The sequence below is a fragment of the Agromyces sp. Y182 genome, from assembly GCF_059445385.1.
On record NZ_JCAIUF010000001.1, the window covers coordinates 2,096,071 to 2,150,464 of the forward strand.

Consider the following 54,394-nt stretch of genomic DNA (forward strand, 5'->3'; position numbering starts at 1 on the left):
CGCAGCGGCCTCTCGAAGCCGTCGACTGACGCTCGGACCTCAGCCACTGGTCGTCGAGGGAGCTCGCCCGCTACGCTCTCGAACCATGACCTCCGAGCCGCCCCGCCCCTCGAACCTGCAACTGCGCGAGCGCCCGTTCGACTGGTTCTTCATCGTGATCTTCTCGCTGTTCACGGTCACGAGCCTGATCAGCGACATGATGCCGACGCTCGGTGTCGACATCTCGGCGCCCTCGTCGAACTTCCTCGTGAACTCCAACTACTGGTACGCGAGCGACACCGACCCGCTCTTCATGGAGCCGCCGTTCTGGATGCGCATCGTCACAGGGCTCTCGGCCTTCGTGTACATGCCCTTCTACGTGGTGCTCGTGATCTCGCTCATCCGCGGCTGGAACTGGATCCAGCTGCCGAGCGTGATCTACGCGACGATGATCTCGACCATCACGGGCATCATCGTGTTCGGCGTCGAGTTCTTCGGCGAGCCCGAGTGGCAGACGACGAACCCGGTGAAGTTCCTCGCGTTCAATCTGCCGTACGTGCTGATTCCGATCGTGCTGCTCGTGCGCATGCGCAAGCCGCTGCCGTTCACCCGGCGGTTCTGAGCGAGCGGCGGTTCTGAGCGAGCGGATGCCGCGGAGCTTCGCTTCGGCGGGTGCGGCTGGTTTCGGTGGGCACGGCTTCGCTCCAGTGCGCGCTGACGGGGCAGGCCCGCGGTCGGTTGAGGCTGGCACGCTCGCCATCAGGCTGTTGCGCGATCGGGTGGGTCGTGGCGTCGATGGAGTCGGTCGGCGAGTCGGGTGGGTGAGGTTGTTGCGGTGCGCCAGGTGCCGCTTGGGTCGAGCCAGGCGGGTGGTCGGATCTGGGGCACCCCGCGACGCATGCGGATCGCCCAGCCTGACGTGTCGATCGTGCGGTGGTGGTGCCAGCAGAGGAGGACGCCGTTGTCGGGGTGGGTCGGGCCGCCGTCGATGTCGGGGGTGACGTGGTGGGTTTCGCACCATGCGGCGGGGATGGTGCAGCCGGGGATGATGCAGCCGCCGTCGCGAAGGGTGATGGCGCGGCGTTGGTGGGGCGTGAAGCAGCGATTGGGTGAGCCGAGTTGTTCGATGCGGCCGGTGTCGTCGAGGACGACGATCTGTATGCCTCCGGTGCAGATCATATGCCGTGCCGCGCGGAGTGAGATGGGCTGATCGATGCCGTCGGCATGCGCAGCTCCTCGCGAAGTCTCGAGGTCGGTGGCGCGCACGCTGACGAGCACCGTGGGTGCTGCGCCGCCGATCGACGGGTGTTCGCCGGAGCGGGCGGCGGTGTCGATGATCGCGGCGAGGACGTCGTGTCGTTGCTGTTCGGTGGTGCGGGTCTCGGCTTGCACGGCGATGTCGGCGCGTTCTTCGTCGGTGAGGAATCCGCCGCCGCTGCGGGGTGCCAGGTGCGCGTGAAGGAGGCGGGTGAGTTTCGCGGCGACTTCGGGCAGCAGATCACCCGAGATGGCGATGAGGCCGTCGCGTGCGCGCCCGATGCGGAAGGCCCGCCGGCGCATTGCCCGTTCGTCGTCGGGTTCGGGGCCGTCTTGATCGAGGAACGCAGCCCACGCCCGCGCCTGCACTGCGACCTCATCGGCCGTGCACCGCACGGGCGCCCCGTCGCCGCTGCCGATGGCCTGGTTGACGAGTTCACGTTCGGCGGTGTCGAGTCGGACCGGGTCGGCGACGGTGCGAGTGCGGCCGAGCTCCCGGATGATCGTGCCCGCGGCATCGACGCCGATCTCACCCGCCGTGAGCGCGGCCGCGACATGCGGATGCTGCGCCGGCGTAGTCTGCCCGGTCAAGCCGGTGTCCGCCCGGGTCGCGGCCCCGATCGCGATCCGCCTGCGTGCTTCAGCGCCCGAGACTTGCGTGACGCGTTCGATCAGTTCGGCGGCCGTACGGCAGCCCTTGCGCGCCGACAACCGGCCGACGCCGAGCTCGGACCGCGAGCGTTCGGCGACCTCACCGGCGAACACGGCACGGTGTGCGTCGAGCAGCCGCCCGAGGCTCTCGAGCGCCCCCATCGTCAGGAGCAGTTCGTCGTCGCCCAGGCGGCGTGGCGTCTCTGAATCGAGCGCCCCGCCGAGGGTCGAGCGGACCTGCTCGAACGTGTCGCGGATGCCTGCCATACCGACAACTCTGCCACCACCCACCGACATTCGAACGGCGGCGAAACACGTGATCAACGGCCTTTTCTGACCGACTTCTCCTCCACAGGAACCACCCAGCGGAAGTTCTCCACAACCCTCAGATTCGGTCTCCAGGCTCGTCGACGTTGTGATCCCCTTCTCGGCCGCCCGGCCGCCCGGCCGCCCGGCCGCCCGGCCGCCCGGCCGCTCGGCCGCTCGGCCGCCCGGCGGCTCAGGTCGCAGCGTAGTGTGGGGCCATGGGGAACGTCGATGGTGTCCGACCTGAGCAGGAACAGGTTGCTGGACCCGAGAAGGAGCCGCCCTACCAAGCCCTCTTTCCCAACCTCGACCACATGTCTCGATCTTCGTTCAGCAAGGGCACGGTGAGCCGGCGACGCATCGGTCGGGCCATCGCCCTCCTCGCGCTGATTCCAATCGTCGTACTCGCGGTCATCCTTCTTCCACAGCTCCTGAGTTGACCCCTTCGACCGGACCCAGCCGACCAGCTCAGTCGAGCGGCTCGGCCTCGAGATCGCGCACGTGGTAGAACTCCTGGTCCCAGAGCGCGTAGATGAGCCAGGTCGGCAAGATGTACGACTCCTGCATGTAGTTCGCCTGCGAAGCGTGGATCGTCCACCCCTCGTGCTTCTTCGCGACCTCGGCGCCCATCGCGTACTCGGGCTTCGGCTGGTTCGCGACGACGAATGCGCCTGCCTCGCCGCCGAACACCGAGAGCGCGCCCGACGGGCTGATCGTGTAGACGAGGTGCTTCGGCCCCGTGTAGGAACCGCCCGAGGCCTCGAGCTCGGCGATCGCGAGTTCGGTGATGCGGCCCATCTCCATGTGGTCCTTGTGGCCGGTCGCGCCGCTCTCGGGCCAGAACCCCACGACGATATCGGGTCGCACGCGCTTCATCTCGGCGACCACGCGGGCGACGAGCTCGTCTTCGTCGGCCTCGGGCACGCCCCCGTCGGGGTAGTCCCACACGACGTGGCGGTCGACGCCGAGGTTGAAGCTGTTCTTCAGCGCCTCGGCCCTGCGGATCTCGCCGAGGTCTTCGTCGCGCGCGACGACCGGTGTCTGATGCCCGGCCTCGCCCTGCGTCGCGGTGATCATCGCCGTACAGGCGCCGCCCTGATGCGCGCGGAAGAACAGTCCGTTGACGGTCTGCTCGTCGTCGGGGTGGGCGAAGACACCGAGCACACGGGTGCCGTCGAGTTCGGCGATGACCGAATCCACGCCCTTCGCGGTGGGTTCGTAGAACAGGTGGCGACCCGCCCAGTACGCCCCGCCGACGAGGGCGAGGATGACGGCGACGACGATGATGAGCGCGACGGTGCGCTTGCGCATGGTGAGACTCTCGATACGGATCCGCGTCGGGGTGCGCGGATGGGCGAAGAGCATGGTAACCCGGCGCGCCGCGGAAGCCGAATCCTGCTCGGCATCCGGGCCTGCCCGCCCGGCTGGCCGCGACAGCCGAGACCGCCCGCCCGCCGGTGGGCGCGTCAGCCGCTCAAGCTGGTGAAACCGTGGCTGCCGCTGAAGTGCTCGTGCGCTGGGGGCCCAGCGTCAGCGCCGCTGCCGCCCACGAGGAGCTTGCGGGTGAGTTCGGCACGAGACGAGAGCAGCTCGTCGAGCGCGCGTGCGAGATCGGCGTCGGTGGGTGCACGGCCATCGGATGCCGCGGCGAGCACCGTGCGTCGCATGAGCTCCTTCGCGAACGAGCCCGTCGTGCCGTCGGCCGCGTCCGCCGCGGCGTCGATCGCCTCACTCGAGAGCGGAAGCCCGTCGGCGTACAGCCGGAACAGCCGTCGCCGGGCGTCGGCATCGGGCATGGGGATCTCGGCGGCGTGGTCGATGCGGCCGGGCCGGTCGGCGAGCGCACGCTCGAGCACCTCGACTCGGTTCGTGGTGAGGATGAACGTGACGTCGGCGTCGCCGTCGAGGCCGTCGAGCGCGTCGAGGATCATGAAGAGCACGGGGCTCGACGGTGAGATCGAGCGGTCGTTGGCGACCAGGTCGACATCTTCGAGCACGACGATCGACGGCTGCATCGCCCGAGCCACCTCGGCGGCCATGGTGATGAAGCGGATCGACGGTCCGTTGAGCAGGATCGCGGTCGAGCCGGCGGTGCGGCCGAGCAGATGGCGCACCGTCAGGGTCTTGCCGGTGCCGGGCGGGCCGTAGAGGAGGAGGCCTCGCTTCAAGTGCTGACCAGCCTGGGTGAGTGCCGCGCGGTGCTCGCCGATGCCGACGACGTGGCGCACGATGCCGTCGAGCGTGGGCTCGTCGAGCACGATGCGTTCCGCGGGCACATCGGGCCGCTCGAGGAAGGTCATCTGCCCCGTGCCCCGGCCGAACTCGCTGCCGCCGATCGTGAGCACCTGACCGCGCAGCACACTGCGTTCGAGCATGAGGCGGCGCACTTCGGCGATGAATGCCTCACCGGCGGCGGCGTCGGCCCCGATGACCTCGAGGCGTGCGTCTTCGCGGCCGTGCTCGGGTGCGCTCGCACGCTGCAGCACGGCGACGGGTCGCTCATCGAAGTGCAGCAACCTCAAGCCGAACGCGACCGCGCGGCGCTCGGAGTGCGGGCCGGTGGCCGCGGCCCGGTAGTCGACCGGCCCGGGGCCGAACGCCGAGTGCGGGTTCTCGAGCAGATCGGAGAGCGAGTGATGGCCGCGTTGCTGTCCGCCCCCGACGCCGAGGAGGCGCCCGCCACTGGCTTCGCTCAGCTCGTCGAGGGCGATGTCTGCGTCGGCGAGGCGGTGCTGGGGCATCACCTCGGTGATCACCGGCAGCGTCGTGACGTCGGCGCCGAGGTGCTCGGCGACGAGTTCGCCGAGCGGCGTGAGTCGTGACGGCGTCGGACGTGGCGCGTTGACGACCTCGGCGAGGAACCTGCGGTACGTCTCGACGAATGCCGCGGTGTCTTGATCCATGCGCACCTCCGGTGGTGTTCGCGCGAGTTCCGGGCGGGTCGCGCGAGGCCCCAGCATATCGATGCCCGACGCGGGGCGTCAGCTCTGCGGGGAGAACCTCTTGCCAACGGGAAGATATCTTCCTATTCTTTGTCCATGGCACGCAGACGCGAAGGACGGCTCTTCGACCTCGAGGTCGACATTCTCTCCGCAGGCATGGAACTGCAGGGCGACGAGGGCGATTTCTACGGCTTCGCCCTCGCGAAGCGCATCGCCGAGCGAACGGAGGTTGCGGCGCTCACCGCGCACGGCACGCTCTACAAGGCGCTTGCGCGGCTGAGCGAGCGCGGCCTGCTCGACTCCACTTGGGAGGACGTGGCCGTGGGCGAGGCCGAGGGACGCCCGCGGCGACGGCTCTATCGGGTCACCGGCGCCGGTGAGCTCGCCTACCGCACCGAACTCGACGCGCGACGGGTCGCGGTCGTCCAGGGCAAGGCGGCGTTCGCATGAGCGCCAGCGGCATCGACGAGCGCGACGAGCGCAACGAGGCGCTCGAGGTGCTCGAGACGCTCGAGGTGCGCGACGTCGCGGCATCCGCGCCCCGAATCGATCGTGCCGTGCTCGCCTGGGGCCGCTGGTACACGCGCGACCTCCCGGGCGACATCGCGGCCGACCGCCTCGCCGAGCTCGAATCCGATATCTCCGAAGAGCGAGAGGCCGCCGACGGTGCGCCAGGGGCCGGGCGTTCGATTCTCAGCCGCGCGACTCGCGGCATCCCCGCCGACCTCAGCTGGCGATTCAGCCGACTGCGGGGCGCGGCGCTCGACGCGCCGCGTGGAACATTCCCGCTCGCGATGCCGGCGCTCGCGCACCTCGCAACCGCACTGCTGCTCGCATGGGGCGTGCTGATCGTCGTGCGCGTCAGCGCGGGAGTACTCGCCGGCTCGTGGAACGGCGCGTGGGACCTCGTGGCGGCCGGGGTCTGCGGCCTCGCCATCGCGCTCGTCGGCGCGGCGCTCACCGTACTGCCGCGCCTGCGCTGGCTCGGCGCGCTCTGGCTCGCCGCCGCGGCATACGTGCTCATCCGATTCGGCATGTACGCGCTCATCGCGTCGAGCGTCACCCTCGGCGAGTTCTACTCCTCGTCGCTCAGCATGGCGATCCTCGTCAACCGCGTGCTCGCGGCCGCCGGCGTGCTGTTCTTCGTCGCGATGGCCGCGTGGTGGCTCCCGTCGGCCATCGGGCACTGGGGGCCGAGGCGCCCAGCGGATGCCCCGCTCCTCCCCAGCTCGGAAGGAACCGCAGCATGAACCTGCAACGCATCGCCGCAATCGTCGCGATCACGGGCGCCACCCTCGGCGGGGCATCCATCGTCACCCTCGGCGCCGCTGCCTATACGGCCAACCAGCCGGCGCCGGTGAGCGATGAGGCGATCGGCGGCCACGATCTCGAACCGCAACCCGATGCCGCTCCCGTGGCCGCGCCCGCCGGGGTGGCCGAGAACGTGACGCCCGTGGGTCCGCCGACGCCCGGCACGGGTGCGATGTCGGCCGACCACAACCCGTACCTCGACCCCGCCGACCCCTCGTACGTGACACCCGAGGAGCGGTCGGAGTGGCTCGGCAAGCAAGCGGTCATTCGTGAGTGCATGGATGCCGCGGGCTTCGAGTTCCTCGAGTGGCAGTGGTGGCTCGGCGGCAGCCCGCAGCCGAGGGGGCTCGACTTCGAGACCTCGGTGCTCTGGACCCAGGCCCTGTATGGCCCCGACGCCTCCAAACCGGGCGGTGGGTGCGCCGACGTGGGCAACACGGCCGAGGCCGAGGCGCGTGCCGCGGGGCATCCGCTCAGTGCGCCGGTGCCCGACGACGACCCTGCTCTCGACACCGAGCGCCAGGTGTGGCTCGAATTCCAGGATCTCGTGCGCGCCTGCATGACCGAAGCCGGTCAGGAGTACCTCTACTGGGAGTTCTGGAACCCGGCATACCGGTCGTCGGCCGACTCCTCGGGCGTCGTGACTCCGGCCGCGCAGCCGGCCGGACTCAGCGAGGCCGAGGTTGCCGCATGGTCGCTCGCGCTCAACGGCGACGCCGGAGCCGGCGCGGCCTACCGCTGGGAGGACGCGGGGTGCTGGGGCAGGGCCGTGCACGAGGCCGGTAACGACAACATGCACTGACCGACGACAGGCACTGACCCGCGCGGGTCAGGGGCGCGACTCAGGCCCTCGCGCCCTCGGCCTTCTTCTTGAGGAAGATGAGCGGCAGGAGCCAGCCGCCGAGCGCCGTGATGATCCAGATGATGAGTGTCGCGAGGATCCAGGTGACCCAGCCGTCGATCGTGATGCCACCCGGGAAGAGCGACGCGATGAGTAGCGCGACGAACGTCGAGACCAGGCCGATGCCGCCGAGCACCGCGGACGCGTACTTCCGGGCCAGGTTGAAGATGAACGGGCTGAGCACGCTCTGCGCGATCGCGAAGACGATGATCGCGACGAGGAATCCGCCCCACTCGAGGTGGAAGTCGGGGAGGACCCACGAGGCAACGAGAAGGCCGAGAGCGGCGGTCACGAGGTAGATCGCCGCACGAATGAGGAAGCGCACCATGCCGCGAGCGTAGCGGGGCGGCGGATGTCGTGTCGAGCAGCGCGCCGCAGCGGCATCCGCTCGGACCGTGGCGGCTCTGGCCCGAAGCGAGCAAGATGTGGCGCATGGCCGAACGCGCTGAGCGGGGTGAGACGGGCACCGCACCGAACCCGGCAGCACGACGGGTGCAGGCGGCGTACTTCACGCTGCTCATCGGCAATACGCTCGCCGCGTCGTTCATCTGGGGCGTCAACACACTGTTCCTGCTCGACGCGGGGCTGACGAACTTCGAGGCGTTCGCCGCGAATGCGTTCTTCTCGGTCGGCATGGTGATCTTCGAGGTGCCGACGGGCGTCGTCGCCGACACGCTCGGCAGACGGGTCTCGTATCTGCTCGGCACCGTCACGCTCGCGGTGACGACCGTGCTGTACTACCTGCTGTGGGTCGGCCACTCGCCGTTCTGGATGTGGGCGATCGTCTCGGTGCTGCTCGGCCTCGGCTTCACGTTCTTCTCGGGCGCCGTCGAGGCCTGGCTCGTGGATGCGCTCGCCGCGACCGGCTACACCGGTGGTCTCGAGCGGGTCTTCGGGCGCGGCCTCGCCCTCTCGGGGGCGGCGATGTTCGTCGGCTCGATCCTGGGCGGCGTCATCGCCCAGGCGACGAACCTCGGCGTGCCGTTCCTGATCCGCGCGGGCATCCTCGTCGTGATGTTCGTCGTCGCGGCGCTCGTGATGCGAGATCTCGGCTTCACGCCCGCCGGCCGTGCCCACCCGATCCAGGCGACGAAAGACGTGTTCAGTGCCTCGGTGAAATACGGCCTCGGGCGGCGCCCGGTGCGCTACGTCATGTTCGCGTCGTTCTTCACGACGGGCGTCGGCTTCTACGTCTTCTACGCGCTGCAGCCCTACCTGGTCGAACTCTGGGGCGACACGGGCGCCTACTCGATCGCCGGGCTCGCCGCGGCGATCCTCTCCGGGGCGCAGGTGCTCGGCGGGCTGGCGGCGCCGTGGGTGCGACGTCGGTTCCGCAAGCGCACGACGACCATCATCGCGAGCCTCATCGTCTCGACGCTCGTGCTGCTCGCGCTCGGCGTGAACCAGAACTTCTGGATCGCGCTCGTGCTGCTCACGCTGTGGGGACTCGTCGACGCGGCGGCCGGCCCTGTGCAGCAGGCGTACCTCAACGACATGATCCCGTCGCAGCAGCGGGCGACCGTGCTCTCGTTCGACTCGCTGCTCGGCAGTACGGGCGGCGCCGTGATCCAGCCCGTACTCGGTCGCTCCGCCGACCTCTGGGGCTATCCGGGATCGCTGCTCGTCAGCGGCGGCATCCAGGTGCTCGCCGTGCCGTTCATGTGGCTGAGTCGCAGGCAGGGGTCGCCGGCGGACGTCGCGGGCGAAGCGCCCGACACGCACGAGAACCCGTCGGATGCCGCCGGGCCGACGAGTGCCGGCGGCTGAGCGCTCGCTGAGCCACCGCTGAGCTACCGCACAGCTACCGCACATCGGTGCGTCGGCGTGCTGCCGTACTCGGCCACGTAACCCCCATTCGAGGGGCGTGTAGCATGGAGCGGACTCGCCTGAACGGCCGCGCGGTCGTTCCCGAATCGCGGCCGGAGGTGCCCGATGCGGAAGACCATCATCTTCAGTGCCGCCATCGCGGCGCTGTTCGTCGGCTCGATCTTCGTCGGCGTCGCCGCGGCGATGACCGGTGCACCCGTTCTCTACGACGCGCGCTCGCCGCAACCCGTCGCGACCACCGACGGCGGTTTCGGGGTCGAGGCAGGCGAGGCGCAGAGGAGCGACTCGCAGGTTCCGGCCGACGGGGCCGACGCGAATGGCGAGGAGCCGCTGCCTGCGCCACCGACTGCATCACAGCCGAGGCCGACGCCGAGCCCGGCACCGACTCCGGCCCCGACGCCTGCACCGACGACACCGCCCGACCCGATGCCCACGCTCGAGGAGCAGCAGGCTTGGCTCGGCTTCCAACAGCTCGTGCGCGAGTGCATGACCGAGGCCGGCCAGGAGTATCGCTCATGGGAGTGGTGGAACACCGAGCCGCGCGATCCGACGTCGACGGCTCCGGCGATGCCCGATGGGTTCACCGCCGAGCAGGAGGCGGCGTGGCGACTCGCCCTCGAGGGCGCCGGCGGTGACAGCGACGGATGCATCGGCGAAGCGAGGCGGGCCGATCAGGAGCAGCCGCCCGCGGCGACGACGCCTCCGCCGACTGCGAGCGAAGCGCCGCCCGCCGGCTGACCGAGGCCGGCCGCCGGCGTCCGCAGACGTGCTGCAGACCTGGGTCAGGCCGACAACGTCTCGACGCGGCCGTTCAGCTCGGCGGCATCCGTGCCCCAGAGTTCGACGACGGATGCCGCGAGCCGGTCTTCGAGGCCCGCGAGCGACTTCACGCGGAATGTGACGGCCGCAGCGGTGGGTCTCGGCACGCCTTCTTGGTCGGCTCCTCGACCAGCGTGGGCGAACCCCTGCGCGAGGGAGCGCATCCACGATTCGCTCGCGGCCTTGACCGCGGTGTAGTTGGCGCCGCCCGCGGTCGGTCGCTCGACGGTGGTCGATGAGACGATCGCGATGCGCCCGGCCGGGGAGGCGACGAGATCGTCCCAGAAGGCTCGGCTGACGTAGCGCAGCGCGGTGAACGAGCGCTCGAGCACCCGGTAGTCCTCCTCGGTCTGGCCCGGGATGCCGCCGCCGCCGCGCCAACCGCCGACGAGGTGGATGACACCGTCGAGGTCGCCGACCCGGGCATGCACGCGCATGGCGAGTTCGAGCACATCGTCGCCGTCGGTGAGGTCGGCGCGCTCGCCGACCACACCGGGCAGCTCGGCCTCGAGTGCCTCGATGCGGCCCTCGTCGCTGCCGACGGCGATCACTCGGGCTCCAGCGTCGAGCAGCGCGCGGGCGACCGCCCGGCCGGAGGTACTCGTCGCTCCCGCGATGAGCACGGTGCGGTTCGCAAGATCGGTCATGCAGTCATTCTCCTCTGCGCACGTCGGTCGAGTAGCGACGAAGGAGCGTATCGAGACCAGCCCGCGGGTGGTCTCGATACGCTTCGCTACTCGACCGACGGGTGGTCTCGATACGCTTCGCTATTCGACCGGCGAGTCGCTATTCGACCGACGAGTGGGCCGTGATGCCGACCGTCGACTCGATGACGGACTTCATCTTCTTGTCGAGGGCCTCGTAGAACATCGACAGTGGGAACTCGTCGTCCATCACGAGGTCGGTGTAGCCCTTGGGCGGGCCGGCGAGCACCTCGCGGGGCAGACCCTCGGCCCACACCGACGCCGGGTTCGGCGTGACGACGCTCGTCACGAGCTCGTATGCGGCGAGCCAGTGCACGGTCTTCGGGCGGTCGATCGACTTCCAATACAGCTCGTCGATCGCGTCGCCGAGCTCGACGACCGCATCGGGCACGGCGTCCCAGTCGAAGCTCAGCGAGACATCCGTCCAGTCGAGCACGTGCTTCTGGTGCAGCCACGCGAATAGCAGCTGGCCGCCGAGCCCGTCGTAGTTGCGCACACGGGAGCCCGTGATTGCGAACCGGAAGATGCGATCGAAGATCACCGCGTACTGCACGAGCTTGCCGTGCTCGAGCAACTGCTGCTCGATGTCGGTGAGCGGCTCGCCGCCGCCCTCCGAATGCTCAGTCGCTCGTGCCCGAAGGCCGCGCTCGATCTTCACCGACTCGCGGAACGCGGTGAGGTCGCACCGCAGTTCCTCGAGCGAGTAGAGGAAGAACGGCATGCGCTGCTTGATCATGAACGGATCGAACGGCAGGTCGCCGCGCATGTGCGTGCGGTCGTGGATGATGTCCCACATGACGAACGTGCGCTCGGCGAGCTCCTGATCGTCGAGTAGGGCCACCGCATCGTCGGGCAGTTCGAGCTTCGTGATCTCGGATGCCGCGCGCACGACCCTGCGGTAGCGCGCTGCCTCGCGGTCTTGGAAGATCGCGCCCCACGTGAACGACGGGATCTCGCGCATGGCGACCGTCTCGGGGAACAGCACGGCCGAGTTCGTGTCGTACCCGGGCGTGAAGTCGACGAGCCGCAGGCTCACGAAGAGCTTGTTGCCGTAGTCGCCCGCCTCGAGCGCCGCGATGAACTCGGGCCAGATCGTCTCGACCACGAGCGCTTCGACGTGCCGCTCGGTCGAACCGTTCTGCGTGTACATCGGGAAGACGACGAGGTGACGAATGCCGTCGATGCGGTGCCGCTGCGGCTGGAATGCCACGAGCGAGTCGAGGAAGTCGGGCACGCCGAAGCCCTCGGCCTGCCAGCGGCGGAAGTCGACGACGGATGCCGCGAGGTACTCGGCCTCGTGCGGGAACCGTGGTGAGAGGGCCTCGATCGACTCGACGATCGCGTCGACGAGAGCGGATGCCTCGTCTTTGCTCCCTGAGCCCGTCGAGGGGTCCTCGGGCACCGACCCGTCTTTCACCTGCAGCGCCTGCAACGCGGTCGCCGACTCCTTGAGGCGGAGCCACGCGGCATCCGTCTCGACGCCCTCGGCCAGTGCGAGGTCGGCGGCGGTCACCTCGTCTTCGAGAACCTCGGGTTCGCCGATGATGGCGTCGATCGTGGTGTTGCTCGACATATGAACCTCCGTTCCTCGGTGAGGGGTGCGCACGGTGCGCGTGATGGCACGACGCGATTCGCCGGCTCCCTCAAGGCTATGAGGCGAGCCTCTGCGATTGGTTGTGCCCCGGCGCGGGATTCTTGCGTGAACGCAAGAATCCACGGCGTAGATCGCCGCGTCACGCAATCACCGGTTATCGGTCGTCGTGCGATGAATCATGACGAATGGGGAGAACTGTCCATTGACAGTGGCTCGCACGCGCTGTCAGGCTGCGGGTCGGCAACCCGTCGATCCCTACAGCAAGGAACTCTCACATGACCGCTCCCGCTCCCGTCACCGTACCCGCGCAGACGGCGCCCGCTGAGAAGTGGAACGTCCTCTCCATCGTCGGCTTCGTGCTGTCGCTGCTCAGCTTCAACGTCATCGCGGTCGTGCTCGGCTTCATCGGGCTCAACCAGGTGAAGAAGACCGGTGAGCGTGGCCGTGGCCTCGCCATCGCCGCGATCATCATCGGTTTCGCATCGATCGTGGTCTGGGGCATCGTCATCATCGCGTCGATCGCGCTCGCCGCGACGACCGCGTCGCTCTCGACCTACTAGGCCTGCAACTCGCTTGTCCCCGCCCGGCTCAGCCGGGCGGGGACACGTCGTTTCAGCAGGAGCCGTCGTCAGTGCACCAACTCGGCCTGCGACTCGGGCGAGGCGTCCCGAGGGGCTGCCTCGGCCGTTGCGACGACCGGCGTCGCCCGCCCGGCCGGCAGCAGCAGTGCGAGCAGCGCCGAGACGAGCAGCACGGCCGCGCCGACCACGACTGCCGGCTGGGCGCCCGCGCCGTACTCTGCGGGCGTGAGCGCGCCGCCCGCGCCCGTGAACACCGCGGTGGACACGGCGATGCCGAGGGCGACACCGATCTCTCGCAGCATCGAGTTGGTGCCGCTCGCCTTGGCGTGGTCGTCGGGCGCCATGGTCGCGAGTACAGCTGTCGCCGATGGTGCGAACACGAGTCCCATGCCGATGCCCGCGACGATGAACGGCGCGACGTAGGCCGAGTACTCAGTGCCCGGCTCCAACAGCTGCGTCAGCCAGAACAGCGCGCCCGACAGCGCGAGCAACCCGGCGACGATGAGCGCGCGCGTGCCGATGCGCCCGGCGAACACGCCGGCGAGCGGTGCCACGATCATGGGCGCGAGCGTCCACGGCGAGGTCTGGAGTGCGGCCTCGAGCGGGCTCGCGCCCTGCACGACCTGCAGGAACTGGATGAGGATGAAGATCGACCCGAAAGCGCCGAAGCTGAACCCGAAGCCCGCGAGGTTCGCCACGGTGAAGCTGCGGTCGCGGAAGAGTCGGAGCGGCAGGAGCGGCGCCGAGGTGCGCGACTCCCACGCCACGAACGCGAGGAGCAGCACGCCGCCCGCGATGAGGCTGCCGAGTACCTCGAAACTCGACCAGCCGGCGTCGTTGCCTCGCACGATGCCGTAGACGAGGCCGAGGAGCCCGAGACCCGAGAGCACGAGGCCGACGATGTCGGCGCGAAGGCGCGCACCGAAGCTGTTCGGCAGGGCGGCGAGCGCGAGCACGACCGAGACGACGCCGACGGGAACGTTGATCCAGAAGATCGCCTGCCAGGCCCAGCCCTCGATCACGGCGCCGCCGATGAGCGGCCCGGTCGCGACGCCGAGGCCGGCGACGCCGCCCCAGATGCCGATGGCCAGCGGGCGGCGTGCGAGCGGCACGGCCCCGGCGAGCAGCGTGAGCGAGAGGGGCATGATGGCCGCAGCCCCGAAGCCCTGTGCGGCGCGTGCCACGATGAGTTGGCCCGGGTCGGTGGCGAGGGCGGCGAGCGCCGAGCTCAGCGTGAACACGACGATGCCGATCACGAAGACGGTGCGGCGCCCGAACCGGTCGCCGAGCGCGACCGCCATGAGGATCGTGCTCGCGAAGGCGAGCGTGTAGGCGTTCATGAACCACTGCAGCTCTTCGACGGAGGCCCCGAACTCCGAGTGCAGCACGGGGAGGGCGTTGGTCATGACGAGGTTGTCGAGCGTCGCCATGAACATCGGCAGGGCTGTGGCGATGAGGACGAGCCAGATCGGAATCGAGCGGCGGATGCGCTGCGGCGCTGCGGAGGGCGACGTTGCTGGGTCGATGGTGGTGGATGACACGGCGTGGCTCCCAAGTTGTAATTGGATGATTACTTGGAGAGTAGTAATCGACTGATAACATGTCAAGCATGTCGGCCGATGAACTCAGACCCGCCCCGCGCATGAAGGCCGCCGACCGTCGTGAGCAGATCCTCATCGCCGCCACCGCGGTCTTCGGCGCCAAGACCTACGTCGGCACCACGACCGACGAGGTGGCGCGCGCAGCGGGCGTCAGCCAGCCCTACGTCGTGCGGCTCTTCGGTACGAAAGAGAAGCTCTTCATCGAGGTGATCGAGCGGGCCTACGCCCGCCTGGTCGCCGAGTTCCGCGCGGTGCTCCCGGGGTCGGTCGAAGGTCGCGCCGAACGCATGGGCACGGCCTACACGAACCTGCTCGCCGAGCGCGGCATGCTGCCGGTCATCGCGGGCTCAACGGCACTCGGCGGCGAGCCCGTGATCGGGCGGGTCGCACGCAGGGGCTTCAGCGAGATCTGGCGCTTCGTGCGCGAAGAGGCCGGATTCTCCGAAGAGCAGACCCGCCAGTTCATGGCCACCGGCATGCTCATCAACGCGATCGTCGGGCTCCGCCTGACCGGTGACTACGGCGACGAGCTCTCGGCGACCGAGATCTTCGACGCGTGCTTCCCCGACGGTGTGGCGAAGATGCGGGCGCTCATGCCGGCGATCGACGAACCGTGGTGAGCACGACCCGGTGAGCGAGGGGATGCCGCGGCATCCGCTCGCCCGTCAGAGCGCCTTCTGCATGTGCATCGCCGCGGTCGAGTAGCCGAGCCGTTCGTAGAGGCGGATCGCCGGCTCGTTGTAGGCGAACACGTTCAGGCGCATGGCCACCGCGCCGTGCTCGCGCGCGAACTCCTCGGCGAGCAGCATCGTGCGCCGGCCGAGCCCGCGGCGCTGGTGCGTCTCATGGATCTCGACGTCCCAGACGTACCAGTTGGCCGGGTCGCTCATCGGGCCGATCCAGAGCCACCCGGCATCCTCTTCGGCCGCCTCGACGGTGAACAGGTGGTGGCCGTCGATGAGGCGACCGTCGGGGAAGAACTGCTCCTGTGATGCCCGGCGCGCGGCGGTCGCCTGCTCGGCCGTGTCGCCGGCATCACGCCGCGCCTGCTCATACGCCGCCATCGCGATCGGCAGCCATGCAGCGGTCTCGGCATCGGTCTTCGGCCTGAGGCGCACGTCGTCGGTCATCGCCCCATGATGCCATCCGCGCGCCGGGGAGGCGTCACGCCCAGCGACGCGCGGTCATCGCCCCATGATGCCATCCGCGCGCCGGGGAGGCGTCATGCCCAGCGACGCACCGCCCAGCGTTCGACGAGCGCGACGATCGAGTCGGTGAGCTTGCCGAGCACGGCGAGCATGATGATCGCGAGGAAGATGCGGTCGATGCGGCCGTTCTGGCCCGAGTCGTTCAGCAGGAACCCGAGGCCCATCGACGAGGCGATGAGCTCGGCGGCGACGAGGAAGAGCCACGACTGCGCGAGGGCGAGGCGCAGTGCCGAGAGCACCGAGGGCACGACCGCGGGCAGTTGCACCGCGGCGAAGAGCGGCACCCCGTGCAGCCCGAACGCACGGCCGGCTTCGATGAGCTGGCGATCGACGTGCCGCAGCGCGGCCGAGACGATCGTGTAGACGGGGAAGAAGGCGCCGATCGCGATGAGGATGACCTTGGACTCCTCGCCGATCTTGAACCAGAGGATCAGCAGCGGAATCCACGCGAGCGACGGCACGGCGCGGATCGCCCCGAGCGTCGGCGCGAGCAGGATGTCTCCGAGCTTGGAGAGCCCGACGACCGCGCCGAGCGCGAGCCCGATCGCCGCGCCGAAGGCGAAGCCGAGAAACACGCGTTGCGTCGAGATCGCCACGTAGAGCCCGAGCACGCCGCGTTCGGCGAGATCGACCGCGGCGAGCCAGACCATCTCGGGCGACGGCAGCTGCGACACGGGCACGAGTCCCGACGTCGACACCCACTGCCAGACGCCGAGCAGCGCAAGCGGGATGATCGCGCCGCCGACGATGCGGAACCAGCGGCGATCGACGAGGCGAACGGATGCCCCGGGCGCGCGCTTCGGGGACTGGGGTCGTCCCTCGGGCACGATCGCCGCCGCGGGCACCGCGTATCCGTCGAAGGAGACTGGGCCGGCGGCTGTCGTCGCGGCAGGGCTCACGAGGCCGTGCACCAGCCCCGTGGCATCCGTTCGCTGTGAGTTATCCGTTCGCTGCGAGTTGTCCGTTTGCTGCGAGTTATCCGTTCGCTGCGAGTTGTCCGTTCGCTGCGAGTTATTCGTTCGCTGCGTGGCATCCGCCTTGCTCATTGCGCTGCATCCTCTCCCTGCGCTCCGGGGGTAGTTTCCCGACAATCAGTCCGCGAAAAGCGGGTCGTTGTGTCGGATTTCGACCCCCGGAGCAGGTACTACGGGTACTGCGGGTACTGCGGGTACTACTCGAAGCGGGCCGCGTCGGCCTTCGTGACGAAGGTGTCGTTGATGATCGTGTCGAGCGCCTCGTCGACCTGCTCCTGCGTCTGCACGTCGCCGAGCTCGACGAAAATCGGGCCGATCTTCTCGAGCACCTTGACCTGGGTGTCGCCCGGCACGGGGTCGATGTCGAGGTTCGAGCGCTCCTCGATGACCTTCGTCGCGACGGCGAGGTCGAGCCCCGCGACGTCGGCGAGAATCTGCGCCGTCTCTTCGGGGTTCTCGGCGGCCCACGCGCGGGCCTGCTCGTAGGCGTCGACGACGGCCTGCGCGACCTCGGGCTTCTCCGCGAGGAACGATTCGGTCGCGTTCAGGAACCCGTAGCTGTTGAAGTCGACGTTGCGGTAGAAGAGGGTCGCGCCCTCCTCTTCGGCACCGGCCATGATCGGGTCGAGGCCCGACCACGCGTCGACCGAGCCGTTCTGCAGTGCCGCCCAACCGTCGGCGTGCTGCAGGTTCTGCACCGTGATGTCGGATGCCTCGAGCCCCTCGGCTTCGAGCGACTGCAGCAGGAAGAAGTACGGGTCGGTGCCCTTGGTCGCCGCGACCTGCTTGCCCTTCAGGTCTTCGACGGAGGTGATGGTCGAGCCGTCAGGTGCGACGAGCGCCGCCCATTCGGGCTGCGAGTAGAGCGAGATGACCTGGATCGGCGAGCCGTTCGAGCGAGCGAGCAGCGCAGCCGACCCGGCGGTCGAGCCGACGTCGACCGCGCCGGCACGCAGTGCCTCATTGGCCTTGTTCGATCCGGCCGACTGCACCCAGTTCACGGTGAGACCGGCGTTCTCGAGCCAGCCCTGGTCTTTGATGATGAGGCTCAGCGGGTTGTAGGTCGCGAAGTCGATGTTGAGGGTCTGACCTTCGAGTGAGACGGCCTCGCCGCTCTCGGCGGGCTCTGGCTCGGCGGCCTGGCCTTCGCCGGCGACGCAGCCGGAGAGCAGCAGCGCCGCGGCGGCGGCACCCGCGACGAGCGCGGTACGGAGGAACGGGGTGCGGGACACGAGGAACTCCTTCAGGGGTGGTGACGCTTGCTGTGGGCGCCGGTCAGAACGGGTAGTGCGGGATGGTCGTGACGGCCTCGATGCCGCGGGCGGCACCGTGCCGGTCGATGCCGAGGCCGTCGAGCAGGCGCCCGCGCAGCTCGGCGAGCTCGGCAGATCCGCGATCGCGAGGGCGGGTACCAGGCACGACGACGATCTGGCGGATGTCGGCACCCGGCGTCTCGCCGTCGCTGCCGAGCAGGATCACCCGGTCGGCCAGCTGCAGGGCTTCGTCGACATCGTGCGTGACGAGCAGCACGGTCGTCGGCGCGGCCGCGTGCACGTCGAGCAGCAGGTCTTGCATCTTCAGACGGGTGAGCGCGTCGAGCGCACCGAAGGGCTCGTCGAGCAGCAGCACTCCTGGATTGCGGGCGAGCGCTCGGGCGAGCGACGTGCGCTGCGCCATGCCGCCCGAGATCTCGCGGGGGCGGTGGCCCGCGAAGTCGGCGAGGCCGACGAGTTCGATGAGCCGGGCGACCTTGTCGCGGCCGACGGACTTCGGTGTGCGCCGCGGGAGCCCGAGCGCGACGTTGGCGGCGACCGTGCGCCACGGCAGTAGTCGAGGTTCCTGGAAGCCGACGGCCGAGCGCCGGTCGTACGGCGGAACCGCCGTGCCATCGACGGTCACGGTGCCCGCGCTCGCACGGTCGAGCCCGCCGGCGATGCGCAACAGCGTCGACTTGCCGCATCCGCTCGGACCGAGGATCGCGACGATCTCGCCGGCCGCGACGTCGAGGTCGATGTCGCGCAGCACCTGCCGGGTGCCCGCGGCCGTGTCGAACGCGCGCCCGATGCCGCGGAACGACACGGGCGCGGCTTCGGCCGAGCCCGTCGTCTCGCGGGGGAGGGCGGATGTCGCCGACATGGGGACTCCTCGGAGCGGATTGGGGGATCCATCCGAAGCTATCGACGTGCCGCCGCGCTGTCAGCCGCGCGCGACCCACGGCGTAACAGTGCCGACTGCCGACGGCACGCCCGTGGTGCGCGAGGATGGGTGGATGACGAGAACGGTGCGCGGCGCGAAGGTCCTCATCACGGGTGCGGCCGGTGGCATGGGCCGCATGTACGCCGAACGGGCCGTGAGCGAGCACGCGGCATCCGTCACCATCTGGGATCGCGACGCGGCCGCGCTCGCCCGCACCGTCGACGAGCTCGGTGCGATCTCGCAGGGCCGCACCCGCATCCAGTCGTTCGTGGTCGATGTCAGCGATGCCGGGGCGATCGCGAAGACCGCCCAGAGGGTACGAAAAGACCTGGGCAACCCCGACGTGCTCATCAACAACGCCGGCATCGTGCGGGGCAACCGCTACTTCTGGGAGACCGACAACGGCGAGGACACCCGCCCGATCATGCAGGTCAACGCGCTCGCGCCGATGTACATCACGCGAGAGTTCCTGCCCGGCATGATCGCGGGCGCCTACCGGCCCGCGCGCATCGTGAACATCGCGAGCGCGGCCGGCACCCTCGCGAACCCACGCATGGCGGTCTACGCCGCGTCGAAGGCGGCGCTCATCGGCTGGAGCGACTCGCTGCGAGTCGAACTCGAGCAGGCCGACCACGGCAATGTGAAGGTCACCACGGTCACGCCGAGCTACATCTCGACAGGCATGTTCACCGGCGCGCGCGGCCCGGTGCTGACCCCGGTGCTCGAGCCCGACTACGTCGTCGACCGCGTCTGGCGGGCGATGCTCGACGGGCGGCCGCTGCTCGAACTGCCGTGGAGCGTCGGCGTCTCACGAGCGCTTCGCGGCCTGTTGCCGACCCGGGTCTTCGACCGGCTCGTGGGCGAGGGCTTCGGCGTCTACCGTTCCATGGAGCGGTTCACCGGGCGTCGCTGAAGGCGGGCCGAGCTCGGATCCGTGATTCGTGTCTCACCTGATAGGATACGGAACGTGCCGTTTCCTAATGAAGAGCCGGGCCGTCAGCTCGGGCCGGAAGTTCGTCGCGGGGGGCGACCTCGTGACGACCAGCGTGAGGGCGAGATCCTCGACGTCGTGAACCTGCTGCTCGCAGAGCGCGGCTACGAAGGCGTCACCTTCGAAGAGGTCGCGCGCCGCGCGGGAGCGTCGAAGGCAACCCTCTATCGGCGGTGGAAGTCCAAGCGGGATATGGTCGTCGCCGCACTGAAGGCCGGCCCTGCGCGCCGCGAGGGGCCGGATGAGATCAATACCGGCAGCCTGCGGGGCGACCTGCTCGCGCTCTGTCAGCGTCTCGTCACGACGATGCGTTCCACGGATGGCCAGACCGCCATGCTGCTGTTCCAAGCGGGCCTTGAAGACCCGGAGCTGGGCGAGGCGATCGAACGTGCCGTCGGCCCCACCGGAGCTCGATTGCCCGCCTCCGTCGTGGACGCAGCGGTCCGCCGGGGGGAACTGCCGGAGGGCGTGGACCCGTTCCCCTTCGAGGAGGTCGCCGGCGCCGTGATCTTGTTCCGGCGGCTCAACGGGCTGGAGATCGACGACCGCTACCTCGAAGCGCTCGTCGACTCGATCCTCGTACCGGCGCTGCTGGCGACACCGCCGGCGATGCACGACTTCCCCGCCGGCATCTTCTCCGGCCGTCCATCCCCCGCAACCGACCCGCAAACTGTGAAGGACACATCATCAGCACGCTGACCATCGACGGATTCCGGTATCAGACACTGCAGGGCGAGCAGGGGGTGGACCTGCGCGTCGCAGTCGGAGGCACAGGACCCGCAGTCGTTCTCCTCCACGGCTTCCCGCAGACGCACTACATGTGGCGCCACGTCGCCCACGAGCTCGCTGCCCGGCACACGGTCATCGTTCCCGACCTGAGGGGCTACGGCGAAAGCGCGAAGCCGCCGGAGCACGGTCCGGACACGTACTCGAAGCGCACCATGGCCGAGGACGTCATGCAAGTGGCCGCGGCACTCGGCCACGAGCGCTTCGGCCTGATCGGCCATGACCGCGGTGCGCTGGTGGCCGTTCGTGCCGGCCTCGACCACCCGCACGCGGTGCAGTACCTCGGGATCCTCGACGTGCTCCCCACCCTCGACACCTGGCAGGTCCTGCAGGGCGTGAACGCGAAGGTGGCGTGGCACCTGTACCTCATGGCCCAGCCCGCGGGCCTGCCGGAGAAGATGATCACGGCAGTCGCAGCGGAGTTCTTCGCCTCATTCCTCGATGCATGGGATACCGACGGCTCGACCTTCACGCCCGAGGTCCGCCAGCACTACATCGACAGTTCCGTGAATGCCGTGGACTCCATCGTCGCGGACTACCGCGCCACCTCGAGCATCGACCTCAGCATGGACCTCGAGGACCGCGAGGCGGCCAAGACGCTCTCCATGCCCGTCGGCGTCATCTCCCAGGACTGGGGCGCCCAGTTGGGCTTCGATGCCGCCGCACTCTGGCAAGCGTGGGCAACCGACCTGACGTACGAACCGATCGACGCCGGCCACTTCATGGCCGAAGAGAGGCCCGTTGAGATCGCACGCTTCATCACCGATCTGTCTGCCCGCCGCCAGGTCTGACCACGGGCACCCACGATCTAGGCTTTGAGCATGGGCAAACTGTTCGATTCCATCGACGACAAATTGAAGGCCTGGATCGAGGCGCAGCCCATGTGGTTCGTCGCGACCGCCCCCCTCGGCGCAGACGGTCACGTCAACGTGTCTCCGCGCGGGCACGACTCGTTCTCGGTGCTCGACGAGCACCGTGTCGCTTGGGTCGACTACACGGGCAGCGGCGTCGAGACGATCGCCCATCTGCGGGAGAACGGGCGAGTCTGCCTGATGTTCAACTCCTTCGACAGCCGCCCGCGCATCGTGCGACTGCACGGCAGCGGGTCGGTCTGGCTGCCCGGCGACGCCGCGTTCGAAGAGGTCGTGGCACGGCACCCCGAACACCCGAGCACGCGAGCCGTCATCACCGTGGAGGTGACCAGGATCAGCGACTCGTGCGGTTGGGGCGTGCCCATCATGGAGATGACGGGTGAACGCGACCTGTTGCGCCTGCAAGCCGAGAAGAAGGGCGTCGAGGGCATGGCCGAGTATCGAGTCGAGAAGAACACCCGGAGCGTCGACGGTCTCCCAGGGCTCATCACCGCCTGAAACGCGCGTGCGTCAGAGCCCGTTGCGGCTCAGCCACTCGAGCAGCACCCGAGTGAACTCCTCGGGCCGTTCGACGCTCGGCAGATGGGCGGTGTCGGCGAAGCGAACGCCCGTCGCATCGGGCAGGTTCGAGAGCAAGTGATCGTACGCCGCGAGCGCCGAGCTGAGGTCGTACTCGCCGACGGTGACGAGCGCCGGTGAGCGGATGTCGCCGAGCCGATCTGAGGCCGGCGGTTCGAGTGGCAGCATGGTGCCGTCATCGGCCGCGTGCGCGATATTGGGCGAGTTGAGCTCGTGCGCGAGGCGGACGAACGAAGGATCCAGATCGGCCTCCGAACGCCGCGGCCCCGCCGCCCAGAGCGTGGTCTCGAGCCGCACGATGCGCGCCGCGTCGATGGCGGGGTCGAGGTTGTCGATCTCGTCGAAGCGGCGCTGTTCCTCGTCGGTGAGCGGCAGGTCGGGAAACCCGCTCGGTTCCGAGCCGACCGTGACCGCACCACGCACGCGTTCGGGGAAGGCGAGCGCGGCGTCGAGCGTGATCTCACCGCCACGGCTCGCGCCGATCACCGTCGCCGCTTCGATGCCGAGATGGTCGAGCACCGCGAGGGCGTCGGCGTGGTTCGCGAACGGCGCGGCCTCGTCGTGGCGGGTGCCGCCGAAACCACGAGGGTCGAACCGGGCCACGAAGTGGTGCTCGGCGAGGGCGTCGACCTGCGGGTCCCACATGCGCAGAGTGGCGATGCCGGCAGGGATGAGGAGCAGCGCGGGTGCCGAGGCGCGTCCGGCGAACTCGTAATACAACTCGGCACCGGGAACTGAGAGCGAAGGCATGCCCCGAGAATACGCACTCGCGTGACGGGTGCCGCAGCGACGCGCACCTGCCGTCGCCGCCGCCGCGAGGCATCCATCAGTCGTCGTCGCCCGAGTCCTTCTTGTTGCCCTTGTCGTCGTTGCCGTTGCCCTTGTTACCCTTGTTGCCCTTGTCGTCGCTGTTGCCGGGCCCACCGTCGTCGTCGTCACCGTCGCTGGCCGGGTCGGGGGTCGGGGTGGGCGTCGTCGCGACTTCAGCCGCCTCGAGGTCGGCTTGCACCAGCGCGAGCGCCTCGCGGATCTCCTGCGCCTGCTCGGCGCCGATCGTGCCGTCGTCGACAGCGTCGTCGACATCCTGCTCGAGCAGCGTGAGCGCGGCGATCGCGCCGACGTGGTCGCCGGCCGCCGCACGCTCGGCGACTTGTACGACCGATGCGTGGAGGTCGGCGCTGACGGCGTCGGGAGACTGGGTGCACGCGGAGAGCCCGAACGCGAGTGTCGCGGCGATCGCGCCTGCCGTGACGACCGCGTGCATCCGTACCCGGCGGCTCATCGGGTCACCGCTTCGTCGAGCCGTTCGAGGTGTACGCCGAGTTCGCCGGGCAGGCTCGGCAGCGGCTCGGCGGGCGTGGTCGGCGGCGACGTCAGGCTGGCGATCGCGGGCGGCACGAGCAGCACCGCGCCGACGGCGATGACGGCGAGCAGGGCGATCGAGATCGCAGGGCGCACCCAGCGGCGCGGCGTCGAGGGGGCCGGATGCATCGCGGCGGCGACAGCCCGAGCCGCGACCGCGTCATCGTCGTCGGCGCCGGACGCCGCGCGGGCGGCGCCTGCGCGGGCACGGGACCGCGCGCCATCCCGCGCGCCATCGTTGATCACCGTCGTCGCGGTTGACTCCGCGGCTGCGGCGTCTGCGGCGTCTGCGTGGCCCGGCCCCGCGGGCAGCACCTTCGTGAGGGCGTCGGATGGCTCGTGCGTCGCCGCCGCGTGCCCTGCCGCACCTGGCGCCGCCGCTTCCGATCCGTCGAGCCGACTCGCGCGCAGTGCGACGTCGAGCGCCGACGGGCGAGCGTTCACGTCGCGCGCGGTCATCGCCCGCAGCAGTGCGACCCAATCGGCTCCGAGCGCGTCGGGGATCTCGGGATCGCGCACGAGCCGCGCACTCGTCGACTCGCTCGCCGGCCCCGGGAAGGCCTGTTGCCCGGTGCGCGCCTCGAGCAGCAGCAGTCCGAGCGAGTAGACATCGGCCGCGGTGCCGGGGGCGTCGCCGCCCACCTGCTCGGGGCTGAGGTAGCCGGGCGTGCCGACGAAGGCTCCGGTGCGGGTGAGGCGGGCGTCGTCGATCAGCCGGGCGATGCCGAAATCGGCGAGCTTCGCGTTCCAGCGACGCGTCGGCAGATGCGACCGCGAGAGCAGAATGTTCGCGGGCTTCACGTCGCGGTGCACGATGCCGCGTTCGTGGATCACGTGCAACGCCTCTGCGACGTCGGCGGCCAGCCCCGCGGCATCCGCTGGGCTCAACGGGCCGATGCGCAGGGTCTGGCGCAGGTCGCGCCCCTCGACGAGTTCCATGACGAGGTATTCGCGGCCGCTGGCGTCGTCACGGCCGGCATCGTAGAGCCGCACGAGCGCGCGGTGCTCGACGCTCGCGAGCAGCGCCGTCTCCGATCGGCGCCGCGCGTCGTCGTCGATGCCTTCGGCTGCTTCGGCGAAGACCTTCACCGCGACCGATCTGCCGAGGCTCAGGTCGGCACCGCGATAGACGCTCGCCACGCCGCCGCGCCCGATGAGGGTGCCGAGACGGTAGCGACCGCCGAGCGTGATGCCCGTGAACGGGTCTCCCGCGGGTCGGTCGTGGGTGCTGGTCACACTCGAGGGTAACCGCGGCGGCTGGGAGGCGTTGCGAAGATCAGGGTGTCCGGCTCGGCCCGAGAAGATCGGCCCGGCCCTAGAAGATCATCGGCCGATCGTCGTCGTCTTCGCCGAGGGCGAGTTCGACGAGCACCGGCACGTGGTCGCTCGGGGCGTCGCCCTTGCGCTCGTTGCGGTGGATGGAGGCATCCGTCACGGCCTCTGCGAACGCCGCCGAACCGAGGATGAAGTCGATGCGCATGCCCTCGTTGCGCGGGAATTTCAGCTGCTTGTAGTCCCAGTAGGTGTAGCCCTCGGGGATGCGCGGGCGAACCACGTCGGTGACCCCGGCGTTCTCGAGGGTGAAGAACGCCTGCCGCTCGGCCGGCGAGACGTGGGTCGACTGCCCCTCGACGACCGCGGGGTCGCCATTGTCTGCATCGAGCGGCGCGATGTTGAAGTCGCCCATGAGCGCGAACGGCACTTCAGGCCGAGCGGATGTCTCGGCGCGCGTGTATTCGGTGAGCGCCGCGAGCCAGTCGAGCTTGTAGGTGTAGTGCGGGTCGTCGAGCGAGCGGCCGTTCGGAACGTAGAGGCTCCACACCCGCACGCCGTCGACCGTCGCGCCGATCGCCCGCGCCTCTTGGGGTTGGTCGGGGCCCTCGAGCCCCTTGAGGAATCCCGGCATGCCGGGGAAGGATGTCTCGACCTCAGCGATCGGTGATCGACTCGCGATCGCGACGCCGTTCCACTGGTTCAGCCCGTGGATCGCGACCTCGTAGCCGGCCGCCTCGAACGCCTCGAGCGGGAATTGCTCGGGCTTGCACTTGATCTCCTGCATCGCGAGCACGTCGACGTCTTCGCGCACCATCCAATCGACGGTGCGCCCCACTCGGGCGCGGATCGAGTTGACGTTCCAAGTGGCGATGCGCATGTGCCAAGCCTATTCGCGAGCGGTGACACCCCACGCGCCGATGTTCACATGCCGCGGCGCTCACGATCGCCTCGTCGCGAGCTTCGGCACGACGATCCAGAGCAGCGCGGCGAACACGAGCGCGATGCCGAGCGCGACGAACCCCGCGGTGCGATTGAGAGCCAGCTCGAAGATGAGCCCCGCGACGCCGGCCGCGAGGAGCGACGCGACCACCAGGTGCGCGAGAAGCAGCCGGTTGCCGCGCTGCACGATCCGCTCCTTCTGCTGTCGCCCGAACAACTGCCGGTGCAGAATGACGGGCGCGAGCCCCAGCAGGGTTGCCGCGCAGGCGAGTGAGACGAGCACGAGGTAGAGCGCGAGCTGGTAGCTGTCGAGGTCGGTGAAGCGCGACTGAAACGCCGCCGCGAGCAGGAATCCCGTGATGATCTGGGTGCCGGTCTGGGTGGCTCGCAACTCTTGGAGGATGTCGCTCCAGTTGCGGTCGAGGCGTTCGATGCGAGTCTCGTCGCGCCCGTCGTCGCGGTTGTCGGCTTCGGGGTCGCTGGCCATACGCGATCGTAACGCAGCGCGCGGGCGGTGTGGCGGGTCTCGATACGCGCACTTCGCTCGCCACTCGACCGGTGAAGCTGCGAAGATCGGAGCAACGCGAATCCAAGGGGTGGCCGTGAAGTTCAGCATCGAAGGCGTCGAGGGCATGCCCGAGATCACGAAAGGCGCCGACCTCGCCGCGCTCATCGCCGACGCGGCCGATCTCGAGAGCGGCGACATCCTCGTCATCACCTCGAAGATCGTCTCGAAAGCCGAGGGGCGCATCGTGGCGGCCGGCGACCGCGAGCAGGCCATCACCGACGAGACGGTGCGCGTCGTCGCGACCCGAACCTTCGACGGTGGCGTGACCCGCATCGTCGAGAACCGTCAGGGCATCATCGGCGCCGCGGCGGGCGTCGATGCGTCGAACTCGCCCGACGGCACGGTGCTGCTGCTGCCGGTCGACCCGGATGCCTCGGCGAGGGCGCTGGCCACCGGCATCCGTGCGCTCACCGGCGCCCATGTCGGCATCATTCTCTCCGACACCCTCGGCCGCCCGTGGCGCGAGGGCCAGACCGACCTCGCGATCGGCGCGGCGGGCGTGCAGGTCTTCGACGATCTGCGCGGTTCGACGGATGCCTCCGGCAAGCCGCTCTCGGTCACGATGCCGTGCGTGGCCGACGAGCTCGCGGGCGCCGCCGAGCTCGTGAAGGGCAAGTCGTCGGCCGTGCCCGTGGCCGTCGTTCGGGGCCTCGGGCATCTCGTGGGCGACCTCGACCTGCCCGGCGCGCGTTCGATCCAGCGGCCCGCCGAGCGCGACCTGTTCCGGGTCGGCGCCGACGAGGCGTACAACGAGGGCTACCGCGACGGCTTCGACGAGTCGCAGGCCGAGGGCTCGCTCGCCCAGTAGTGCCCGTCTCCTCACCTCACCTCACCTTCTCCTCACCTTCTCCTCACCTTCTCCTCACCTTCTCTTCTCTTCTCTTCTCTTCTCTTCTCTTCTCTTCTCTTCTCTTCTCTTCTCTTCTCTTCTCTTCTCTTCTCTCTTCTCTCTTCTCTCTTCTCTCTTCTCTCTTCTCTCTTCTCTCTTCTCTCTTCTCTCTTCTCTCTTCTCTCTTCTCTCTTCTCTCTTCTCTCTTCTCTCTTCTCTCTTCCCTTCTTCTCTCTTCTCTCTTCTCCTCCTCTCCTCCTCACCTCCTCACCTCCTCACCTCCTCACCTCCTCACCTCTCCTCCACCCGGGCCTGCCGGGGGGCCCACGACCTTTTGCGCGCTCACGGGCGTTCGCAGAGATCGTCGGCCGGCAAAAGGTCGTGGGCGGTGGCGCATCCGCATGCGGACGAGCGCGTTCGGGCGCCGACGTGCGCGGGCATGCCGGATGCAGGGGAGGATGGAGGGGTGTCAGCACACATCGGCTACGCCGCGATGCTCGAGCGGTTCCCGCCCGCCGAGGCGGTTGCCCTCAGTGCGCTCGCCGAGTCGCACGGCTTCTCGGGCGTCATGGCGAGCGACCACTTCCAGCCATGGGTTCCCGCGCAAGGGGAGTCCTCGTTCGTGTGGAGCGTGCTCGGCGCGGTCGGTGAACGCACGCGCGGCGACTTCGGCCCGGGCGTGACGACACCGGGCTTCCGGATGCATCCGGCCGTCGTCGCCCAGGCGAGCGCGACGCTCGGGGCGATGTATCCAGGGCGGCACTGGCTCGGACTCGGCTCGGGCGAGGCGCTGAACGAGCACGTCGTGGGGCCGTACTGGCCGGAGGCCCCCGAGCGCATCAACCGCATGTTCGAGGCGGTCGACGTGATCAAGAAGCTCTTCGCGGGCTCGCTCGCCGGGCGCGACGTGCGTCATGCCGGCCAGTACTTCAAGCTCGAGGCCACACGGCTGTGGACCATGCCGGCGGTGCCGCCCGAGATTCTCGTCGCGGCATCCGGCCCGGTGACGGCCAAGCGTGCCGGCCGCACCGTCGACGGCATGATCACGACGGGCGCGCCCGTCGACAAGCTCGCGCCGCTGCTCACCCGCTTCCGGGAGGGTGCGCGCGAGGCCGGCCGCGACGCGGCCCGCATGCCCAAGGTGTTGCAGCTGCATCTCTCGTGGGCGGCCACCGATGAGGAGGCGATGCGCAACGCGCTCACCGAGTGGCCGAATGGCGGGCTGCGCATCCCGCGAGGCGACATCCGCTCGCCGTTCGAGTTCGAGCAGCTCGCCCGCACGGTGCGCCCCGAGGATTTCGGGGGTCGCATGGTCGTCTCTGCCGACCCCGACGTGCATCGCGCCGACATCCAGCGCCACCTCGACCTCGGCTTCGACCGCATCTACCTGCACAACGCGGGTCGCGACCAGGCTCGGTTCCTCGAGGTCTTCGGCCGCGACGTGCTCCCGGGGCTCCGGGCGTGAGCCGGGCAGCGGATGTCGCGTGGCCGCCCGCCTCGTGGACGGTCGTGATCCCCGTGAAAGCGCCCGCCGGTGCGAAGACCAGGCTCGCCGCGGCGGTGCTGCCCGAGGCCCGCGAGGCGCTTGCCCGCGCGTTCGCCCTCGATACGATCGCCGCCACGATCGCCGCCCGCACGGTCGCGCGAGTCATCGTCGTCGGCGACGACCCGTCGCTCGCCGGCGCGGCCGAGTTCTTGGCGGAGCCCGCCGACCCGCCGCGGAGCCTCACCCGGGCGATCCGGCACGGCATCGCCTACGCGGGGTCGAATGCCGAAGCGGTCGATCGGCGCAACGTCGCCGTGCTGCTCGGCGACCTCCCGGCCCTGCGGCCCGAAGAACTCGATGCGGCGCTCGGCGCAGCGGCGCGGCATCCGCTCGCCTTCGTGCGTGACGCCGACGGCACCGGCACAACGCTCGTGACCGCGTCGGCCGGCGCGACGCTGCGGCCGCTCTTCGGTGCGGACTCGGCGGCGCGGCATGCCGCTGCCGGGTTCTTCGAGCTCGAGGCATCCGTCGGTCTCACTCGCGACGTCGACACGATCGAGGCGCTCGCCGAAGCCCTCGCCCTCGGCGTCGGCGAGCTCACTCGCGAGGCCGCGTCTCGACTTCCATTGCGCGGCGGGGCGGACACTCCCTAGTCTCGGGGCATGGATCACCCTGAGGACATCGAAGACGTCGTGCCCGATCGGGCTGCTGCGGTACCCGCGGCCCCTCCCATTCCCGCCGGCGCCGGCGCGGTCGCCGGCAGCGCCGTTGTCTCGATCGTGCTCGCGTTCGTCGCTCTCGCCGCGGCCCTCGCCGGTCCGATCGCGATCATCCCCGCCGTCGTGGGCATCGTCGTCTCGCTTCGCGCACGGGTACAACTGCAGGGCTCGCCGTACCGCGGGTACGGCATCTCGCTCGTGGCGTTCATGATCTGCGTCGGCGTCTTCGCCTGGGTGGCCGTGCCGCTCATCGCGCCGCTCGTGTCGGTGCTGTCGTTCGCCGTGCTCTGAGCGACTGTTCGCGGTGCTCTGAACGACCTCGGTTTGTTCGGGTCCTGACCTCGTGCATCGTGAAAGGATCGGAGCATGACGCTCACACTCGGATACAAGGCCTCAGCCGAGCAGTTCGCCCCGCGCGAGCTCGTCGAGATCGCCGTCGCGGCCGAAGGCAACGGCTTCGAGTCGGTCTTCACGAGCGATCACTTCCAGCCCTGGCGGCACGACGGCGGTCACGCGCCGTTCTCGCTCACCTGGATCGCCGCCGTCGGCGAGCGCACCTCGACGATCAAGATCGGCACGAGCGTCATGACGCCGACGTTCCGCTACAACCCGGCGGTGCTCGCGCAAGCGTTCGCGAGCCTCGGCTGCCTCTACCCTGGGCGCATCATCGCAGGCTTCGGCACGGGCGAGGCGCTCAACGAGATCGCGACGGGCTTCCGCGGTGCGGGCGAGCAGGAGTGGCCGGCGTTCAAGGAGCGGTTCGCGCGCCTCCGCGAATCGGTGCGGCTCATGCGCGCACTCTGGACCGATGACGAGCAGGTGAGTTTCGAGGGCGAGTACTACTCCACTCACGACGCGTCGATCTACGACCGGCCGGATGTCCCGGTGCCCGTGTACATCGCAGCAGGCGGCCCGACCGTCGCGAAGTACGCGGGTCGCGCGGGCGACGGGTTCATCTGCACCTCGGGCAAGGGCATGGAGCTCTACACCGAGCAGCTGATCCCCGCGGTGAAAGAGGGTGTCGAGGCATCCGCTCGCTCGTACGACGATCTCGACCGCATGATCGAGATCAAGCTCTCGTACGACACCGACGCCACGGCCGCGCTCGAGAACACGCGGTTCTGGTCGCCGCTCTCGCTCACGCCCGAGCAGAAGCACTCCATCACCGACCCCGTCGAGATGGAACGGGCCGCCGACGCGCTGCCGATCGAGCAGATCGCCAAGCGCTGGATCGTCGGCAGCGACCCCGACGAGGTCGTCGCCTCGATCAAGACCTACGTCGACGCCGGGTTCAACCACCTCGTCTTCCACGCGCCCGGCCACGACCAGGCCCGCTTCCAGGAGCTCTTCGCACGCGATCTCGCGCCGCGACTCCGGGCGCTGTAGGCACTGCCGTAGCTGCGGATCAGTGCAGGCGGGGCCGGTTCACGCTCGGCGGCAACGCGCAGTAGTCGTAGAAGAAACGGGTCGGCGACGATTCGTCGGTGACATCGACGATGACGGATGCCCCGGAGTGCGGCAACTCGTCGCCGGCGAGCAGCCACAACGAGAAGTGCCAGGCGCCGCGCACCCCGTCGTCGAGCAGTCCCCGACCGTCGACGACGAGCACCGCGTCGTCGGATGCGCCGGGCAGGGTGCCCGCCCGGAACGGCTCGATCGTGTCGGCACGCAGCGTCGCCTCGCCGGCGGAGCTGCCGCTGCCGGCGTCGCCGCGGCCTCTGCTGATGTCGCCGACGGACGCGCGCACGACCGTCTGTCCGCGCGCGGCGAGCACCTCAGCGAGGTCGTCGGCGAAGCGCACGGCATCGGCTGTCGCCGCGGCCTCGACCGCGATGAGTCGGCGCCCGCGCGGCGCATTGTGCAGGAACTCGTCGGCGATGCCGACGAGCAGTTCGTCGCGGGGCTGCGCCTCGTAGGCCGTTCGCGTCATCCCCTCAGGCTACGCGCGGCAGCGCCGACAGGCAGCGCTCAGCGCACCGGTTTGACCACCAGGCCGGTGCCGCCGCCTCGGCGGACCGGTTCGGCGGCGGCGGTCATCAGCCCGTTCGGGTTGACTTCGATCGCCGCTGCAGCACCGATCTGCGCAGCGGAGGTGAACTGGTCGCCCGATGGCACGAGCACTTGGCCGTATGGAGCGAGCGCAGCCTGGTACGCGGCGATGAACTCGGGTTCGGCCGGCGTGACCGCGGCGTTGCGTTGCGACGCGCGCGGCGCTGCCACCGCTTCGGGCAGAGTCATACCGAGGTCGATGCGGTTCATGAGGATCTGCAGCACCGTCGTGATGATCGTCGCCCCGCCGGGCGAGCCGAGCACGAACCGCACGGCGCCGTCTTCGAGCACGATCGTGGGCGAGATGGACGAACGCGGGCGCTTGCCCGGCTCGATGCGGTTCGGGTCCGACGCGTTGTAGACGGCGCTGAAGTCGGTCAGTTCGTTGTTCAGCAGGAACCCGCGGCCCGGCACGGTCATCGCCGAGCCGCCGGTCTGCTCGATCGTCAGCGTGTAGGCGACCGCGTTGCCCCACTTGTCGACGACCGAGAGGTGCGTCGTCGAGACGTTCTCGGTGTCGGCCGCCTCTTCGAGGGCGACGGCCTCGCATCCCACCCCGTCGGGTGCGCCGGCGGGCACCGGCCGGGTCGACGCGAACGCCGGGTCGATCGTGCAATCGCGGGCGTCGGCGAACTCCTGGCTGAGCAGCGTCTCGGTGGGAACGTCGACGAACGCCGGGTCGCCGACATACGCGCCGCGGTCGGCGAACGCCCGGGCCGTCGCCTCGAAGTAGAGGTGCAGGCTCTGGCCGATCTCGGCCGACGACAAGTCATGGTTCTCGAGGATGTTCAGCGCCTCGCCGACGGTCGTGCCGCCCGATGACGACGGCGCGATGCCGTACACGTCGAGGCCGCGGTACTCCACGTGCGTCGGCTCCTGCTCGACGACCGAGTACGCCGCGAGGTCGTCGGTCGTGAGGGTACCGGCCGGCGCAGGCAGCGGCGAGGCCGGGTCTTTGCGCGGATGCTGCACGACGTCGGCGATCTCGCCCGCGAGCCGGCCCGAGTAGAACGCGTCGGTACCGCGCACCGCGATGAGCGCGAGCGTCTTCGCGAGATCGCGATTGCGGAACTTCGTGCCGACCTGCGGGGCGTCGCCGCCGGGCAGGAACAGCTTCGCCGTGTCGGGGAACGCAGCGAACCGCGCCTTGTTGTCGAGCGTCTGGTTGCGGAAGGTCTCGTCGACCGTGAATCCTGTCGCCGCGAGCAGGATCGAGGGGGCGAGCATGAGAGAGAGCGGCTTCGTGCCGAACCGGTCGAGCGCGGACTCCCAGGTGGCGAGGGTGCCGGGAACGCCGACCGAGACACCGGATGACACGAGCTCGGGCGTGAACCGATACGGCTGGCCCGTCGCGGGGTCGATGAAGGCGTCGGTCGTCATCGCGGCGGGCGCCGTCTCGCGCCCGTCGATCGTGCTCACCTCGCCCGTCGCTGCGTCGAAGTACACGAAGTACCCGCCGCCGCCGATGCCGGCGCTGTACGGCTCGGTGACGCCGAGCGCCGCCGCGGTCGCGACCGCGGCATCCGCCGCGTTGCCGCCGAGACGGAGCACCTCGACGCCGATCCTGCTCGCCGAGGCGTCGACCGACGAGACCGCGCCGCCGTACCCCGTCGACGTGGACCGGGTCGGCGACGACGTCGACCCGGGGGGCGCGGTCGCGACGGAGTTCGCCGCCGGCGGCGCCGCGAGCGACTGGGCCGATGCCGGCGCGGCCGTGGCGACGATGCCGACTGCGAGTGCGCCGGCGAGCGCGAGCGCCAGGTTGCGGCGTGCGGAGTGGCGGTGGACGACGACGTTGACGTTGACCATGAGATCCCCCTCGAACCGGGTACGACGGCTCGATCTCCCTCACGCTAGACCCGGGCGGGCGGGGCGGCAACGCATGCTGCACGAACGCCCGCGACACCGACGCCGCTACACCACGGGCCGGCTCGACCAGCCGCTGCTGCGACCGCTCAATTCCGAATCGAGCGTCTCCTGCGCGAGCTGCATGGATCGGACGTAGCGCTCCTCGGAGAATCGCCTGCCCATCTCATCGGGTGCGACATCTTCGACGTGCTGCACCACCCACCAGATGTTGCCGAGCGGATCGCGGAGGCGGCCGCCCCGATCGCCCCACGCGGCGTCGTCGAGTTCGGTGACGACCTTCGCGCCGGCTGCAACGCCCCGCTCGAACACCGCTGCTACGTCGTCGACGAACACGCGGAGCATCGCCGGGGTCGACGGCCAGTCGGGCCGCGAGTCGAACGCGAGCAGCCAGGTGTCGCCGATGCGCAGTTCGGCATGCCCGATGCCTCCGTCTTCCGTGGGAACTCGGGCGATCTCGACGGCACCGAACACGTCGCTCACGAAATCGAGCAGTCTCGTCGTGTCGGGTGTGACGATCCACGTCTGCACGGAACGGTTGCTTCCAGGGTTCAGGTCTTCGGTTTCCATGTGGACGACGTTACGGAAGCGCGCGGTCAGTTTCTGTCCGGTTTCAGTGAGAGGTCTCGATGCCGTGCCGTTCCGTGTCGTGTCCGAGATCCTGAGTGTTGCCCACAGATCAGCTCCGGATGCCGCGGGCAGGCGTAGCCTGAATGCATGCGCCCTCGCGATACCGGGGCGTCCCGCAGGCTCAGCCGCTGGATTCCCGCCATTGCCGTGCCGATCGCGATCGGCGTCGGCGTCGTGCTCGTGCCGCTTTCGGCCAATGCTGCTGTCGATCTGCCCGATCTGTCGCCCGCTGAGTTGCTCGAGTTCGCCGCGTCGAGCGAGGTCGATGCGCTCTCGGGCACGGTCGAGCAGACCTCCGAGCTCGGTCTGCCCGACCTGTCGGGTCTCACGGGCGCGATGGGCGGCCCGGGCGGGCAGTCAGGTGCGGGCGACGGTGCGGACGGGACATCCGCCACCGACCTCGACGACCTGATCTCGCTCGCCACGGGTACTCACACCGCGCGGGTCTACCTCGACGACACGAACGCGCGACTGCAAGTGCTCGACGCACTCGCCGAGCGCAACGTGTACGTCTCTGACACGGGCGCCTGGATTTACGACTCCGCTGAGAACGCAGCGACGCACATCACCCTGCCCGACGGCACCGACCTCGAAGCGCTCGAACACGAAGCGAAGCACCACGCCGATGAGGCTCGGGCCCGCCTCGAAGCAGAGACCGGCACACCGATGCCGACGCCTGAGCAATTCCTCGACCAGGCGCTCGCGCGACTCGACGAGACGACCGAGGTCTCCGTCGGCACCGACGCGCGCGTCGCCGGTCGCGAGGCCTACGAGCTCGTGCTCGAGCCGCGCGACACCGACACGCTCATCGGCGAGATCTCGGTCGCGATCGACGGCGAGACGGGCGTCGCGCTCGCCGCGTCGATCACCGCCCGCGGCGCTGACGAGCCCGCCTTCAGCGTCGCCTTCACCGACATCTCCTTCGATGCGCCGGATGCTTCGGTGTTCGCGTTCACTCCGCCCGAGGGCACGACCGTGACCGAGCAGGTCGTGCCGATTCCGACCGCCGCAGAGCTCGAGCAGTGGAAGGCCGAGGCAGAGTCCGAGACGACCGGCGAGCGGATGCCGCAGCCGATCGTGCACGGCGAGGGCTGGTCGACCGTGGTCGAGTTGCCGATGAGCGCCGACGGCGCTGCAGGCCTCGGCGCCGAGGCATCCCTTCGACAGGATCAGGACGGCGCCGCGATGCTCGGCTCGCTCACCGAACCCGTCGACGGCGGGCGCATCCTCACGACCTCCCTCGTGACCGTGCTCTTCACTGACGACGGCCGAGTGCTCGCCGGCGCGGTGACCGCCGACCGCCTGCTCGACGCCGCCGCGACCGGTCGCTGACGGGCAGCAGGCGCGTGCCCGAACTCGCGATCGAGACGCACGGCCTCACCAAGCGTTTCCGCTCGCAGCTCGCCGTCGACGGCATCGACCTCGCGGTGCCGCAAGGGGCGGTGTTCGGGTTTCTCGGGCCGAACGGATCGGGCAAGACCACGACGATCCGCATGCTCCTCGGCCTCGTCGCGGCGACCGCGGGCGATGCCCGCCTGCTCGGGGCAGAGATGCCGCGGCACGTCGACTCGGTGCTGCCTCGCGTCGGTGCGCTCGTCGAGGGGCCGGCATTCTCGCCGTACCTCTCGGGCGCGGCGAACCTGCACCGATTCGACGCCGCCGACCGGCACGCCCCGCGACGCACCCGCGCAGCGCGCGTCGCCGATGCGCTCGATCGCGTCGGCCTCTCGCACGCCGCGCAGAAGAAGGTGCACGCCTACTCCCTCGGCATGAAGCAGCGGCTCGGGCTCGCGAACGCGCTGCTCATGCGGCGCGAACTGCTCGTGCTCGACGAGCCCACCAATGGCCTCGACCCGCAGGGCACCCGCGAGGTGCGCGCGCTGATCCGCTCGCTCGCGAACGACGGCACGACGGTGTTCGTATCGAGCCACCTGCTCGCAGAGGTGGAGCAGGTGTGCTCCCACGTCGGGGTGATGAGCGCCGGGCGTCTCGTCGCCCAGGGAACGCTCGACGAGTTCCGCAGTGACGGCGAGGCGCGGGTGCTCGTGCGTACGCCGGATGCGGCCGGTGCTCGCGAGGTGCTGGCGCGACTTGGGCTCGTCGATGACGGCGACACCGCGGGCGATGGGCTCGTGGCCGCCCGCCTCGGTGCGACGACGGCCCCTGCCGAGTCGATCGTGACCGCGCTCGTCGCGGCGGGTGTGCGAGTGCGCGGGTTCGAGCTCGAGCGCGTGAGCCTCGAGCAGCGGTTCATGGATCTCACCGGCGAGGGGTTCGACGTTGTCGAGTGACGCGGCGGCGGCCACCCCCGCTGGTCGAGGAGGCCGCGAAGCTGCCGTCTCGAGACCGACCATGGGCGGCGGTACGCTCTCCCTGCTCGGCTCCGAACTCCTCACCCTGTTCCGTCGCCGCCGCACCTGGGCGATGCTCGGCGCGCTCGCACTCATCCCGATCCTGATCGCCGTCGCCATCCGCGTCGCGGGCGATTCGCCGAGTGGCCGCGGCCCCGCTTTCCTCGACCAGATCACGAACAACGGTCTCTTCGTCGGGGTCACCGCGATCACCGTCGCGATTCCGCTGTTCCTGCCGCTCACGATCGGGGTGGTCGCGGGCGACTCGATCGCCGGCGAGGCGAGCCACGGCACTCTGCGCTACCTGCTCATCGCGCCGGCCGGGCGCATCCGGCTGCTCCTCGTCAAGTACGCGGCGGCCGCGGTGTTCTGCGCGGCCGCGACCCTCACGGTCGTGGTGGTCGGCACGCTCATCGGCTGGGTGCTCTTCCCGATCGGGCCCGTGACGCTGCTCTCGGGTGCGTCGGTGAGCGTCGGTGACGGTCTCCTCCGGTTCCTCGCGATCGCCGCATACGTCACCGTCTCCCTCCTCGGCCTGTCGGCGATCGGCCTGTTCCTCTCGACGCTCACGACCGTGCCCGTCGGTGCAATGGCGGCGACGGCGATCCTCGCGGTGGTGGCGCAGATCATGGGCGCGCTGCCGCAGCTCGAGTGGCTGCATCCGTGGCTCTTCACCCACTACTGGCTCGGCTTCGCCGACCTGCTGCGCGCGCCGCCGGTGTGGGACTCGTTCGCCGACAACGCGCTGCTGCAGGCCGGCTATATCGCGGTGTTCGGCGCGCTCGCGATCGGCCGGTTCCTCACGAAGGACGTGCTGTCGTGAGACGACGTTCGATCCGGGTTCTCACGACCGATCGAATCGATCCACCTTCTCGCCGCTGATCGGCTGGGCGATCGGAGTGGTCGATCGAGGCCATGTCTCGCAGCGCGTCGGACCGGGCACCAGCGGGTTCTGACGCGCTCGGCGCGAGTGACTCACCCCGGCGTTGGCGCCGCGCGCACCTGCCGATCGCCGGCGACACCCGAGTAGGCGATGAGCGGTCTCCCGGTCGACGGGTGCTCGAGCACTTCGACGTCCACACCCCAGACCTCGCGGATGAGCCCGGGCACGAGCACGTCAGCAGGTGCTCCGGATGCCACGACGCGACCGCTCTCGAGCACGATCACGTGATCCGCGTACGCGGCCGCGAGCCCGAGGTCGTGCAGGGCGGCGAGCACCGTGCGACCGCTCGACGCGAGCGCGCGCAAGAGCTCGAGACTCGTGAGCTGCGCCCGCACGTCGAGGTGATTGGTCGGCTCGTCGAGCAGCAGCAGGCGGGGTTCCTGTGCGAGGGCCCGGGCGAGGTTCACCCGCTGGCGCTCGCCGCCGGAGAGTGACGAGAACGGGCGGTCGGCGATCGCCTCGAGCCCGAGCGCGGCGAGCGACTCGGCCACCACGGCCCGGTCTCGGTCTCCGAGTCCCGACCACGCGCCGAGGTGCGGGGTGCGGCCGAGTGCGACGACCTCGTCGACCCGCAGCTCAGGGGAGTCGTGGGTCTCCTGCTCGGCGAGCGCGACGAGCCGGGCCCGGTCGCGTCGGCGCAGGCCGGCGAGATCGTTGCCGTCGAACGCGAGCGCACCGGCATCCGCTCGGTCGAGCCCGGCGATGAGATGCAACAGCGTGGACTTGCCCGCGCCGTTCGGGCCGAGCAGCGCGCCGAGGCGGCCCGCCGGAACCGTGACGTCGACGCCGTCGATGACGAGGCGCCCGGTGCGCGTGAAGTGCACACCCGAGGCGTCGAGGCCGGGGCGATCGCCTGGGCCGGTCATCGCAGGCTCCGGTTCCGCAGCAGCAGCACGGCGAACACCGGCCCGCCGATGAGCGCGGTGAGGATGCCGACGGGCAGCTCCCGCGGGTCGAAGAGCGTGCGCGCGCCGGTGTCGGCCCAGATGAGGAAGATCGCCCCGGCGAGCGCCGAGAGCGGCAGGAGCGAGCGGTGCCGAGAGCCGACGAGCAAGCGCACGGCGTGCGGCAGCACGAGCCCGACGAACCCGATCGAGCCGCTCACGGCGACGAGCGCACCCGTGAGCAGCGCCGTGCCGCCGAGCAGCAGCCATCGGCTGCGGGTGACGTGCACGCCGAGCGCGGCGGCGGCGGTGTCGCCGAACGCGAACGCGTCGAGCGTCTTCGCGCTCGTGAGCAGCGGCACCCCGATCACGACGACCGCGCCGCCGGCGATCGCGACGGACACCCAGTCGGTGCCGGCGAGCGAGCCGAGCAGCCAGTTGAGAATCTCACGGTAGCTGTCGCCGGTCGCGCTCCAGAAGATCACGAGGCTCGTGAGGGCGCCGAACACCGACGACACGGCGAGCCCGGCGAGCACGGTCTTCGTGGGAGAGAGGCCGCCGGCCGCTCGCGCGAGGGCGAGCGTCGCGACGAGCGCCACGACGGCGCCGGCGAACGCGGCGAACGGCAGCAGGAGCCCGACCCCGAGCACGATGACGACGACGGCGCCGACCGAGGCGCCCGACGAGAGTCCGAGCAGGTACGGGTCGGCGAGGGGGTTGCGGGTGAGTGCCTGCATGACCGCGCCGCAGAGCGCGAGACCGGCGCCGACCGCCGCAGCGGTGAGCACCCGCGGCATCCGCAGCTCCCACACGATGCCGTCGCGAAGCGGCGTGAGCGTCGGCTCGCCGACACCGAGGTGAGCGAGCACGCTCGCCCAGACGTCGGCGGGGCTGAGGCCGGCCGGGCCGATCGTGACGGCCACGATGATCGAGATGACGAGCAGCACGGCGAGGCCGAGCGCCCACGCGGCGGTGCGACCGCCGCGCCCCAGTTCCGGTGGTCGAGTAGGACGCTCAGCGCTCGTATCGAGACCCGGCGACCCGAGGTTCGGAGCGGGGGTCTCGATACGCTCGCTGGCGCTCGCTACTCGACCAGCGATGCCCGGAACGGCGCGCTCGTTCATCAGTCGAGCGTTCCGAGTTGCTCCACGAGCGAGGCGACCGCGCCGACGTTGCGCACGCCCGCCTCGGAGGCGGGGAAGTCGACGATCAGGTAACGCTGCTGCTGCACGGCGGGCAGGGCGGCGGTCGCCGGGCTCGACTCGAGGTGGGCGATCTTCTGCTCGGCGGTGTTCCACGCGGCGTCGACGAGCACGATCACGTCGGGGTTCGCGGCGACGATCGTTTCCCAGCCCATCGAGGTCCAGGTGTCATCGACGTCGGCAGCGATGTTCTCGAGCCCGGCGGCCGACATGATCATCTGCGGGGCGCCGATGCCGGCCCCGACGAACGGGGTGTCGTCGCCCGAGCTGTACCAGAGCGCCGTGAGGCCGTCGGCGTTCGCCTCGATCGCGTCGAGCTCGGCGCGCTGCGACGCCACGAGCTCTGCCGCGGCATCCGGAACCCCGAAGATGTCGCCGGCCTCCTCGAACTCGCGGAAGATCTCATCGAAGGTCAGCGGCATCGGCATGTAGCCCTCGCCCTTGCAAGCGGCGGGCGCGACGTACGTGGTGACCCCGAGCTTCGCGAGGGTCTCGCGGTCGCCGGCGCCTTCAGCGGAGAGGTTCGACTCCCAGCCGGCGAAGACGAGGTCGGGTTCGGCCGCCAGAGTGACCTCTTGCGAGGGCACCTTGTCGGAGAGCACTGCGAGGTCGGATGCCTCGGCGGCGAATTCCTCGGGCACGGCGCCGTCGCTGAACGCCGTACCGATGACGCGGTCGCCGATTCCGAGGGCGAGGAGCAGCTCGAGCGTCGAGGACTTGATCGTGACGACCCGCTCGGGTGCGGCGTCGAACGTGACCTCGGTGCCGCAGTTGTCGATCGTGAGCGGGAACGCGCCGCCTTCGTCGACGGGTGCTGCGGCGTCGGGGCTCGCCGTCGAGGTGGCCGCGCACCCCGCGAGGAGCAGGGCGGCGACGATCGGTGCGGCGAGGACAGCGGAGCGGCGACCGCGGCGGCTGGTTCGGGTGCCGGATGGGGCGGGTGCAGCGGGCATGAGGCCTCCGGGAGTGCGTGCGGATGGATCCGACGAGGTCGGCGACACACGGCCCAATCCCGGGCCATCACGACCGGTGAAAGCACACCGGCGGTCGTGTTCATCCTATGCCTCAACAGGTCGCGCGAGGGGTGGCGGGTCGGGCAACACGAATCACTCGGCGGCGGGCGCGCGTTACGACCGCTGACCCGCGCCGAGGTCGATGGCGGCGCCGGCGAGGGCGGCCGAGGTGTCGAGGTCGTGCATCCAGAGCGGGGCGGATGCCGCGTGCAGCCCGGTCTCTTCGAGGGATGCGGTCGCCGCGGCATCCGCTTCGTCGACGAGCCAGGCATCGAGCAGGCCGCCGGCCGACCTCGTGCCGTAGTGCCGCCCGACGGCCTCGGCGGTCGTCTCGACGCCGATCGCGGTGAGGCACGCATCGGCCATGCCGCGCACGACCTTGCCGCCGATGATCGGCGAGACGCCCACGACTGGCGCGTGCGTCTCGGCGAGGGCTTCCCGCATGCCGGGAACGGCCACGATCGTGCCGATCGACACGACAGGGTTCGACGGGGCGATGAGCACGAGGTCTGCGCCGACGATCGCCTCGACGACACCGGGCGCCGGGCGCGCATCCTCGATATTCCGCTGCTGGAATGCGAGCGCGGGCAGAGCGGCGCGGTACCTCGTCCACCACTCTTGGAAGTGCATCTCGCGCTCGCCGGTGGGGTCGTCGGCATCGGCGACGAGCACGTGGGTGTCGACCTCGGAGTCGGTCGCCGGTATCAGTCGCACGCCGAGCGGCCAGCGCTGCTGGAGGCGATGCGCCACCTCGCTCGGCGTGAGGCCCTCGCGAAGCCAGGCTGTGCGCGCCAGGTGCGTGCCGAGGTCGAGGTCGCCGAGCGTGAACCACGGCCAGCCCACGCCCCACTCGCGCAGTTCGGCGGCGACGCGCTCGCTCTCGCCGGCACGGCCCCAGCCGCGCTCGGTGTCGTTCACGCCCGCGAGCGAGTACAGCAGCGAATCGAAGTCGGGCATGAGTCGAACCCCGGCGAGCCAGAGGTCGTCACCGGTGTTCACGATCACGGTGACGGATGCCTCGGTGCCGCCGTGGCCGTCGGGCCAGCGCCGGGCGCACTCCTCGCGCACGCCGCGCACGAACCGCGAGCCTCCGACTCCGCCCGCGAGCACCGTGATCTGCACCCTGCCAGCCTATGGTCACGAGCAGGGAGAGGGCGCCGCGATCAGGCCGCCGCGTCAGCGGCTCGCATGGGGATCTCGTCGATCGAGCGGTAGACGGGGATGCCGCGCGACTCGGCGATCCGCACGTCTTCGTCGGCCCCGGCCGAGGCGCCCTCGAGTCGCAGCACGGCGTCGCAGTGCTGCAGGAGTCGGTGGGCGGTGGCGTACATGACGTCGCCGTCGAGGCTCGCCGGGTCGGTCGCGGCGACTCGGTCGGCCGGGCCGGCCGTTGCCGGGGCATCCGTCGACGCGACCCGCAGGATCGGAAGCGCGACCCACTCCCCGATCACGGGAACGTGGCCGCGCTGGTAGATGGGCCAGGAGGCTTCTTCGAGGCGCTCGAGATTGCGCGCGATCAGGGCGGGGTCGCCGTCGGTGCCTGAACGGTACGGGCCGGCGATGAGGATGAGCAGTGGTTTCGACATGCTGGCCACCATAACGTGCAAGAATGGGTAGAAACAAGGAGGAACGTGCATGCTCGCTGCTCAGCGCCGTGAACTGCTGCTCGAGCGGCTGCATCGAGACGGTCGAATCGTGGCCGCCGAGATCGCCGCCGAGCTCGACATCTCCGAAGACTCGATCCGACGAGACTTGCGGGAGCTCGCGGCCGCCGGTCTGTGCCAACGCGTCTACGGCGGGGCTTTGCCGGCATCGCCCGCGGTCGGGCCGTACGCGGCACGCACCTCGATCGAACCCGAGAGCAAGCACCGCATCGCGCAGACAGCCGCACGACTCGTCTCCCCGGGGGCCACGGTGCTGCTCGACGGTGGCACGAGCACCCTCGCACTCGTGGAAGCGTTGCCGCGTTCGCTCCACGCGACGGTCATCACGCACAGCCCGACCATCGCGGTGGCACTCGCCGAGCACGAGCACATCGAGCTGCAGCTCATCGGTGGACGCGTGTACCGGCACTCGATGGTCACGTGCGGGGCGATCGCCGTCGAGGCGCTGCGCGACGTGAGCGCCGACCTGTTCTTCCTCGGTGTCACCGGCGTGCATGCCGAAGCAGGGCTCACCACGGGCGACGCCGAGGAGGCGGCGATGAAGCGAGCGCTCGCGCGCTCGGCCGCGGAGACCTACGTGCTCGCGAGCACCGAGAAGATCGGCGCCGCTTCGACCTACCGGGTGCTGCCGCTCGACAAGGTGGCGGGGGTGGTCACCGATGCGGATGCCGCTGCCACAGCGATGCGGGAGCTCGATCAGGCGGGAGTCCGCCTCATCCCGGCGCGCTGACGCCCGATCCCGACTCGGCGCGCGATCGAGCACGCAGGGGCTGGCGGTCGAGGCCGGCCGGGTCCACGATGGGACGGACAGCACTGCAGCGGCGCGGGAGGCCTCATGAACTCGACCTCGACTCCGACCCACCGGACCGTCGCCCTCCTGGGCGGAGCGGGTTCCGGCACGACGACCTTGCTCGACGCGCTGCTGCTGCGCGCCGGCGCGATCCCGAGAATGGGCAGCATCGAGCAGGGCACCACGACCGGCGACCACGAGCCCGAAGAGATCGCGAGGGGCATGACGCTCGGGCTCTCGCTCGCCCACCTGGCCTGGGTCGGGCCCGATGGCACCGAGCACTCCCTGACGCTCGCCGATGCCCCGGGGCATCCCGATTTCATCGGTGGTCTCGACACGGCGTTGGCGGTGGCGGATGTCGCGGTGCTGGCCGTGAGCGCGGTCGACGGCGTGACCACCGGCACACGCACCGCCTGGGCCGCGGCGGAGGCCGCCGGCGTGCCGCTCATCGTCGTGATCACCCAGGAGGACAAGGCTCGAGCCGACTTCCGCCGAGTGCTCGAGGAACTGCGCGCCGCGTTCGGCGATCGCCTCGTGGCGCTCGAGCTGCCGATCGGCGAGGAGCACGACTTCACCGCGCTCGCCGACGTGCTCAGCGAGCAGGCCCTCGTCTATGACGATGCCGGTCGCCATCACGACGAACCGCTCCCGGCCGCGGTCGAGGCGGAGGAGCATCGCCTGCACGTCGAGGTGACCGAGGAGATCGTGTCGCATGACGACGAGCAGCTCGAGGCGTACCTCGACGGGCGCGAGCCCGCGGCATCCGAGCTGGAGCGCACCCTCGCCCGCGAAGTCGCGACCGGTGAGGCGATCCCGGTGATCGTCTGCTCCGCGGTGACCGGCACCGGTGTCGACCGGGTCGCCGACCTCCTGTGCGCGCTGGCACCGTCGGCGCTCGAGCACGACAGCCGCATCGTGATGGGCGGCACCGAGGTGGCCGTCGCCCCGAACCCCGACGGCGAGACGCTGCTGCACGTCTTCCGCACCGTGGCCGACCCGTTCGTCGGGCAGGTGTCGATGTTCAAGGTGCTCTCGGGCGTCGTGCGGCCGAGCGACCGGCTGCGCAACGCCACGACCGGTGCCGACGAGCGACTGCACGGGCTCTTCCGGTTGCGGGGAGCCGAGCACCTGCCGGCCGACGTGCTTCGCGCCGGTGAGGTCGGCGCGGTCGCGAAGCTCACGGGCTCGCCGTCGGGAACCCTGCTGTGGAGCCGCGCGAGCGGCAGCGCCGAGCCCGCGCCGTTGCCGCGGCGCGAGCCGGTGTACGCGGTGAGCCTCGCCCCGGTGACGCAGTCCGACGACGAGAAGCTCATGACCTCGCTCGGCCGCATCGTCGCCGAGGACCCGACGCTCGTGGTCGATCGCACGGGAGGAGCGGCGATCCTCCGCGGCCTCGGCGACACGCACGTCGACGTCGCCGTCGAGCGGCTCGCTCGCGTGTTCGGCGTGCACGTCACGACCTCGCCGGCACCGATCGGGTACCGCGAGACGATCGCGGGCCGGGTCGAGGTCGAGGGCCGACTCAAGAAACAGTCCGGTGGGCACGGCCAGTTCGCCGTGGTGCAGCTGCGGGTCTCGCCGATACCGCTCGGCGGTGGGTTCGAGTTCGTCGACTCGGTGGCGGGCGGGGCGGTGCCGCGCTCGTACATCCCTGCCGTCGAGAACGGCGCGCGTGACGCCCTCGCCGCAGGCGGGCCGCAGGGGCATCCGGTCGTCGATGTGCGCGTCGAGCTCGTCGATGGCAAGTCGCACTCGGTGGATTCCTCCGACATGGCCTTCCGCACGGCGGCGTCGATCGGGGTGAAGGCGGCGCTCGCCGAGGCGGGCACAGTGCTGCTCGAGCCGGTCTCGCTCGTGACCGTCACGGTTCCGAGTGAGCTGCAGGGCACGGTGCTGACCGATCTCTCCGGCCGCCGCGGGCGGGTCAGCGCCACGGAGGCCGCCGGCGACGGCCGGGCGCGCATCGTGGCGAACGTGCCCGAGGCGGAGCTCGCTCGTTACGTGCTCGACCTGCGGTCGATCACCGGCGGCCGGGCCGAGCTGACGATCGCGCCCGACCACTACGCGAGGATGCCGGCCGCCGCCACGAGGTGAGGCCGACGGCAGCGCGCGAAGCGCGCCCTGCGCGTTCCGCGCGGAGACCTGCGTTATCGCCTGCGGATGCTGCGGCGGGCGAACGCATCGAGGTTCTCGATGATGGCCGTCGCCACCCAGATTCGATTGCGTGAGCGCGAGGTCGTCTCGGTCAAGACGCCGTGCTCCACCAGTTGATCGAGGCCGCGGAACAGGGCCGGATCCGAGCCGCGGAGCTGGGCGCGCACGAGCTGGCTGTTGAGCACCGGGTGCTCGACCGCGAGGCCGGCGATTCGATGTGCGGCCGCATCGGCTCGAATCCCGCGAAGAGAGTCTGTCCAGTCCTGGGTCGTCTGCTCGATGTCGCTCACGAGCTGACGGCCGTTCGCGATCGCGAGGAAAGTGCCATCGACGAAGACATCGATGATGGGCGCGATCTCGCCTGAGCGGTACGCAGTCAGCGCTTCGAAATAGATGTCCCGTTGTTGCAGAATTCCGGCCGACACGGGAAGTGTGACGCTCTTCGTGAGCCCTGCCCTGCGGAGCGAGGCCTGCACGAGTGCGCGGCCGGTGCGCCCATTGCCGTCGGGGAATGGGTGGATGGTCTCGAACTGCGCGTGGGCGATGGCGATCGATGCGATGGGAATCGGTGACGGGCGTCTGGCGTAGGCGATGAGGTCGTGCATCGCATCCGGCACGCGATCGTGGTGCGGGGGAATGAAGTCGGCATCGTGCGGGGTGAAGTTGCCCCCGCCGATCCACACCTGCTGGTCGCGGTATCTGCCCGTGATGTCCGGATCGCTGCGTCCGAGGAGTTCCTCGTGCATGTGGATGATCGCTGTGTCCGACAGATCATCGGCAGCGGCGACGGCTGCTTCCATCGCACGAACGTTCGCAACGATCAACGCCGCGTTTCCGCCATCGCGCTCGTTGATCTCAGCCTCGGCGATCGCTCGGGCGTTCGACGTGAGGTTCTCGATCTGCGAGCTCGACGCCGACTCGCTTCGGAGCAGGATGGAGCCGAACGGCGCCGTAATATGGCCGATCTCGGTGTCGAAGCGGATGACGTGCTCCTGTGCCTCGACGACACGTTCGATCATCGCGTCGGGCAAGTGCAACTGCAGGTCGCGGATCGGATTCGGGACCGCGGCGACGTACGCTCGATCGAGGTTCGCGCGCTCGCGGCTCGGAAGATGCTCCCTCGCGACGCGGGAGACCCAGGGGAGATGCTCGTAACCGACTGCAGGGACCATGATGCAACCTTCACTATCGCGTGAGCTTGATTAACTGTACGCGAATAAAGCTAAATATGGCAGCGCTGAAGTTCACTTTAGGCGCCCTCAGTACCCGCCGGCCACCACGTGATGAGCGGCCGACGCGAGCGCATCCGCGACCTCGTCGGCGCCTTCGCGCAACAAGCCGACCGTCACCCGCACGAAGTCACCGCCCGCCCGGGTGCGGGCACCGCCCGCGGCCTCGGCGACATCCGATGCCGCCAGGAACGGCGTACCCGCCGCGACGCGGATGCCGGCCGCCGCGAGCTGCACGAGCGCCGATCGTTCACTCAGCACGGGCATCCAGAGATTGATGCCGTCGGCGGCGGCGACCTCGACACCGCGCGCCCGGAGCGCGTCGCCGAGCGCGCGCTGCCGGGAGTAGTACTGGCGTCGAGCCTCGGCGACGGCGTCGATGGAAGCGCGCTCGGTCAGGAGGTCGAGGAGGATCGTCTGCACCATTCGCGAGGTCCAGCCGGGCCCGAGCATGCGCCGGGCGACCACGCGCTCGACGAGCTCGCGGGGGCCGCCGAGCGCCGCGATGCGCAGATCGGGCCCGTGCGACTTCGAGAAACTCCGCACGTGCACCACCCGGCCGGGCAGCGAGCTGCCGAGCGTCACATCGCCCTCGGTCGAGATGAGGCCCGAGTGGTCGTCTTCGATGACGACGAGGCCGTCGACACCGGGGGCGGTGCGGATGACTCGGGCGAGCGCCGCGGCCCGCTCGGCGTTCATCGAGGCACCCGTGGGGTTCTGCGCGCGCGGTTGCAGGAGCACCGCGACCGGCCGCCGGTGCAGTGCCCGGGCGAGCGCTTCGGGCACCATGCCGTACTCGTCGAGTCGCACGGGCACGGCCTCGGCTCCGAGCACGTCGAGCAGATCGAGGAACGGCGGGAAGCCCGGGCTCTCGACCACGACGCGATCGCCGAAGCGCACGAGCTGCTCGAGCGTGCGGGAGATCGCGTCGAGCGCGCCGTCGACGACCATGATGGTCTCGCCCTCTGAGGGCCAGGATGCCGCGAGTGCCGCCGCGAGCGCCGGGATCACGGGCTCGGCCTGGTAGCTGCCCGTCTCGGCGCGGGCCGAGACGCGGGAGAGCGCTGGGCCGAGCGCCGGCAGCAGCAGCGGGTCGGGCGTGCCGCGCGAGAGGTCGAGCCGCACGGGGTCGTTCGGCGCCGCCATGCCGCGCATGCGGGGAGCGAGCCAGCTCTGCGAAAGGGGCCGCACGAAGCTGCCCGCGCGGCCGCGCGACTCGATGAGGCCGGCCCGTGAGAGCGCCTGCCACGCCTGGCTCACCGTGGCCGGGCTCACCCCGAGCTCGCTCGCGAGCTCGCGCACGGTCGGCAGGCGAGTGCCGACTCGGAGTTCGCCGGAGTTCACGAGGCGCGCGATCACGCCCGCGATGCCGCGGGGGCCGGCGTCGGGGAATTCGGTGAGTGCGGTCAACTCGGATCCGCTCAGTCGCTCGCCGCGCGCACCGGTTTCAGCCGCGCCGACACCGTTCACTCGAGCAATTGCCACATCGAAAGCTGACACGACCATTGCCTCCTCACGAAGCAAGGGACAGGATGAGTAACCACAACGTCACACTGTGAAACACAAGAGAAATGTTCACGCCGAACAATAACAGAACGGGTCGCGAGCCCGTTCGGGACTTCCGCACTTGCAGTCCGCAGCACGAATCTCGGCGTCACAGCACCACCCGGTGAGCAGCTCGGTTCCACGCCCATCGAGTGCACGGCAATGGCGCCGACCGACGGAGGAGACAACATGACGATTGTCCGAGCGGCCATCACGCAGACGACCTGGACTGGCGACAAGGAGTCCATGCTCGACAAGCACGAGCAGTTCGCCCGTGATGCGAAGGCGCAGGGCGCCCAGGTGATCAGCTTCCAGGAGCTCTTCTACGGGCCGTACTTCGGCATCACCGAAGACGTGAAGTACTACGACTACGCCGAGCCGGCCGACGGCCCGATCGTGCAGCGTTTCGCCGCACTCGCGAAGGAGCTCGGGCTCGTGATGGTGCTGCCGATCTACGAAGAGGAGCAGCCCGGCGTCTACTACAACACCGCGGTCGTCGTCGACGCCGACGGCACGATCCTCGGCTCGTACCGCAAGCACCACATCCCGAACCTCGACAAGTTCTGGGAGAAGTTCTACTTCCGGCCCGGCAACCTCGGCTACCCCGTGTTCCACACCGCCGTCGGACCGATCGGCGTCTACATCTGCTACGACCGGCACTTCCCCGAGGGGTGGCGCGAACTCGGCCTGAACGGCGCGCAGATCGTCTTCAACCCGAATGCCACCAAGCCCGGCCTCTCGAATCGACTGTGGGAGATCGAGCAACCTGCCGCCGCTGCCGCCAACGGGTACTTCGTCGCCGCCGCCAACCGTGTCGGCCTCGAAGACAACGAGTACGGCGACCTCGCCGTGAACTTCTACGGCAAGAGCCAGTTCGTCGACCCGCAGGGCAACATCGTCGGCGACTACGGCTCGGGCACCGATGAAGAGGTCGTCGTGCGCGATCTCGACCTCGACATGATCCGGCAGGTGCGCAACGCCTGGCAGTTCTACCGCGACCGCCGCCCCGAGTCCTACACGTCCATCCCGAAGCCGTGACCCCGTGGGTCGAGTAGCGCGAAGCGCATATCGAGACCTCGCGACGAGATCTCGATACGGGCCTGGCGGCCCTACTCGATCAGCGAATGGAGATACGGGCCTGGCGGCCCTACTCGGTCAGCGAATGGAAAGGAGCAGCAGTGACCACCACCCTCATCACCGGCGGCACCGTCGTCAGCTCGACGGGCCGGGCCCCGGCCGACGTGCTCGTCGACGGCGAGACGATCCGGGCTGTGCTCGAGCCAGGCAGCAGCATTCTGGGCACGGATGTCGCGGCATCCGTCGACCGAGTGATCGACGCCACCGGCAAGTACGTGATCCCGGGGGGCATCGACGCCCACACCCACATGGAACTGCCGTTCGGCGGCACCGCCGCGATCGACACGTTCGAGACCGGCACCCGCGCGGCCGCGTGGGGCGGCACGACCTCGATCGTCGACTTCGCGGTGCAGACCTACGGGCAGCGCATCGAAGACGGCCTCGCGACCTGGCACGCGAAGGCTGCCGGCAACTGCGCGATCGACTACGCGTTCCATCAGATCGTCGGCGACGTCAACGAGGCGTCCCTCGCCTCGCTCGCGAAGCTGCCCGACGAGGGCATCACGAGCTTCAAGCTCTTCATGGCCTACCCGGGTGTCTTCTACTCCGACGACGCGCAGATCCTCAAGGCCATGCAGGTCTCGCGCGACACGGGCATGCTCACGATGATGCACGCCGAGAACGGGCCTGCGATCGACGTGCTCGCCGCCCAGCTCGTCGAGCAGGGCAAGACCGACCCGTTCTACCACGGCATCGCCCGTGCCTGGGAGATGGAGGAGGAGGCCACCCACCGCGCGATCATGCTCGCGAAGCTGACCGGTGCGCCCCTCTACGTCGTGCACGTGTCGGCGAAGCAGGCGGTCGAGCAGCTCGCCTGGGCCCGCGACAAGGGGCAGAACGTCTACGGCGAGACCTGCCCGCAGTACCTCTACCTGTCGCTCGAGGAGCAGCTCGGGGCATCCAGCGAAGAGTGGGGCCACTTCGAGGGCGCCAAGTGGGTGTGCTCCACGCCGCTGCGCTCCCGCGAAGAGGGCCACCAGCAGTTGATGTGGCAGGCGCTGCGCACGAACGACCTGCAGATGGTCTCGACCGACCACTGCCCCTTCTGCATGAAAGACCAGAAAGAGCTCGGCCGCAGCGATTTCCGTAAGATTCCGAACGGCATCGGCACGATCGAGCACCGCATGGATCTCATGTACCAAGGCGTGGTCACCGGCGAGATCACCCTCGAACGCTGGGTCGAGCTCACCTCGACCACACCCGCCCGCATGTTCGGCCTGTACGGGCAGAAGGGCGTCATCCAACCAGGCGCCGACGCCGATCTCGTGGTCTACAACCCGAATGGACACACGACGATCGGCGTCGGGCTCGATGCATCCGGAAACCCGACGGGCCGCACCCACCACATGAACATGGACCACTCCGCGTGGGAGGGCTTCGAGATCGACGGCCACGTCGACACGGTGCTCTCTCGCGGCAAGGTCATCGTCGATGGCTTCGCCTACCTCGGCGCCAAGGGCGACGGCCGCTTCCTCAAGCGCGGCCTCAGCCAGTACCTCATCTAGCTCGGCCACCCGACAACCGAAATCGAGACAAAGGGAGCACGGATGGAATTCGGAGCGGTCCTGCAGACCAACCCGCCGGCATCGCGAACCGTCCAGCTCGCGAAGCTCGCCGAGAACCACGGCTTCACGCACGTGTGGACCTTCGACTCGCACATCCTCTGGCAGGAGCCCTACGTCATCTACAGCCAGATCCTCGCCGAGACCCGCAAGGTCAAGGTGGGGCCGTTCGTCACGAACCCGGCGACGCGCGACTGGACGGTGACCGCGTCGATCTTCGCGACCCTCAACGAGATGTACGGCAACCGCACGGTCTGCGGCATCGGCCGCGGCGACTCGGCGGTACGCGTCACCAACGGCAAGCCCACGACGATCGCCGAGCTGCGGGAGTCGATCCACGTCATCCGCGAGCTCGCGAACAGCCGGCCCGTCGATTACCACGGATCCACGCTGCAGTTCCCGTGGAGCCACGGCTCCGAACTCGAGATGTGGGTGGCCGCCTACGGCCCGCTCGCGTTGAAGCTCGCGGGCGAGGTCGGCGACGGCTTCATCCTGCAACTGGCCGACGTCGACATCGCGGCCTGGATGATCAAGCACGTGCGCGACGCCGCAGAGGCCGCCGGCCGCGACCCGATGTCGATCACGTTCTGCGTGGCCGCGCCCATGTACATCGGCGACGACTGGGAGCACATGCGCGAGCAGTGCCGCTGGTTCGGCGGCATGGTCGGCAACCACGTGGCCGACATCGTGACGAAGTACGGCGCGCACGGCGATGTGCCAGAGGCGCTCACCGACTACATCAAGGGCCGCGAGGGCTACGACTACAACGAGCACGGCCGAGCCGGCAACGTGCACACGAGCTTCGTGCCCGACGAGATCGTCGACCGGTTCTGCCTGCTCGGCACGGCCGAGCAGCACATCGAGAAGCTCGAACAGCTCAAGGCACTCGGCGTCGACCAGTTCGCCGGCTACCTCCAGCACGACAACAAAGAGGAGACGCTTCGGGTCTACGGCGAGACCGTGATCCCCGCGCTCTCCGAGCACCTCACGGCGAAGGCATGACCGGCACCGCTGATCGAGTAGCGCCCGCCGAAGGCGGCCGCGTATCGAGATCACCGCACGGCGATCTCGATACGCGCGCCGCGCCGCGCCGCGCCATTCGACCAGCGGGAAGCCATCGCCCGGGGCGGGCGGGTCGCGAGCTCGCCCGCTGGGGCTGGGGTCTCGCCGGCATCGTCGTCATCGCGCTCGTCTGGGAGGGCTACAAGCTGATCGGGCCCGCCGACGGCGTCGTCATCGGCGAGACACGGGTGCTGCCGCGCACGACCGACCTCGCGATGCCGCACATCTGGGAGATGCTCGGTCGCCTCGGCGAGCCGGTCACCCGGGCCGATGACGCACTGCCGCTGTGGGCCGTGGTCGCGCTCGCCGCGCTCACCACGCTCGGCATCGCGGCGGTCGGATGGCTCGTGGGCGTCGTGGTCGGCATCGGACTCGCCCTCGTGATGCAGCGCTGGCGCATCGCAGAGTGGGGCCTGCTGCCGTGGATCGTGCTGAGCCAGACCGTGCCGCTCATCGCCTTCGCACCCGTCGTGAAGAGCTGGGGTTCGCGCGTCGAGATCGGCGCGTTCGAGTGGCAGGACTGGATGTCGGTCGCCCTCATCGCGAGCTATCTCGCGTTCTTCCCCATCGCGATCGGTGCACTGAAGGGCCTCCAGTCGCCCGACCGCATCCACACCGAGCTCATGCAGACGTACGCGGCGGGCTACTGGCCGACCCTCGTGAAGCTGCGCTTCCCAGCATCCGTGCCGTATCTGCTGCCCGCCCTGCGGCTGGGCGCTGCCAACGCCGTGATCGGCGCGGTCGTCGCCGAGGTGTCGACGGGCCTGCAGGGCGGCATCGGCCGCATCCTGATCCAGTTCGCCGGGCAGGCATCGGGCGACCCGGCGAAGGCGTGGGGGCCGATCTTCGGCTCGATCGTGCTCGGGCTCGTGGCCGCCGCATCGGTCGCGCTCCTCGGCGTGATCCTCAAGAACTACCGACGAACGGAGGAAGCCGCATGACGCTTCGAGAGCCTCAAGACGGCGCGGATGCATCACCCACCGTGGCCGCGGTCGCGATCAGCGGGGTCGACAAGGTCTTCGAGACCCGCTCCGGCGAGGTGCAGGCGCTCGACACGATCGACCTCACGGTCGCGGCGGGCGAGTTCGTCTCGCTCATCGGCCCGAGCGGATGCGGCAAGTCGACGCTCATGCGCCTCGTCGCCGATCTCGACCAGCCGAGCTCGGGCACGATCGCCGTGTTCGGCAAATCGGCCAAGCAGGCGCGCCTCGACCAGGAGTACGGCATCGCGTTCCAGCAGGCGGGCCTGCTGCCGTGGCGCACGGTCGCGGGCAACGTCGCGCTGCCGCTCGAACTGCACGGCGCGCCATCCGCTGCTCGCAGTGCTCGCGTGGCCGAGCTGCTCGACATGGTGGGACTCTCGGACTTCGCCGACCGCTACCCCGACCAGCTCTCGGGTGGCATGCAGCAGCGCGTCGCGATTGCGCGCGCCCTCGCCGAGCAGCCGCGGCTGCTGCTCATGGACGAGCCGTTCGGCGCCCTCGACGAGATGACGCGCGAGAAGATGCAGACCGAGCTCGTGCGCATCTCGGCCGAGACCGGCGCGGCCGTGGTCTTCGTCACGCACTCCATTCCCGAGGCGGTGTTCCTCTCCGATCGGGTCGTCGTGATGTCGCCGCGGCCCGGGCGCATTCAAGAGATCGTGCCGATGCGGCTCGGCGCTGATGCGCAACGCGCTGCCCGAACCGAAGAGCTCCGCGAGGAGCGTGGCTTCTTCGACATGGTCACCGCCGTGAGGGAGGCGCTGCACGACGGCTCGCCCGTCGCGGCCGGCGCGCGCGGAGTGGAGAACCGCTGATGACGGCACTGACCGCGGGTTCCGGTTCGCGCGGCATGAGCCCGCGCACCGAGACCACGCTGCGCATCGTCGCACCGGTCGCGGTCGGTCTCATCGTGCTCGGCGTGTGGCAGTTCCTGGTGAGCGTCGTCGGCGTCAGCGACTACCTGCTGCCGAGCCCGGCGTCGATCGTCGAGGAGCTCGTCGCGTACTGGCCGTCGGTCGTGCAGGCGACGCTGCTCACGGGCACGAACGCGTTGCTCGGCCTGATCGTCGGCTCCATTCTCGGCATCGCGCTCGCCGCGCTCGCCGCGAGGTGGCGCCCGATCGACCAGATGAGCGCGCCCGTCGTCGCTTCGCTCGCGGTCATCCCGATCGTCGCCCTCGCCCCGGTGCTGAACTCGATGTTCGGCGCCGACAGCCAGTTCGGGCGGCAGGCGATCGCGGCGCTCGCCTCGTTCGTGCCGGTCTTCATCAACACGCTGCGCGGGTTCCGGCAGACCGCGCCCGTGCACCGCGACCTCATGAGGGCCTACGCGGCGAGCTCGGGCCAGGTACTGCGCACGCTGACCCTGCCGACGGCGCGACCGTTCATCCTCACCGGCATCCGCATCGCCTCATCGCTCGCCGTGATTTCCGCGCTCGTCGCCGAGTACTTCGGCGGACCTCGCGGCGGACTCGGCGGGCTCATCTCGACGTCGGCCGCCTCGAGCGCCTACGCCCGGGCCTGGGCGTATGTCGTGGCATCCATCGCTCTCGGCCTGCTCTTCTACCTCGCTTGCTTGGCCCTCGAACGGCTGTTGCAGCGCCGCACCCGCACCACCCGCACCACCCGCACCCGCAGTTTCCCTTCCGGGGGTGCATTCCCGACAGAATCCCGCACGAACACGCATGGAAATGTCGCGAATCCACCCCCGGAACGGGATTGAACGTCCCGCGCAGCGCGGGAACGGCACCGCACCGCACCACGAAAGGACCGACATGAACCACAGCAGACGTCGCTTCGCGACGATCGGCGGCGCGCTCGCCGTCTCGGCGGCACTCGTCCTCACCGCATGCTCGGGATCCGGCGACGGGTCAGACGGCGACAACGGCGGCGACGCCGAGGGCGACCTCACCTCGGTGAAGCTCCAACTCCAATGGCTGCCGCAGGGCCAGTTCGCCGGCTACTTCGCCGCCGTCGACCAGGGCTACTTCGAAGAGGAGGGCCTGGACGTCGAGATCATCCCCTCGGGCGGGGACATCGTGCCGCAAGACGCACTCGCCAACGGCGACGTCG

Annotated in this window: 58 protein-coding genes (2 of these 58 running past the window's edge); 31 read left to right on the forward strand and 27 right to left on the reverse strand. The window is 69.8% G+C overall.

Translation table 11 applies throughout. From position 1 onward, the window contains the following. Window positions 1-29, forward strand: the end of a protein-coding gene (locus AC1C2R_RS09685) for a DeoR/GlpR family DNA-binding transcription regulator (RefSeq protein WP_495379779.1). 799 nt of this gene lie to the left of the window's left edge; 29 of the gene's 828 nt are visible here — the last part of the coding sequence; its start codon lies off the left edge, out of view; the stop codon is at window positions 27-29. A gap of 56 nt (window positions 30-85) precedes the next feature. Continuing rightward, window positions 86-601 (forward strand): EXPERA domain-containing protein, encoded by a 516-nt coding sequence (locus AC1C2R_RS09690; protein ID WP_495352266.1) that lies wholly within the window; start codon window positions 86-88, stop codon window positions 599-601. A 137-nt stretch (window positions 602-738) separates the two neighbouring features. Here AC1C2R_RS09690 and AC1C2R_RS09695 read toward each other — a convergent pair whose 3' ends face one another. Next, complete coding sequence (locus AC1C2R_RS09695) at window positions 739-2,154, reverse strand: HNH endonuclease signature motif containing protein (protein WP_495379780.1); 1,416 nt, start codon at window positions 2,152-2,154, stop codon at window positions 739-741. Between the two features lie 257 nt (window positions 2,155-2,411). On the opposite strand from AC1C2R_RS09695, the gene AC1C2R_RS09700 reads away from it, so the two are divergent. After that, complete coding sequence (locus AC1C2R_RS09700) at window positions 2,412-2,633, forward strand: hypothetical protein (RefSeq protein ID WP_495352269.1); 222 nt, start codon at window positions 2,412-2,414, stop codon at window positions 2,631-2,633. 28 nt (window positions 2,634-2,661) lie between these two features. On the opposite strand, the gene AC1C2R_RS09705 is transcribed toward AC1C2R_RS09700, so the two are convergent. After that, window positions 2,662-3,504: a PIG-L deacetylase family protein gene (locus AC1C2R_RS09705; RefSeq protein ID WP_495379781.1), complete on the reverse strand. Its 843-nt coding sequence runs from the start codon at window positions 3,502-3,504 to the stop codon at window positions 2,662-2,664. A gap of 155 nt (window positions 3,505-3,659) precedes the next feature. Continuing rightward, window positions 3,660-5,096, reverse strand: a complete 1,437-nt coding sequence (locus tag AC1C2R_RS09710; RefSeq protein ID WP_495379782.1) for an AAA family ATPase — start codon at window positions 5,094-5,096, stop codon at window positions 3,660-3,662. 135 nt (window positions 5,097-5,231) lie between these two features. On the opposite strand from AC1C2R_RS09710, the gene AC1C2R_RS09715 reads away from it, so the two are divergent. Genes AC1C2R_RS09715 through AC1C2R_RS09725 form a run of 3 tightly spaced genes read left to right on the forward strand, consistent with a single transcriptional unit; the run spans window position 5,232 to window position 7,248 of the window. After that, complete coding sequence (locus tag AC1C2R_RS09715; protein WP_495352272.1) at window positions 5,232-5,585, forward strand: PadR family transcriptional regulator; 354 nt, start codon at window positions 5,232-5,234, stop codon at window positions 5,583-5,585. Further along, a complete protein-coding gene (locus tag AC1C2R_RS09720; protein ID WP_495352273.1) occupies window positions 5,582-6,385 on the forward strand; it encodes a hypothetical protein in 804 nt (267 codons plus the stop codon). Before AC1C2R_RS09715 ends, AC1C2R_RS09720 begins: the two co-directional genes overlap by 4 nt. Then, window positions 6,382-7,248 (forward strand): hypothetical protein, encoded by an 867-nt coding sequence (locus AC1C2R_RS09725; protein WP_495379783.1) that lies wholly within the window; start codon window positions 6,382-6,384, stop codon window positions 7,246-7,248. Before AC1C2R_RS09720 ends, AC1C2R_RS09725 begins: the two co-directional genes overlap by 4 nt. Before the next feature lie 40 nt (window positions 7,249-7,288). Here AC1C2R_RS09725 and AC1C2R_RS09730 read toward each other — a convergent pair whose 3' ends face one another. After that, complete coding sequence (locus tag AC1C2R_RS09730) at window positions 7,289-7,675, reverse strand: phage holin family protein (RefSeq protein WP_495352275.1); 387 nt, start codon at window positions 7,673-7,675, stop codon at window positions 7,289-7,291. Window positions 7,676-7,779: 104 nt separating this feature from the next. Here AC1C2R_RS09730 and AC1C2R_RS09735 point away from each other — a divergent pair, with 104 nt between their 5' ends. Beyond that, window positions 7,780-9,114, forward strand: coding sequence for an MFS transporter (locus AC1C2R_RS09735; protein WP_495379784.1), 1,335 nt, complete (start codon window positions 7,780-7,782; stop codon window positions 9,112-9,114). A gap of 165 nt (window positions 9,115-9,279) precedes the next feature. After that, a complete protein-coding gene (locus AC1C2R_RS09740) occupies window positions 9,280-9,912 on the forward strand; it encodes a hypothetical protein (RefSeq protein WP_495379785.1) in 633 nt (210 codons plus the stop codon). Window positions 9,913-9,956: 44 nt separating this feature from the next. Here the strand turns inward: AC1C2R_RS09740 and AC1C2R_RS09745 are convergent, their stop codons facing one another. Together AC1C2R_RS09745 and AC1C2R_RS09750 are read right to left on the reverse strand one after the other, a co-directional pair. Beyond that, window positions 9,957-10,640 carry an SDR family NAD(P)-dependent oxidoreductase gene (locus AC1C2R_RS09745; RefSeq protein ID WP_495379786.1) on the reverse strand — a complete coding sequence of 228 codons (684 nt, stop codon included), beginning with the start codon at window positions 10,638-10,640 and terminating at the stop codon, window positions 9,957-9,959. A 139-nt stretch (window positions 10,641-10,779) separates the two neighbouring features. Beyond that, the gene (locus AC1C2R_RS09750) at window positions 10,780-12,270 is read right to left on the reverse strand and encodes a DUF6421 family protein (protein WP_495379787.1); all 1,491 of its coding nucleotides are present in this window, start codon (window positions 12,268-12,270) and stop codon (window positions 10,780-10,782) included. A gap of 296 nt (window positions 12,271-12,566) precedes the next feature. Here AC1C2R_RS09750 and AC1C2R_RS09755 point away from each other — a divergent pair, with 296 nt between their 5' ends. Then, window positions 12,567-12,851 (forward strand): DUF4190 domain-containing protein, encoded by a 285-nt coding sequence (locus tag AC1C2R_RS09755; RefSeq protein ID WP_495352280.1) that lies wholly within the window; start codon window positions 12,567-12,569, stop codon window positions 12,849-12,851. A gap of 68 nt (window positions 12,852-12,919) precedes the next feature. On the opposite strand, the gene AC1C2R_RS09760 is transcribed toward AC1C2R_RS09755, so the two are convergent. After that, window positions 12,920-14,413, reverse strand: coding sequence for a DHA2 family efflux MFS transporter permease subunit (locus tag AC1C2R_RS09760; RefSeq protein WP_495352281.1), 1,494 nt, complete (start codon window positions 14,411-14,413; stop codon window positions 12,920-12,922). Between the two features lie 59 nt (window positions 14,414-14,472). On the opposite strand from AC1C2R_RS09760, the gene AC1C2R_RS09765 reads away from it, so the two are divergent. Beyond that, on the forward strand, window positions 14,473-15,093 hold the full coding sequence (locus AC1C2R_RS09765; protein ID WP_495379788.1) for a TetR/AcrR family transcriptional regulator: 621 nt from the start codon (window positions 14,473-14,475) through the stop codon (window positions 15,091-15,093). Between the two features lie 45 nt (window positions 15,094-15,138). On the opposite strand, the gene AC1C2R_RS09770 is transcribed toward AC1C2R_RS09765, so the two are convergent. The 4 genes from AC1C2R_RS09770 to AC1C2R_RS09785 form a co-directional block, all read right to left on the reverse strand. Continuing rightward, a complete protein-coding gene (locus tag AC1C2R_RS09770; protein ID WP_495379789.1) occupies window positions 15,139-15,603 on the reverse strand; it encodes a GNAT family N-acetyltransferase in 465 nt (154 codons plus the stop codon). Window positions 15,604-15,695: 92 nt separating this feature from the next. Next, window positions 15,696-16,526 (reverse strand): ABC transporter permease, encoded by an 831-nt coding sequence (locus tag AC1C2R_RS09775; protein WP_495380392.1) that lies wholly within the window; start codon window positions 16,524-16,526, stop codon window positions 15,696-15,698. Window positions 16,527-16,852: 326 nt separating this feature from the next. Next, a complete protein-coding gene (locus AC1C2R_RS09780; RefSeq protein WP_495379790.1) occupies window positions 16,853-17,887 on the reverse strand; it encodes an aliphatic sulfonate ABC transporter substrate-binding protein in 1,035 nt (344 codons plus the stop codon). A 43-nt stretch (window positions 17,888-17,930) separates the two neighbouring features. Then, window positions 17,931-18,791 carry an ABC transporter ATP-binding protein gene (locus AC1C2R_RS09785; protein ID WP_495352285.1) on the reverse strand — a complete coding sequence of 287 codons (861 nt, stop codon included), beginning with the start codon at window positions 18,789-18,791 and terminating at the stop codon, window positions 17,931-17,933. Between the two features lie 133 nt (window positions 18,792-18,924). Between AC1C2R_RS09785 and AC1C2R_RS09790 the strand changes: the two genes are divergently transcribed. The 4 genes from AC1C2R_RS09790 to AC1C2R_RS09805 all read left to right on the forward strand — a co-directional run bounded on the left by AC1C2R_RS09790 (window position 18,925) and on the right by AC1C2R_RS09805 (window position 21,998). Continuing rightward, a complete protein-coding gene (locus AC1C2R_RS09790) occupies window positions 18,925-19,764 on the forward strand; it encodes an SDR family oxidoreductase (RefSeq protein WP_495379791.1) in 840 nt (279 codons plus the stop codon). Between the two features lie 156 nt (window positions 19,765-19,920). Beyond that, window positions 19,921-20,541 carry a TetR/AcrR family transcriptional regulator gene (locus tag AC1C2R_RS09795; RefSeq protein ID WP_495379792.1) on the forward strand — a complete coding sequence of 207 codons (621 nt, stop codon included), beginning with the start codon at window positions 19,921-19,923 and terminating at the stop codon, window positions 20,539-20,541. Between the two features lie 44 nt (window positions 20,542-20,585). Next, a complete protein-coding gene (locus AC1C2R_RS09800; protein WP_495379793.1) occupies window positions 20,586-21,419 on the forward strand; it encodes an alpha/beta fold hydrolase in 834 nt (277 codons plus the stop codon). 30 nt (window positions 21,420-21,449) lie between these two features. Continuing rightward, entirely contained in the window at window positions 21,450-21,998 is a 549-nt protein-coding gene (locus AC1C2R_RS09805; RefSeq protein WP_495379794.1) for a pyridoxamine 5'-phosphate oxidase family protein, read from the forward strand. Window positions 21,999-22,010: 12 nt separating this feature from the next. On the opposite strand, the gene AC1C2R_RS09810 is transcribed toward AC1C2R_RS09805, so the two are convergent. From AC1C2R_RS09810 to AC1C2R_RS09830, 5 genes are all read right to left on the reverse strand, one after another. Further along, window positions 22,011-22,829, reverse strand: coding sequence for an alpha/beta fold hydrolase (locus tag AC1C2R_RS09810; RefSeq protein ID WP_495379795.1), 819 nt, complete (start codon window positions 22,827-22,829; stop codon window positions 22,011-22,013). A gap of 76 nt (window positions 22,830-22,905) precedes the next feature. After that, window positions 22,906-23,361, reverse strand: a complete 456-nt coding sequence (locus AC1C2R_RS09815; protein WP_495379796.1) for a hypothetical protein — start codon at window positions 23,359-23,361, stop codon at window positions 22,906-22,908. Next, entirely contained in the window at window positions 23,358-24,677 is a 1,320-nt protein-coding gene (locus tag AC1C2R_RS09820) for a serine/threonine-protein kinase (RefSeq protein WP_495379797.1), read from the reverse strand. Before AC1C2R_RS09820 ends, AC1C2R_RS09815 begins: the two co-directional genes overlap by 4 nt. A 79-nt stretch (window positions 24,678-24,756) precedes the next feature. After that, the gene (locus AC1C2R_RS09825) at window positions 24,757-25,593 is read right to left on the reverse strand and encodes an exodeoxyribonuclease III (RefSeq protein WP_495352292.1); all 837 of its coding nucleotides are present in this window, start codon (window positions 25,591-25,593) and stop codon (window positions 24,757-24,759) included. A gap of 60 nt (window positions 25,594-25,653) precedes the next feature. Next, the gene (locus AC1C2R_RS09830; protein ID WP_495379798.1) at window positions 25,654-26,142 is read right to left on the reverse strand and encodes a DUF6328 family protein; all 489 of its coding nucleotides are present in this window, start codon (window positions 26,140-26,142) and stop codon (window positions 25,654-25,656) included. A gap of 115 nt (window positions 26,143-26,257) precedes the next feature. Here AC1C2R_RS09830 and cofE point away from each other — a divergent pair, with 115 nt between their 5' ends. Next, window positions 26,258-27,031: a coenzyme F420-0:L-glutamate ligase gene (cofE, locus tag AC1C2R_RS09835; protein ID WP_495352294.1), complete on the forward strand. Its 774-nt coding sequence runs from the start codon at window positions 26,258-26,260 to the stop codon at window positions 27,029-27,031. Window positions 27,032-27,063: 32 nt separating this feature from the next. Here cofE and AC1C2R_RS09840 read toward each other — a convergent pair whose 3' ends face one another. Continuing rightward, complete coding sequence (locus AC1C2R_RS09840; protein WP_495379799.1) at window positions 27,064-27,315, reverse strand: hypothetical protein; 252 nt, start codon at window positions 27,313-27,315, stop codon at window positions 27,064-27,066. Between the two features lie 203 nt (window positions 27,316-27,518). On the opposite strand from AC1C2R_RS09840, the gene AC1C2R_RS09845 reads away from it, so the two are divergent. From AC1C2R_RS09845 to fgd, 4 genes are all read left to right on the forward strand, one after another. Further along, window positions 27,519-28,517, forward strand: coding sequence for a TIGR03557 family F420-dependent LLM class oxidoreductase (locus tag AC1C2R_RS09845; RefSeq protein WP_495352296.1), 999 nt, complete (start codon window positions 27,519-27,521; stop codon window positions 28,515-28,517). Continuing rightward, window positions 28,514-29,191 carry a 2-phospho-L-lactate guanylyltransferase gene (gene cofC, locus AC1C2R_RS09850; protein WP_495352297.1) on the forward strand — a complete coding sequence of 226 codons (678 nt, stop codon included), beginning with the start codon at window positions 28,514-28,516 and terminating at the stop codon, window positions 29,189-29,191. The genes AC1C2R_RS09845 and cofC overlap by 4 nt, the downstream gene beginning before the upstream one ends. A gap of 9 nt (window positions 29,192-29,200) precedes the next feature. Beyond that, window positions 29,201-29,548: a hypothetical protein gene (locus AC1C2R_RS09855; protein ID WP_495379800.1), complete on the forward strand. Its 348-nt coding sequence runs from the start codon at window positions 29,201-29,203 to the stop codon at window positions 29,546-29,548. A 75-nt stretch (window positions 29,549-29,623) separates the two neighbouring features. After that, entirely contained in the window at window positions 29,624-30,643 is a 1,020-nt protein-coding gene (fgd, locus tag AC1C2R_RS09860; protein WP_495352299.1) for a glucose-6-phosphate dehydrogenase (coenzyme-F420), read from the forward strand. A gap of 19 nt (window positions 30,644-30,662) precedes the next feature. Here the strand turns inward: fgd and AC1C2R_RS09865 are convergent, their stop codons facing one another. The 3 genes from AC1C2R_RS09865 to AC1C2R_RS09875 form a co-directional block, all read right to left on the reverse strand. Beyond that, window positions 30,663-31,187, reverse strand: coding sequence for a nucleoside/nucleotide kinase family protein (locus tag AC1C2R_RS09865; protein ID WP_495379801.1), 525 nt, complete (start codon window positions 31,185-31,187; stop codon window positions 30,663-30,665). Window positions 31,188-31,225: 38 nt separating this feature from the next. Further along, on the reverse strand, window positions 31,226-33,115 hold the full coding sequence (gene ggt / locus AC1C2R_RS09870) for a gamma-glutamyltransferase (RefSeq protein WP_495379802.1): 1,890 nt from the start codon (window positions 33,113-33,115) through the stop codon (window positions 31,226-31,228). Between the two features lie 105 nt (window positions 33,116-33,220). Continuing rightward, a complete protein-coding gene (locus AC1C2R_RS09875; protein ID WP_495352302.1) occupies window positions 33,221-33,742 on the reverse strand; it encodes a VOC family protein in 522 nt (173 codons plus the stop codon). 147 nt (window positions 33,743-33,889) lie between these two features. Between AC1C2R_RS09875 and AC1C2R_RS09880 the strand changes: the two genes are divergently transcribed. The 3 genes from AC1C2R_RS09880 to AC1C2R_RS09890 all read left to right on the forward strand — a co-directional run bounded on the left by AC1C2R_RS09880 (window position 33,890) and on the right by AC1C2R_RS09890 (window position 36,976). Further along, complete coding sequence (locus AC1C2R_RS09880) at window positions 33,890-35,134, forward strand: LolA family protein (RefSeq protein WP_495379803.1); 1,245 nt, start codon at window positions 33,890-33,892, stop codon at window positions 35,132-35,134. Continuing rightward, on the forward strand, window positions 35,131-36,093 hold the full coding sequence (locus tag AC1C2R_RS09885) for an ABC transporter ATP-binding protein (protein ID WP_495380393.1): 963 nt from the start codon (window positions 35,131-35,133) through the stop codon (window positions 36,091-36,093). The genes AC1C2R_RS09880 and AC1C2R_RS09885 overlap by 4 nt, the downstream gene beginning before the upstream one ends. Before the next feature lie 61 nt (window positions 36,094-36,154). Beyond that, window positions 36,155-36,976, forward strand: coding sequence for an ABC transporter permease (locus AC1C2R_RS09890; protein WP_495352304.1), 822 nt, complete (start codon window positions 36,155-36,157; stop codon window positions 36,974-36,976). A 152-nt stretch (window positions 36,977-37,128) separates the two neighbouring features. On the opposite strand, the gene AC1C2R_RS09895 is transcribed toward AC1C2R_RS09890, so the two are convergent. The 5 genes from AC1C2R_RS09895 to AC1C2R_RS09915 form a co-directional block, all read right to left on the reverse strand. After that, the gene (locus AC1C2R_RS09895; RefSeq protein WP_495379804.1) at window positions 37,129-37,962 is read right to left on the reverse strand and encodes an ABC transporter ATP-binding protein; all 834 of its coding nucleotides are present in this window, start codon (window positions 37,960-37,962) and stop codon (window positions 37,129-37,131) included. Further along, window positions 37,959-39,104, reverse strand: coding sequence for a putative F420-0 ABC transporter permease subunit (locus tag AC1C2R_RS09900; protein WP_495379805.1), 1,146 nt, complete (start codon window positions 39,102-39,104; stop codon window positions 37,959-37,961). The genes AC1C2R_RS09895 and AC1C2R_RS09900 overlap by 4 nt, the downstream gene beginning before the upstream one ends. Beyond that, window positions 39,104-40,135 (reverse strand): putative F420-0 ABC transporter substrate-binding protein, encoded by a 1,032-nt coding sequence (locus AC1C2R_RS09905; protein WP_495379806.1) that lies wholly within the window; start codon window positions 40,133-40,135, stop codon window positions 39,104-39,106. Before AC1C2R_RS09905 ends, AC1C2R_RS09900 begins: the two co-directional genes overlap by 1 nt. A 174-nt stretch (window positions 40,136-40,309) precedes the next feature. Then, entirely contained in the window at window positions 40,310-41,317 is a 1,008-nt protein-coding gene (gene cofD / locus AC1C2R_RS09910) for a 2-phospho-L-lactate transferase (RefSeq protein ID WP_495379807.1), read from the reverse strand. Window positions 41,318-41,358: 41 nt separating this feature from the next. Next, entirely contained in the window at window positions 41,359-41,781 is a 423-nt protein-coding gene (locus AC1C2R_RS09915; protein ID WP_495379808.1) for a DUF4406 domain-containing protein, read from the reverse strand. A 49-nt stretch (window positions 41,782-41,830) separates the two neighbouring features. Between AC1C2R_RS09915 and AC1C2R_RS09920 the strand changes: the two genes are divergently transcribed. Both AC1C2R_RS09920 and AC1C2R_RS09925 read left to right on the forward strand, forming a co-directional pair. Continuing rightward, window positions 41,831-42,589, forward strand: a complete 759-nt coding sequence (locus AC1C2R_RS09920; protein ID WP_495379809.1) for a DeoR/GlpR family DNA-binding transcription regulator — start codon at window positions 41,831-41,833, stop codon at window positions 42,587-42,589. A gap of 105 nt (window positions 42,590-42,694) precedes the next feature. Continuing rightward, window positions 42,695-44,743 carry an elongation factor G gene (locus tag AC1C2R_RS09925; protein WP_495352311.1) on the forward strand — a complete coding sequence of 683 codons (2,049 nt, stop codon included), beginning with the start codon at window positions 42,695-42,697 and terminating at the stop codon, window positions 44,741-44,743. A 53-nt stretch (window positions 44,744-44,796) separates the two neighbouring features. On the opposite strand, the gene AC1C2R_RS09930 is transcribed toward AC1C2R_RS09925, so the two are convergent. Together AC1C2R_RS09930 and AC1C2R_RS09935 are read right to left on the reverse strand one after the other, a co-directional pair. Next, window positions 44,797-45,975 carry a Fic family protein gene (locus AC1C2R_RS09930; protein ID WP_495352312.1) on the reverse strand — a complete coding sequence of 393 codons (1,179 nt, stop codon included), beginning with the start codon at window positions 45,973-45,975 and terminating at the stop codon, window positions 44,797-44,799. Window positions 45,976-46,062: 87 nt separating this feature from the next. Continuing rightward, the gene (locus AC1C2R_RS09935) at window positions 46,063-47,532 is read right to left on the reverse strand and encodes an aminotransferase-like domain-containing protein (RefSeq protein ID WP_495379810.1); all 1,470 of its coding nucleotides are present in this window, start codon (window positions 47,530-47,532) and stop codon (window positions 46,063-46,065) included. Between the two features lie 234 nt (window positions 47,533-47,766). On the opposite strand from AC1C2R_RS09935, the gene AC1C2R_RS09940 reads away from it, so the two are divergent. The 7 genes from AC1C2R_RS09940 to AC1C2R_RS09970 all read left to right on the forward strand — a co-directional run. Then, the gene (locus AC1C2R_RS09940; RefSeq protein ID WP_495352314.1) at window positions 47,767-48,615 is read left to right on the forward strand and encodes a nitrilase-related carbon-nitrogen hydrolase; all 849 of its coding nucleotides are present in this window, start codon (window positions 47,767-47,769) and stop codon (window positions 48,613-48,615) included. Window positions 48,616-48,755: 140 nt separating this feature from the next. After that, window positions 48,756-50,219 carry a dihydropyrimidinase gene (gene hydA / locus AC1C2R_RS09945; protein WP_495379811.1) on the forward strand — a complete coding sequence of 488 codons (1,464 nt, stop codon included), beginning with the start codon at window positions 48,756-48,758 and terminating at the stop codon, window positions 50,217-50,219. Window positions 50,220-50,261: 42 nt separating this feature from the next. Beyond that, complete coding sequence (locus tag AC1C2R_RS09950; protein WP_495379812.1) at window positions 50,262-51,278, forward strand: TIGR03842 family LLM class F420-dependent oxidoreductase; 1,017 nt, start codon at window positions 50,262-50,264, stop codon at window positions 51,276-51,278. Then, window positions 51,275-52,279, forward strand: coding sequence for an ABC transporter permease (locus tag AC1C2R_RS09955; RefSeq protein WP_495379813.1), 1,005 nt, complete (start codon window positions 51,275-51,277; stop codon window positions 52,277-52,279). The genes AC1C2R_RS09950 and AC1C2R_RS09955 overlap by 4 nt, the downstream gene beginning before the upstream one ends. Then, window positions 52,276-53,136: an ABC transporter ATP-binding protein gene (locus tag AC1C2R_RS09960; protein WP_495379814.1), complete on the forward strand. Its 861-nt coding sequence runs from the start codon at window positions 52,276-52,278 to the stop codon at window positions 53,134-53,136. Before AC1C2R_RS09955 ends, AC1C2R_RS09960 begins: the two co-directional genes overlap by 4 nt. Further along, window positions 53,136-54,044 carry an ABC transporter permease gene (locus AC1C2R_RS09965; protein ID WP_495379815.1) on the forward strand — a complete coding sequence of 303 codons (909 nt, stop codon included), beginning with the start codon at window positions 53,136-53,138 and terminating at the stop codon, window positions 54,042-54,044. The genes AC1C2R_RS09960 and AC1C2R_RS09965 overlap by 1 nt, the downstream gene beginning before the upstream one ends. Before the next feature lie 52 nt (window positions 54,045-54,096). Beyond that, window positions 54,097-54,394 carry the start of an ABC transporter substrate-binding protein gene (locus AC1C2R_RS09970; RefSeq protein ID WP_495379816.1) on the forward strand. 863 nt of this gene lie beyond the right edge of the window, so 298 of the gene's 1,161 nt are visible here — the first part of the coding sequence; the start codon lies at window positions 54,097-54,099; its stop codon lies beyond the right edge, outside the window.

Bases quoted from the DNA above. Each gene is read 5' to 3' on its own strand.
- AC1C2R_RS09755 (WP_495352280.1), top strand. From the start codon at position 12,567: ATGACCGCTCCCGCTCCCGTCACCGTACCCGCGCAGACGGCGCCCGCT.
- AC1C2R_RS09940 (WP_495352314.1), top strand. From the start codon at position 47,767: ATGACGATTGTCCGAGCGGCCATCACGCAGACGACCTGGACTGGCGAC.
- AC1C2R_RS09745 (WP_495379786.1), bottom strand. From the start codon at position 10,640: ATGACCGATCTTGCGAACCGCACCGTGCTCATCGCGGGAGCGACGAGT.
- AC1C2R_RS09930 (WP_495352312.1), bottom strand. From the start codon at position 45,975: ATGGTCCCTGCAGTCGGTTACGAGCATCTCCCCTGGGTCTCCCGCGTC.
- ggt (WP_495379802.1), bottom strand. From the start codon at position 33,115: ATGGTCAACGTCAACGTCGTCGTCCACCGCCACTCCGCACGCCGCAAC.
- AC1C2R_RS09690 (WP_495352266.1), top strand. From the start codon at position 86: ATGACCTCCGAGCCGCCCCGCCCCTCGAACCTGCAACTGCGCGAGCGC.
- AC1C2R_RS09880 (WP_495379803.1), top strand. From the start codon at position 33,890: ATGCGCCCTCGCGATACCGGGGCGTCCCGCAGGCTCAGCCGCTGGATT.
- AC1C2R_RS09900 (WP_495379805.1), bottom strand. From the start codon at position 39,104: ATGAACGAGCGCGCCGTTCCGGGCATCGCTGGTCGAGTAGCGAGCGCC.
- AC1C2R_RS09715 (WP_495352272.1), top strand. From the start codon at position 5,232: ATGGCACGCAGACGCGAAGGACGGCTCTTCGACCTCGAGGTCGACATT.
- AC1C2R_RS09720 (WP_495352273.1), top strand. From the start codon at position 5,582: ATGAGCGCCAGCGGCATCGACGAGCGCGACGAGCGCAACGAGGCGCTC.
- AC1C2R_RS09825 (WP_495352292.1), bottom strand. From the start codon at position 25,593: ATGCGCATCGCCACTTGGAACGTCAACTCGATCCGCGCCCGAGTGGGG.
- AC1C2R_RS09830 (WP_495379798.1), bottom strand. From the start codon at position 26,142: ATGGCCAGCGACCCCGAAGCCGACAACCGCGACGACGGGCGCGACGAG.
- AC1C2R_RS09955 (WP_495379813.1), top strand. From the start codon at position 51,275: ATGACCGGCACCGCTGATCGAGTAGCGCCCGCCGAAGGCGGCCGCGTA.
- AC1C2R_RS09805 (WP_495379794.1), top strand. From the start codon at position 21,450: ATGGGCAAACTGTTCGATTCCATCGACGACAAATTGAAGGCCTGGATC.
- AC1C2R_RS09815 (WP_495379796.1), bottom strand. From the start codon at position 23,361: ATGAGCCGCCGGGTACGGATGCACGCGGTCGTCACGGCAGGCGCGATC.
- AC1C2R_RS09895 (WP_495379804.1), bottom strand. From the start codon at position 37,962: ATGACCGGCCCAGGCGATCGCCCCGGCCTCGACGCCTCGGGTGTGCAC.
- AC1C2R_RS09960 (WP_495379814.1), top strand. From the start codon at position 52,276: ATGACGCTTCGAGAGCCTCAAGACGGCGCGGATGCATCACCCACCGTG.
- AC1C2R_RS09695 (WP_495379780.1), bottom strand. From the start codon at position 2,154: ATGGCAGGCATCCGCGACACGTTCGAGCAGGTCCGCTCGACCCTCGGC.
- AC1C2R_RS09710 (WP_495379782.1), bottom strand. From the start codon at position 5,096: ATGGATCAAGACACCGCGGCATTCGTCGAGACGTACCGCAGGTTCCTC.
- AC1C2R_RS09855 (WP_495379800.1), top strand. From the start codon at position 29,201: ATGGATCACCCTGAGGACATCGAAGACGTCGTGCCCGATCGGGCTGCT.
- fgd (WP_495352299.1), top strand. From the start codon at position 29,624: ATGACGCTCACACTCGGATACAAGGCCTCAGCCGAGCAGTTCGCCCCG.
- AC1C2R_RS09875 (WP_495352302.1), bottom strand. From the start codon at position 33,742: ATGGAAACCGAAGACCTGAACCCTGGAAGCAACCGTTCCGTGCAGACG.
- AC1C2R_RS09770 (WP_495379789.1), bottom strand. From the start codon at position 15,603: ATGACCGACGACGTGCGCCTCAGGCCGAAGACCGATGCCGAGACCGCT.
- AC1C2R_RS09750 (WP_495379787.1), bottom strand. From the start codon at position 12,270: ATGTCGAGCAACACCACGATCGACGCCATCATCGGCGAACCCGAGGTT.
- AC1C2R_RS09765 (WP_495379788.1), top strand. From the start codon at position 14,473: ATGTCAAGCATGTCGGCCGATGAACTCAGACCCGCCCCGCGCATGAAG.
- AC1C2R_RS09730 (WP_495352275.1), bottom strand. From the start codon at position 7,675: ATGGTGCGCTTCCTCATTCGTGCGGCGATCTACCTCGTGACCGCCGCT.
- AC1C2R_RS09725 (WP_495379783.1), top strand. From the start codon at position 6,382: ATGAACCTGCAACGCATCGCCGCAATCGTCGCGATCACGGGCGCCACC.
- AC1C2R_RS09700 (WP_495352269.1), top strand. From the start codon at position 2,412: ATGGGGAACGTCGATGGTGTCCGACCTGAGCAGGAACAGGTTGCTGGA.
- AC1C2R_RS09925 (WP_495352311.1), top strand. From the start codon at position 42,695: ATGAACTCGACCTCGACTCCGACCCACCGGACCGTCGCCCTCCTGGGC.
- AC1C2R_RS09740 (WP_495379785.1), top strand. From the start codon at position 9,280: ATGCGGAAGACCATCATCTTCAGTGCCGCCATCGCGGCGCTGTTCGTC.
- AC1C2R_RS09810 (WP_495379795.1), bottom strand. From the start codon at position 22,829: ATGCCTTCGCTCTCAGTTCCCGGTGCCGAGTTGTATTACGAGTTCGCC.
- AC1C2R_RS09790 (WP_495379791.1), top strand. From the start codon at position 18,925: ATGACGAGAACGGTGCGCGGCGCGAAGGTCCTCATCACGGGTGCGGCC.
- AC1C2R_RS09735 (WP_495379784.1), top strand. From the start codon at position 7,780: ATGGCCGAACGCGCTGAGCGGGGTGAGACGGGCACCGCACCGAACCCG.
- AC1C2R_RS09950 (WP_495379812.1), top strand. From the start codon at position 50,262: ATGGAATTCGGAGCGGTCCTGCAGACCAACCCGCCGGCATCGCGAACC.
- AC1C2R_RS09915 (WP_495379808.1), bottom strand. From the start codon at position 41,781: ATGTCGAAACCACTGCTCATCCTCATCGCCGGCCCGTACCGTTCAGGC.
- AC1C2R_RS09785 (WP_495352285.1), bottom strand. From the start codon at position 18,791: ATGTCGGCGACATCCGCCCTCCCCCGCGAGACGACGGGCTCGGCCGAA.
- AC1C2R_RS09920 (WP_495379809.1), top strand. From the start codon at position 41,831: ATGCTCGCTGCTCAGCGCCGTGAACTGCTGCTCGAGCGGCTGCATCGA.
- AC1C2R_RS09965 (WP_495379815.1), top strand. From the start codon at position 53,136: ATGACGGCACTGACCGCGGGTTCCGGTTCGCGCGGCATGAGCCCGCGC.
- AC1C2R_RS09705 (WP_495379781.1), bottom strand. From the start codon at position 3,504: ATGCGCAAGCGCACCGTCGCGCTCATCATCGTCGTCGCCGTCATCCTC.
- AC1C2R_RS09865 (WP_495379801.1), bottom strand. From the start codon at position 31,187: ATGACGCGAACGGCCTACGAGGCGCAGCCCCGCGACGAACTGCTCGTC.
- AC1C2R_RS09905 (WP_495379806.1), bottom strand. From the start codon at position 40,135: ATGCCCGCTGCACCCGCCCCATCCGGCACCCGAACCAGCCGCCGCGGT.
- AC1C2R_RS09890 (WP_495352304.1), top strand. From the start codon at position 36,155: ATGGGCGGCGGTACGCTCTCCCTGCTCGGCTCCGAACTCCTCACCCTG.